General features: G+C 65.0%; 35 protein-coding genes and 1 riboswitch (1 of these 36 cut by a window edge). Of the genes, 20 read left to right on the top strand and 15 right to left on the bottom strand.

Annotated elements, in window-relative coordinates; all coding sequences use genetic code 11:
- Nucleotides 1-276: 276 nt before the first annotated feature.
- The 3 genes from JQ632_RS20375 to JQ632_RS20365 are packed head-to-tail and all read right to left on the bottom strand — an operon-like array spanning nucleotide 277 to nucleotide 2,935.
- Nucleotides 277-1,122 carry an ABC transporter substrate-binding protein gene (locus JQ632_RS20375; RefSeq protein WP_249152299.1) on the bottom strand — a complete coding sequence of 282 codons (846 nt, stop codon included), beginning with the start codon at nucleotides 1,120-1,122 and terminating at the stop codon, nucleotides 277-279.
- A complete protein-coding gene (locus JQ632_RS20370; protein WP_212404360.1) occupies nucleotides 1,107-1,886 on the bottom strand; it encodes an ABC transporter ATP-binding protein in 780 nt (259 codons plus the stop codon). The genes JQ632_RS20375 and JQ632_RS20370 overlap by 16 nt, the downstream gene beginning before the upstream one ends.
- A complete protein-coding gene (locus tag JQ632_RS20365; protein WP_249152298.1) occupies nucleotides 1,883-2,935 on the bottom strand; it encodes an iron ABC transporter permease in 1,053 nt (350 codons plus the stop codon). Before JQ632_RS20365 ends, JQ632_RS20370 begins: the two co-directional genes overlap by 4 nt.
- A gap of 104 nt (nucleotides 2,936-3,039) precedes the next feature.
- Nucleotides 3,040-3,238: riboswitch (cobalamin riboswitch) on the top strand.
- 111 nt (nucleotides 3,239-3,349) lie between these two features.
- Here JQ632_RS20365 and JQ632_RS20360 point away from each other — a divergent pair.
- The 4 genes from JQ632_RS20360 (at nucleotide 3,350) to JQ632_RS20345 (ending at nucleotide 9,057) form a co-directional block, all read left to right on the top strand.
- The gene (locus JQ632_RS20360) at nucleotides 3,350-5,620 is read left to right on the top strand and encodes a TonB-dependent receptor (protein ID WP_212404359.1); all 2,271 of its coding nucleotides are present in this window, start codon (nucleotides 3,350-3,352) and stop codon (nucleotides 5,618-5,620) included.
- Nucleotides 5,621-5,746: 126 nt separating this feature from the next.
- Complete coding sequence (locus JQ632_RS20355; protein ID WP_212404358.1) at nucleotides 5,747-5,905, top strand: hypothetical protein; 159 nt, start codon at nucleotides 5,747-5,749, stop codon at nucleotides 5,903-5,905.
- Between the two features lie 181 nt (nucleotides 5,906-6,086).
- A complete protein-coding gene (locus JQ632_RS20350) occupies nucleotides 6,087-7,292 on the top strand; it encodes an MFS transporter (protein WP_212404357.1) in 1,206 nt (401 codons plus the stop codon).
- A 49-nt stretch (nucleotides 7,293-7,341) separates the two neighbouring features.
- Nucleotides 7,342-9,057 carry an amidohydrolase family protein gene (locus JQ632_RS20345; RefSeq protein ID WP_212404356.1) on the top strand — a complete coding sequence of 572 codons (1,716 nt, stop codon included), beginning with the start codon at nucleotides 7,342-7,344 and terminating at the stop codon, nucleotides 9,055-9,057.
- A 103-nt stretch (nucleotides 9,058-9,160) separates the two neighbouring features.
- On the opposite strand, the gene JQ632_RS20340 is transcribed toward JQ632_RS20345, so the two are convergent.
- Nucleotides 9,161-10,480: an MFS transporter gene (locus tag JQ632_RS20340; protein WP_212404355.1), complete on the bottom strand. Its 1,320-nt coding sequence runs from the start codon at nucleotides 10,478-10,480 to the stop codon at nucleotides 9,161-9,163.
- Between the two features lie 262 nt (nucleotides 10,481-10,742).
- Here JQ632_RS20340 and JQ632_RS20335 point away from each other — a divergent pair, with 262 nt between their 5' ends.
- The 4 genes from JQ632_RS20335 to JQ632_RS20320 all read left to right on the top strand — a co-directional run bounded on the left by JQ632_RS20335 (nucleotide 10,743) and on the right by JQ632_RS20320 (nucleotide 15,406).
- A complete protein-coding gene (locus JQ632_RS20335) occupies nucleotides 10,743-11,396 on the top strand; it encodes an ABC transporter ATP-binding protein (protein WP_212404354.1) in 654 nt (217 codons plus the stop codon).
- On the top strand, nucleotides 11,393-13,855 hold the full coding sequence (locus tag JQ632_RS20330) for an ABC transporter permease (RefSeq protein WP_212404353.1): 2,463 nt from the start codon (nucleotides 11,393-11,395) through the stop codon (nucleotides 13,853-13,855). Before JQ632_RS20335 ends, JQ632_RS20330 begins: the two co-directional genes overlap by 4 nt.
- Nucleotides 13,845-14,927 carry a lipocalin-like domain-containing protein gene (locus JQ632_RS20325; protein ID WP_212404352.1) on the top strand — a complete coding sequence of 361 codons (1,083 nt, stop codon included), beginning with the start codon at nucleotides 13,845-13,847 and terminating at the stop codon, nucleotides 14,925-14,927. The genes JQ632_RS20330 and JQ632_RS20325 overlap by 11 nt, the downstream gene beginning before the upstream one ends.
- Before the next feature lie 89 nt (nucleotides 14,928-15,016).
- Entirely contained in the window at nucleotides 15,017-15,406 is a 390-nt protein-coding gene (locus JQ632_RS20320) for an MAPEG family protein (protein ID WP_212404351.1), read from the top strand.
- 9 nt (nucleotides 15,407-15,415) lie between these two features.
- Here JQ632_RS20320 and JQ632_RS20315 read toward each other — a convergent pair whose 3' ends face one another.
- From JQ632_RS20315 to JQ632_RS20295, 5 genes are all read right to left on the bottom strand, one after another.
- A complete protein-coding gene (locus JQ632_RS20315) occupies nucleotides 15,416-17,368 on the bottom strand; it encodes a DEAD/DEAH box helicase (protein WP_212404350.1) in 1,953 nt (650 codons plus the stop codon).
- 259 nt (nucleotides 17,369-17,627) lie between these two features.
- Nucleotides 17,628-18,323, bottom strand: coding sequence for a hypothetical protein (locus JQ632_RS20310; RefSeq protein WP_212404349.1), 696 nt, complete (start codon nucleotides 18,321-18,323; stop codon nucleotides 17,628-17,630).
- A 96-nt stretch (nucleotides 18,324-18,419) separates the two neighbouring features.
- A complete protein-coding gene (locus JQ632_RS20305) occupies nucleotides 18,420-19,622 on the bottom strand; it encodes an ABC transporter substrate-binding protein (protein ID WP_212404348.1) in 1,203 nt (400 codons plus the stop codon).
- Between the two features lie 278 nt (nucleotides 19,623-19,900).
- Nucleotides 19,901-23,056 (bottom strand): efflux RND transporter permease subunit, encoded by a 3,156-nt coding sequence (locus JQ632_RS20300; protein WP_212404347.1) that lies wholly within the window; start codon nucleotides 23,054-23,056, stop codon nucleotides 19,901-19,903.
- On the bottom strand, nucleotides 23,053-24,252 hold the full coding sequence (locus JQ632_RS20295) for an efflux RND transporter periplasmic adaptor subunit (RefSeq protein ID WP_212404346.1): 1,200 nt from the start codon (nucleotides 24,250-24,252) through the stop codon (nucleotides 23,053-23,055). The genes JQ632_RS20300 and JQ632_RS20295 overlap by 4 nt, the downstream gene beginning before the upstream one ends.
- Before the next feature lie 453 nt (nucleotides 24,253-24,705).
- Between JQ632_RS20295 and JQ632_RS20290 the strand changes: the two genes are divergently transcribed.
- The 9 genes from JQ632_RS20290 to JQ632_RS20250 all read left to right on the top strand — a co-directional run bounded on the left by JQ632_RS20290 (nucleotide 24,706) and on the right by JQ632_RS20250 (nucleotide 34,538).
- Complete coding sequence (locus JQ632_RS20290; RefSeq protein ID WP_212404345.1) at nucleotides 24,706-25,860, top strand: iron-containing alcohol dehydrogenase; 1,155 nt, start codon at nucleotides 24,706-24,708, stop codon at nucleotides 25,858-25,860.
- An 18-nt stretch (nucleotides 25,861-25,878) separates the two neighbouring features.
- Nucleotides 25,879-27,429 carry an AMP-binding protein gene (locus JQ632_RS20285; protein WP_212404344.1) on the top strand — a complete coding sequence of 517 codons (1,551 nt, stop codon included), beginning with the start codon at nucleotides 25,879-25,881 and terminating at the stop codon, nucleotides 27,427-27,429.
- Between the two features lie 239 nt (nucleotides 27,430-27,668).
- The gene (locus JQ632_RS20280) at nucleotides 27,669-29,267 is read left to right on the top strand and encodes an ABC transporter substrate-binding protein (RefSeq protein WP_212404343.1); all 1,599 of its coding nucleotides are present in this window, start codon (nucleotides 27,669-27,671) and stop codon (nucleotides 29,265-29,267) included.
- 41 nt (nucleotides 29,268-29,308) lie between these two features.
- Complete coding sequence (locus JQ632_RS20275) at nucleotides 29,309-30,256, top strand: ABC transporter permease (RefSeq protein ID WP_212404342.1); 948 nt, start codon at nucleotides 29,309-29,311, stop codon at nucleotides 30,254-30,256.
- A 203-nt stretch (nucleotides 30,257-30,459) separates the two neighbouring features.
- Nucleotides 30,460-31,353, top strand: a complete 894-nt coding sequence (locus JQ632_RS20270; RefSeq protein WP_212404341.1) for an ABC transporter permease — start codon at nucleotides 30,460-30,462, stop codon at nucleotides 31,351-31,353.
- Nucleotides 31,353-32,363, top strand: a complete 1,011-nt coding sequence (locus tag JQ632_RS20265) for an ABC transporter ATP-binding protein (protein ID WP_212404340.1) — start codon at nucleotides 31,353-31,355, stop codon at nucleotides 32,361-32,363. Before JQ632_RS20270 ends, JQ632_RS20265 begins: the two co-directional genes overlap by 1 nt.
- The gene (locus tag JQ632_RS20260) at nucleotides 32,360-33,346 is read left to right on the top strand and encodes an ABC transporter ATP-binding protein (RefSeq protein ID WP_212404339.1); all 987 of its coding nucleotides are present in this window, start codon (nucleotides 32,360-32,362) and stop codon (nucleotides 33,344-33,346) included. Before JQ632_RS20265 ends, JQ632_RS20260 begins: the two co-directional genes overlap by 4 nt.
- A 90-nt stretch (nucleotides 33,347-33,436) precedes the next feature.
- Nucleotides 33,437-33,880, top strand: coding sequence for a hypothetical protein (locus JQ632_RS20255; RefSeq protein WP_212404338.1), 444 nt, complete (start codon nucleotides 33,437-33,439; stop codon nucleotides 33,878-33,880).
- A 133-nt stretch (nucleotides 33,881-34,013) separates the two neighbouring features.
- Complete coding sequence (locus tag JQ632_RS20250; RefSeq protein ID WP_212404337.1) at nucleotides 34,014-34,538, top strand: DUF4253 domain-containing protein; 525 nt, start codon at nucleotides 34,014-34,016, stop codon at nucleotides 34,536-34,538.
- A gap of 98 nt (nucleotides 34,539-34,636) precedes the next feature.
- On the opposite strand, the gene JQ632_RS20245 is transcribed toward JQ632_RS20250, so the two are convergent.
- The 6 genes from JQ632_RS20245 to JQ632_RS20220 form a co-directional block, all read right to left on the bottom strand.
- Nucleotides 34,637-36,613, bottom strand: coding sequence for an acetyl-CoA carboxylase biotin carboxylase subunit (locus JQ632_RS20245; RefSeq protein ID WP_212404336.1), 1,977 nt, complete (start codon nucleotides 36,611-36,613; stop codon nucleotides 34,637-34,639).
- Nucleotides 36,610-38,226, bottom strand: a complete 1,617-nt coding sequence (locus JQ632_RS20240) for a carboxyl transferase domain-containing protein (protein ID WP_212404363.1) — start codon at nucleotides 38,224-38,226, stop codon at nucleotides 36,610-36,612. Before JQ632_RS20240 ends, JQ632_RS20245 begins: the two co-directional genes overlap by 4 nt.
- Before the next feature lie 93 nt (nucleotides 38,227-38,319).
- Nucleotides 38,320-39,186 carry a 3-keto-5-aminohexanoate cleavage protein gene (locus tag JQ632_RS20235; RefSeq protein ID WP_212404335.1) on the bottom strand — a complete coding sequence of 289 codons (867 nt, stop codon included), beginning with the start codon at nucleotides 39,184-39,186 and terminating at the stop codon, nucleotides 38,320-38,322.
- A gap of 202 nt (nucleotides 39,187-39,388) precedes the next feature.
- Nucleotides 39,389-40,195 (bottom strand): AraC family transcriptional regulator, encoded by an 807-nt coding sequence (locus tag JQ632_RS20230; protein ID WP_212404334.1) that lies wholly within the window; start codon nucleotides 40,193-40,195, stop codon nucleotides 39,389-39,391.
- Nucleotides 40,196-40,314: 119 nt separating this feature from the next.
- Complete coding sequence (locus JQ632_RS20225) at nucleotides 40,315-40,971, bottom strand: glutathione S-transferase family protein (protein WP_212404333.1); 657 nt, start codon at nucleotides 40,969-40,971, stop codon at nucleotides 40,315-40,317.
- 62 nt (nucleotides 40,972-41,033) lie between these two features.
- Nucleotides 41,034-42,194 carry an acyl-CoA dehydrogenase family protein gene (locus JQ632_RS20220; RefSeq protein WP_212404332.1) on the bottom strand — a complete coding sequence of 387 codons (1,161 nt, stop codon included), beginning with the start codon at nucleotides 42,192-42,194 and terminating at the stop codon, nucleotides 41,034-41,036.
- Nucleotides 42,195-42,357: 163 nt separating this feature from the next.
- On the opposite strand from JQ632_RS20220, the gene JQ632_RS39515 reads away from it, so the two are divergent.
- The 3 genes from JQ632_RS39515 to JQ632_RS20210 all read left to right on the top strand — a co-directional run.
- Nucleotides 42,358-42,798, top strand: coding sequence for a hypothetical protein (locus JQ632_RS39515; RefSeq protein WP_249152295.1), 441 nt, complete (start codon nucleotides 42,358-42,360; stop codon nucleotides 42,796-42,798).
- A 65-nt stretch (nucleotides 42,799-42,863) separates the two neighbouring features.
- Nucleotides 42,864-43,127, top strand: coding sequence for a helix-turn-helix transcriptional regulator (locus tag JQ632_RS40305; RefSeq protein WP_312015634.1), 264 nt, complete (start codon nucleotides 42,864-42,866; stop codon nucleotides 43,125-43,127).
- A gap of 123 nt (nucleotides 43,128-43,250) precedes the next feature.
- Nucleotides 43,251-43,839, top strand: the 5' portion of a protein-coding gene (locus JQ632_RS20210) for a sterol desaturase family protein (RefSeq protein WP_212404331.1). It continues 149 nt past the right edge of the window; 589 of the gene's 738 nt are visible here — the first part of the coding sequence; it begins with the start codon at nucleotides 43,251-43,253; its stop codon lies beyond the right edge, outside the window.

Genomic DNA, 43,839 nt, shown 5'->3' with positions numbered 1-43,839 from the left:
CAGATCGAGAGCAGTGTCGATCTTCCGCACTAGATGATCTTCGGGAACCGCGTCGCTGAGATGAAACTCGTAGAACAGTTGACCTTGGTCACTCTTCAGACGGCCCATCATGGATCGACCTCGTCGCGATTCGCGTCAACACAACGGAATCACGCTTGCCGGCTCGCCTCAACCGACTTTTGCAACAAAATCGGCCCATCGCTGACGTGCAGCCATGCCGGATGCGGGTCGCCTTCTGAGAGCAAAGCGGAGGCGACGGATTAATGAGTACACGCCTTAGCGTCCGATCCGCTTCATCTCGCTCACCAGCAGATCCAGCGCCTCCGCCAGCATCACGCCGCCGCACACGGTGAGGCGATCGGGGATCACGATGCGCTTGTCGAGCGGATAGAACCGCTCCAGCGCCGGATGCAGCAGGAAGGCGCGGCCTTCGTCCTCGGCGCGATTGCCCGCCTCCGACAACAGCAAGATGTCCGGCTTCAGCGCCAAGATTCCTTCCAGCGAGATGAAGGCGCCATCCTTGATGCCGAGTTCATCGGCGGCGCTACGCAATCCCGCCTCCCGCAGCAGCACGCCGAGCAGGCTGTCGCGGCCGGCGACCCAGCCGCGGCGCGACAGCGGCAGCACGCGATCGTTTCGCTGTCCGAGCGTCTCGCGCGCGTGTCGAACGGCCGCATCGATGCGTGCGATCTCGGCATTGGCGCGCTCGGGCTGGCTGGCGATCTCGCCCATCCGCAAGATCTGCGCCTTCACCTCATCCATGGTTCTCGGCACAGAGAACTCGGCGAGCTGCACGCCATTCGTCCGCAACAGGTCGCGCGTGGAGCGCTTGTCGAACAGGCTCGCGACCACGACATCGGGCTTGAGCACGAGAATGTCCTCGGCGCCGCCCGAGAGCACCGGGAATTTGCGCGCCTCGGTCGCGCGCCAGGATTGCCAGTCGTCGCGCGCGTAGCGGCTGAGGCCTGCGATCTGGCCGGGATCGGCGAGCGAGAGCAGGAGCTGGTCGGTGCAGACATTCATCGAAGCGATGCGGGGCTGGGCCGCAAGCGACTGCACCGGCATGATGAGGAGCGCGCCGATCACCAATGCCGCGCACCGCATCGTCAAACGTCCGCCCATGGCACGATCACGGCCTCGCGCTCGTGCTCGGCACGATAGGCCGTAACGCGGAACACGTCGGCCAGCACCTGCTCCGACAGCGCCTCCTCCGCCTTGCCTTGCGACACCAGCCGTCCGGCCGAGAGCACCAGCACGCGGTCGGCGAAGCGAGCCGCGAGACCGAGATCGTGCGTCACCACGATGACGAGCACGCCGGAATCGGCCGCCTTGCGCAAGGTCTGCATGACGTCGAGCTGGTGACGCGGATCGAGCGACGAGGTTGGCTCGTCCGCGAGGATGACAGGCGCCTCGGTCGCCAGCACCCGCGCCAGCGCGACGCGGCTGCGCTCGCCGCCGGAGAGCTCGGTGGCACGGCGGCCGGCAAACTGCACGACATCGGCAGCCTGCATCGCGCGCACCACCGCCTCGGCATCGCGAGGCGACAGCCGGGCCGGATCGGTCGCGCCATGCGGATAGCGGCCGAGCGCGACGATGTCGCGCGAGGCCAGCGGCCAGTGCACGATGTGGCCCTGCGGCAGATAGGCAAAACGTCTTGCCCGCTCGCGCAACGAAAGCGAGGCCAGCGTCCGGCCACCGACGTCGATGCTGCCGGTTGCCGGCACGAGCCCCGCGAGCGCGCGCAGCAGCGTGGTCTTGCCGGCGCCGTTGGGCCCGACCAGCGCCACGAGATGGCCTGGGGACAGCGACAGCGAAATATCCTGCAGGACGGCACGGCCGCCGAGGCTGACATTGACACCCTGCGCGGTGAGGAAGGCGTCGTTCATGCGACGCCTCCACTGAGCGCGCGACGCTCGCGCACGATGAGATAGAGGAAGAAGGGAACGCCGATGATCGAGGTCAGCACACCGACCTTGATGTCCGAGGTCGAGGGAATGATCCGTACCGCGATGTCTGAGGCCAGCAGCAGGCTACTCCCGGCAAGCGCGCTCGGCACCAGCAGCCGCGACGGATCATGCCCGATCAAGGGCCGCATCAGATGCGGCGCGACCAGGCCGATGAAGCCGATGGTGCCGGAGACCGCAACCGCGCCGCCGACGCCGAGCGCAACACCCGAGATGACCAGCAGCCGCAGGCGGTCGACATCGATGCCGAGGCTCTGCGCGGCCTCCTCGCCGAGGCTGAGCGCGCGAAAGGCGCTGCGCTGGCTGAGCAGGATCGCGCCGCCGACGAGGATGAATGGCAGCGCCAGCGCGACGTGGCGGAAGCTGCGGTCCTCCAGCGACCCGAGCAGCCAGAACGCGATCTCGAGCACGATGAAGGCATTTTTGGAGAGGTTCATCACCAGCGCGGTCGCGGCGCCCGCGAGCGCGGAGATCGCGAGCCCCGCGAGGATCAGGATCAACAGCCCGGCATTGCGGCCGGCGATCGCGAGCAGCGCGAACACCGAGACGAAGGCCGCAACGATCGCCGCCACCGGCAGCGCGTAGGAGCGCACATCGGCCAGTCCGAGCGCGATGACGAGGACTGCCCCGAAGGCCGCCGATTGCGGCGCGCCGAACAGCGACGGTGCAGCCAGCGGATTGCGCAAAAGGCCCTGCAACGCCGCGCCTGATAGCCCGAGGATACCGCCGATCGTGAGCGCCAGAATCGTGCGTGGCAGGCGGATCTCGCGCACGATCACCTGCGCGACATCACTACCGCCGCCGACCAGCGCCTCGACGACTGTCATCGGCGACAGCCTGACAGCGCCGATCCCGAGCGATACCAGCGCAAGCAGGACCACCAGCGCGACGAGCGCGCCGGTCACGCCCGCGCGCCGGCTGGCGGCCGCGTCAGCACCCTGCATCACAGTCTGAACGCTCTGATCATCCATCGACGATGTTCATACATGGACTGGAACCCGGTACAAGCGCGTGGCGAACAAACCACGTACCGACTCTATTGAAAGTAGGCGGGATTGACTCCTGTTTCGGCTGCCTCCTAGATGAACGGGACGGTTCCCTTCGGGGACGAAATGGGAATGCGGTGCGGGATTTTTTCCCAATGCCGCGGCTGCCCCCGCAACTGTAAGCGGCGAATTCTTCGTCAAAAAGCCACTGGGGTCCTCGGTCCTGGGAAGGCGACGAAGGGTAACGACCCGCGAGCCAGGAGACCTGCCGTCAGCCGTGGTCACACGCGAGGATGTCGGTCGGGGTGTACGGACATTGGCCTCATCGGGTCGCGAGACGCGCACCGGTGAGACTTCGTTCGCTGTGACGTGCCACTGACGTCATGCCGAGGTCTTGCCATGTCTTCCGTTTCCCAAGCTGCGAGGCGACACAGTTCGCTTCTGCTTGCTTCCAGTTTCCTCGTCCTCGCCGCGACCGCGGCCCGCGCCCAGGCCGTCGCGGAACAGCTCCCCGCGGTCGAGATCACCAAGCCCGGTGACCAGAACCAGACGCGGGCACGCGCGACCGGCGAGCAGGCTGCGCCTGCGCCACGCCGCGCGCCGTCCACCGCGCCGCAGGGCGGCGACACGGCCAGCGGCACATCGACCGGTGCCGGTAACACTGCGGCCGGCGCCGGCAGCGCCACGCAATCCGGCGGCATCGTCGGTGCCGCCACCACCGTGATCACGGCCGCCGACATCGCACATTCGCCGTCGCAATCGCTGGCCGAGATCATCGCGACGCAGACGCCGGGCGCCCAGCTCACCACGCTGTTTGGCGGCCCGGTTGCCGCCAAGACCACCGTCGATTTGCGCGGTTTCGGCGCATTCGCCAGCGCAAACACGCTGGTGCTCATCAACGGACGCCGGCTCAACGACATCGACATGGCGCAGGTGGATCTTTCCACCATTCCGCTCAACTCGATCGAGCGCATCGAGATCACCCGCGGCAATTCCGGCGCGGTGCTCTATGGCGACAACGCGGTCGGCGGCACCATCAACATCGTCACCAAGACCGGCGTCGGCGGTCCGCCAGTCAGCTTGCGCGTCGAGAGCGGCTTTGGCTCGTTCAATACGCGACAGGGCGCGGTCTCGACCGCGCTGAATTTCGGCAACTGGTCGACCTCGTTCTACGGCAACGCCGTGAAGACCGACGGCTATCGCGCCAACAACCAGTACGTTCAGGAGAACGGCGTCGGCAATCTCAACTACACGTCCCCCGGCTTCACTGCCTTCTTCAACGTCAGCGGCGACAATCAGGAGCTGCGGCTGCCCGGCGGACGCCTGGTCGACCCCTCCATCGGCGTCGATCTGGTCACGACCGACCGCCGCGGCGCCACCACCCCGTTCGACTACGCCAACCAGCAGGGCGCGAGCGCGACCGCCGGTTTTACCAAGACGCTGATCAACGGCGTCGATTTGATCGTCGACGGAGGCGTGCGCGACAAGAAGCAGCAAGGCGCGTTCTTCTCCAGCCCGACGCCAGTCCCGGCCTTGTTCACCTCAACCTATGTCGACGCGCATCTCCAGACCTGGTCGATTACGCCGCGACTGAGCGTCAAGAGCATGCTGTTCGGCATGCCGTCGACATTGCTCACCGGCATCGACTACTACGATGCGAGCTTTCAGCAGAACCGTGGTGCCGGCCAGGGCCTCGCGCCCTGGCACATGTATGATCTGCGGCAACAGACAGTCGCAGGCTACTTCCAGCACACGGTCGGGGTCGCTCCGACCACCGATATCTCCTATGGCGCGCGCGTGCAGAACATCAATCTGTCGGCGCGCGACCGGTTCGATGCGACAGCGCCCTTCAACACGGCGATCTTCGGCGCCGATATCGGCGCGCTGCCTCTCGACAGCAACGAGACGCAATACGCACTGCACCTCGGCGCCGAGCACCGGCTCAATGACGTGTTCACGATTTTCGGCCGCGCCGCGCGCGCGTTCCGCACGCCTGACGTGGACGAGCGCGTGTCGTCGGGACCGTCGTTCGATCCGTTCACCTTCGCCGCCATCCCGCAAACCTTCCAGTTGAAGACCCAGACGTCGCAGGACGTCGAGGGCGGGCTGCGCATCAAGGGCGGCGGGCTGCAGATGCAGACCAGCGTCTATCTGATGGACCTCAACAACGAGCTCCATTTCAGCCCGGTGCTGTTCTTCAACACCAATCTCGATCCGACCCGGCGCTACGGCTCGGAGACCAGTGTCTCCTACCGCGTCAATGATTCACTGCTGTTGCGGAACGGCATGGCCTACACACGCGCGATCTTTCGCGAGGGCATCTGGGCCGGCAACGACGTGCCGCTGGTGTCGCGCTACACCGCGAGTGCGGGCCTGACCTGGAACATCTGGCAGAATTTCGTGGTACTCGATGCCACCGCGCGCTTCTGGTCCGAGCGCCGCATGGACAACGACCAGGCCAATACGCAAATGATGATCCCGGCCGATGCCACGATCGACCTCAAGCTCTCCGGTCAGTATGAGCGGTTCTTCTGGTCCTTCAGCGTCAACAACGTGCTCAACGCGCTCTATTACGACTATGCGATCGCCAGCACGTTCACCAATGGCCGCTTCAGCGCCTATCCGCTGCCCGGCCGTACCTATCTGTTGAAGGCCGGCGCGACGTTCTGAGCGACGGATGCCAGGCCGGCGCGGATCCGGCCGGGATTTACCGGCGTTGCGGGGCTTGCGAAAGCGCAAGAGGATCACGAAATTTCCAGTTAGTATCGCGTGAGGCATCACCACCCGAGGACAGCCATGGGCAAGGCCGGCAACAAGACTCCGCCGCCGAAGACGACCGACGACAAGGCCAAGAAGCCGCCCCCTCCGCCGCGCGACGGCGACGACGACTACGAAGACGGCGACATCGCCACCCCCAAGCGCGACCGCTACGGCACGGACGACGAGCCGTTGTAGGGCTTGGTCGTTTTGCGGCGCGCACGCGCCACACCCTCCGCTGTCGTCCTGGCGAAAGCCAGGACGACGTTGAGGGGCCGTAAACACCCCTCGCGCACTACCTGCCATGCGCCCGCATTCATGGACAAATAACCGCTTCCCCCGATAGTTTGCCCGTCCATTCGGGAGTGAAACGGAACTGATGGTCGATGTTCTCGCCGCACCGCAGCAAGGCAAGGCGGACAGCGCGCTACGCACGCTGACCGGGATTTCGATCGCGCATTGGGTCAGCCATTTTCATCTGCTGGTCCTGCCGATGTTGTTCCCGTTCCTGAAAGCACAACTCGGCGTCGGCTATATCGAGCTTGGTTTTGCGCTCACCGTGTTTGCCGTGGTGTCGGGCCTGACGCAGGCGCCGACCGGCTATCTCGTCGACCATTTTGGCGCGCGAAGAATCTTGCTGGGCGGCCTCGTGATGGGCGGGCTGGCGCTCGTCCTGCTCGGCCTGCATCTGAGCTACACCTCGCTGATCGCCTGCGCCGTGCTGCTTGGCCTTGCCAACAGCGTCTATCACCCGGCCGACTACGCGATCCTGGCCGAGCATATGGACGAAGCGCGGATGGGCCGCGCGTTCTCGATCCACACCTTTGCCGGTTATCTCGGCGGCGCGGTGGCGCCTGCGATCGTTGCGGCCTTCGTTGCCATCGGCGGCGGTACGGGCGCGTTGATCGCATCGGGCGCGATCGGCGTGCTGGTGGCACTGCTGCTGATCGCGATGAACATTCCCGATGCCGGCGCGCACAAGGAGAAGCCCGGCGCTGAGGCCGCGCCAAAACAGGCCGTGATCACGCCCGCGCTGATGATGCTGACGGCGCTGTTCATGCTGCTGAGCCTGTCGGTCGCCGGCATCAGCAATTTTGGCGTGGTGGCACTGATGGGCGGCTATGGCGCCACCTACTCCGCGGCCAACATCGCGCTGACCGCGTTTTTGGCCGCAAGCGCTGCCGGTGTGCTCGCGGGCGGCTTTCTCGCCGATCGCACCGAGCGCCATGGCCAGCTTGCCGCCGCCTGCTTTGCCGCGAACGCGGCGATCGTGCTGCTGATCGCGATGGTCACGCTGCCAGGCTGGCTGCTCACCGCTGCGATGACGCTGGCGGGCTTCCTCTCCGGCGTGATCGCGCCTTCACGCGACATGCTGGTACGCAACGCTGCACCCGCGGGCGCTGCGGGGCGCGCCTTCGGCATCGTCTCCACCGGCTTCAACCTCGGCGGCATCGTCAGCCCGCTGCTGTTCGGCTGGATCATGGACCAGAACGCGCCGCACTGGGTGTTTGGGGCGTCGGTGGTGTTCATGGTCGCGACAGTGTTCCTGTCGCTGCTCACGGAGCGGCGGGAGCGGGCGGCGTAGCCACACACTCAACTGTCGTCCCGACGCAACAACAACGGGAAGAAGCGCCATGAATAGCCCTGATCTGGTGATCCGCGGCGGCACGGTTGCGGATGGAGGCGGCGGCGAGCTGTATGAGGCCGATGTCGCTGTCACCGGCGGCAGGATCAGCGAGGTCGGCAAGGTCGCCGCAAGGGGGCGCGAGGAGATCGACGCGCGCGGCAGGCTGGTGACGCCGGGCTTCGTCGACGTCCACACCCATTATGACGGCCAGGTCACCTGGAGCCAGGACATCACGCCGTCCTCGCAGAACGGCGTCACGACCGCGATCATGGGCAATTGCGGCGTCGGCTTTGCGCCCTGCAAGCCCAGCGACCACACCCGGCTGATCCAGCTCATGGAAGGCGTCGAGGACATTCCCGAGCCTGTGTTGAGCGCCGGCATTCCCTGGGCCTGGGAGAGTTTTCCGGACTACATGGATTGGCTGTCGAAACGCGACTTCGACATCGACGTCGGCGCGCAACTGCCGCATGCAGCACTGCGCGTCTATGTGATGGGCGAGCGCGGCGCGCGCCGCGATCCCTCTACCGCCGAGGACAATGCGGCGATGGCACGGCTCGCCGGGGAAGCGGTGCGCTCGGGCGCGCTCGGCTTCTCGACCTCGCGCACGCTCAACCACCGCACCTCGACCGGCGATTTCACGCCGACGCTGAAAGCGGGCGAGGACGAGCTGACCGCGATCGCCGGCGCGATGCACGGCCAGGGCCGCAGCGTGCTGCAATTCGTGCTCGACCTCTCGACCATTCACGAGGACCTGCCGATGATGCTGCGGGTCGCGGACACCACGAAATGCCCGATCTCGTTCTCGATCACGCAGAACGATCGCGCGCCACAGCGCTGGCGCCAGACGCTGGATGAGATCAACGCCGCCGCCAGGCGCGGCCTCTCCATCACAGCGCAGATCGCGGCACGCCCGGTGGGCCTCTTGCTCGGACTCGAGCTGTCGCGCAACCCGTTCCAGACGCATCCGAGCTACAAGGCGATCGCGCATTTGCCGCTGAAGGAGCGGCTTGCGCGCCTGCGCCGGCCGGAGGTGCGTGCGGCGATCATGAGGGAGATGGCCACCGCGACCGACGATCCGCTGTTCTTCAAGCCGAATTACGACAAGATGTTCTTGCTCGGCGATCCCCCCGATTACGAGCAGCCGCCGGAAAACGCGCTGGGCCCGCAAGCGCGCAAGCAGGGAAGGCAACCGGAAGAGCTTGCCTATGACGCGATGCTGTCAGACGAGGGCCGCGGCATGCTCTACGTGCCGTTCCTCAACTATGCCGACGGCAATCTCGATGCGACGCGCGAGATGCTCACCGATCCGCAATCCGTACCCGGCCTGTCCGACGGCGGCGCTCATTGCGGTATCATCTGCGATGCGAGTTTTCCGACCTATCTGCTCACGCACTGGACCCGCGACCGCACGCGCGGCGAGAAGCTGTCGATCCCGTTCGTGGTCGCCGCGCAATCGCGCAAGACCGCGCTGTCGGTCGGGCTCAGTGACCGCGGCCTGCTTGCGCCGGGCTACAAGGCCGACGTCAACGTGATCGACTATGACCGGCTGCATCTGCATCCGCCAAAGGTTCATTACGACCTGCCGGTCGGCGGACGGCGGCTGTTGCAGGACGTCGACGGCTATGATGCGACGATCGTGTCGGGCGTCGTGACGCGGCGGCATGGCGAAGCCACGGGACAGCGGCCGGGCCGGCTGATCCGTGGGGCGCAGGGGATGCAGTAGCGGCCGGTTGTTGGGCGCGAAGGCGTCTCAACAATCTCGCTGGCGTCCCGGCGAAGGCCGGAACGACAGTGGTCGTGCTGGCGCGTCTTACCTAACCAAACGACTACGTCGGCGACACTGCACTCTTCAGCGCATCTGCCTGCGCCGAAGCGCTGCGGGCGAGCCGGGCCTTTTCCGTGTTCGGCCACAGCAGCAGCAACCCGAGCAGGCCTGACGCCGCCATGACCGCGGCGTTGATGGTGAAGCCGGTCAGGTAGCCGTCGAGCGTGGAGCCGGCGCGCTGGATCACGCTGCCCATCACGGAAGGCGCGATCATGCCGGCGAGCGTGTAGATCGCGCCGTAGATCGCAATCACGGCGCCGCGCTGCGACACCGGCGTGAACTCACCGAGCATCGGCGGGCACACCACATAGATCGCGCCGCAGAGGCCGGAGCCGACGACGAGGAACGCGATCTGCAGGCCGGCGCTGTGGGCATAGGGCATCATGGCGAGGATGAGGCCGCCGATCACCAGCGGCACCGAGCCGAGCACGCCGCGGGCGACGCGTGTGGTGGAGCCGCGCGCCATCATCACCTGCGAGAACCACCCGGCGAGGATGACGATGGTGGCGCCGAACACCCAGGGCAGGACCGAGATCCAGCCGGCGTCCTTCTGCGAGAAACCGAGCCCCTTGATGATGAACGGCGTAAACCAGGTCAGTCCCAACGACAGCGCCCAATAGGCGCCAAACGTCGCTGCGCAGCAGCCGATGAAGGTGCGCGAGGTCAGGAGCTGGAGATAGGGAATTTTCACTTCAGCGGCGAGCGAAGCGTGCGTGCTCTCGAGCGGCCCTTCCTTGCCGAGCGCGAGCCAGGCCGCGACCCAGATCAGGCCGACGACGCCGAGCGCGCCGAAGGCGTAGTGCCAGGAATAGTTGACGATGATCCAGTTCAGCGCCGGCACGGCGATGATGACGCCGAAGGCCGAGCCTTGCGACAGGATCGCGGTCGGCAGCGTGCGCTTCTCGTCGGGGAACCATTTGTAGATGGCATGGGCCGCGACCGAGAACGCCGGCCCCTCGCCGGCGCCCAGGATGATGCGGCAGATCAGGAGCGTGGTGAAGCTGACGGTGCCGACCATCGGAAACTGCGCCAGCGCCCAGATCAGCGCCAGCACCAGGAGCACCCAACGCGTCGGCACCTTGTTGACGATGAAGCCGACCACGATGGCCGAGATGGAGAACAGGAAGAAAAAGGAGGAGCCGAGCAGGCCGAATTGCTCCGGCTCGAGCTTCATATCGGCCATGATCGACACGCCGGCCAACCCGACGATGACCTTGTCCGCAAAGTTCACCAACATGAACAGGAACAGGAGAAAGGTGATGGTCCAGGCGCCTTTCGGCGTCTCCTTGCCTGACGTCCCAGGCGTTGCTTGCGCGCTCATATCTCTCCCCCGTCTTGGCTTTTTTGGCACTTTTTGATTTGGCCGGGGCGGATGCTAGCAACGGGCTTGGCGGCAACGCAACCCCGGCATTTCCGCAGCAAGTGTGCTACGCAGCATCTTCACCTCACCCCGTCGGGGAGAGGTCGATTTGCGCAGCAAATCGGGTGAGGGGGTTAGGTCCCACGAGAGAGCGTAACCCCTCACCCGGCGCTTCGCGCCGACCTCACCCTATGGGAGGGGTGAAGAGATCAATGGACCGTCCGTGCTCGATATCAAGAACCTCTCAAAGACCTTCACCTCGGCTGGCGAGCCGGTCCATGTGCTGCGCGGCGTCGACCTCGACGTCAAGGCCGGCGAGCGCGTCGCGCTGACCGGCGAATCCGGCAGCGGCAAGAGTACGCTGCTGCACCTGATCGCGGGACTGGACGCCGCCGATGGCGGCACCATCGCGCTCGAAGGCACCGAGATCACCGGCTTGTCGGACGCGGGCCGCGCGGCGCTGCGGCGCGACCGGCTCGGGCTTGTCTTCCAGCAGTACAATCTGATTCCGAGCCTGTCGGTCGACGACAACCTCGCCTTCCAGGCGCGGATCGCCGGCCGGCATGATGCGGCATGGCATGGAGAGCTGGTCGAGCGGCTTGGACTTGGAAAACTGCTGAAGCGCTATCCCGAGCAGCTGTCCGGCGGCCAGCAGCAGCGCGTCGCGATCGGGCGCGCGCTGGCGATCAAGCCGACATTGCTGCTCGCGGACGAGCCGACCGGTAATCTCGACGAGGAAACCGCCGACAACGTGCTCGCGCTGGCGCGCGACCTCGTGGCGCGCACCGGCTGTGGTTTCCTGATGGTGACGCACAGCCTGCATCTCGCCGCCACGCTCGACCGCCACGTCACCCTGCATGCGGGACGCGTGTCGTGAGGCGCGCGCTGTGGATTTTGGCCGTGCTGCTCAGCCATTGGCGTCGACATCCGATGCAGCTCGCGACGCTGCTGATCGGCCTGATCTCGGCGACCGCGCTGTGGAGCGGCGTGCAGGCGATCAACCAGCAGGCGCGCAACGCCTATGACCGCGCCGCGGCAACCTTCGGTGGCACGCGCACCGCGATGCTGGTCGCGCAGGACAGCGCGACGTTTCCGCAGGAGCTGTTCGTCAAGCTGCGGCGCGCCGGCTGGCCGGTCTCGCCGATGCTGGAGGGACGCGTCCAGATCAACGGGCGCTCGATCCGGCTGCTCGGCATCGAACCGGTGACGCTGCCGGCCGATGTCGGCAATGCGCCGAGCCTCGGGAGCGCCGATCTTGCCGCCTTCGTTGGTTCGCCCGGCCAGACGCTGGTCGCGCGCGAGACGCTCGGCGATCTGCAGGCGATCGAGGGCGCCGCGCTCGAGATCAGCAATGGCGCAAGACTGCCGCCGCTACGCGTGCAGCCGCAGCTCGTGCCCGACGTGCTGGTGGTGGATATCGGCATCGCGCAAAGCCTGCTGGGCAAGCCGGACCAGGTCTCGCGGCTCCTGATCGGTAAAGCCAAGGGCAAGCCGGCGCCGCTCGCCAACGTTGTCGGCGATCGCCTGCAGCTGGTCGAGCCGGACGCGGAGACCGAGCTCGAGCGACTCACCGACAGCTTTCACCTCAACCTCACCGCCTTTGGCCTGCTGTCGTTCTTCGTCGGCCTCTTCATCGTCAACTCGGCTGTTGGGCTTGCCTTCGAGCAGCGGCTGCCAATGCTGCGCACGTTACGTGCCTGCGGCGCTTCGGCGCGCCTGTTGAACACCGTGCTGGTGTTCGAGCTGGTGGCACTGGCGCTCGTCGCAGGCCTCGTCGGGCTCATCTGCGGCTATGTCATCGCAGCCGCACTGCTGCCCGATGTCGCCGCGTCGTTGCGCGGGCTCTATGGCGCGCAGATTCCCGGACAACTGGTGCTGCAACGAGAATGGTGGCTCGCCGGCATCGGCATCAGCATCCTTGGCGCGCTGATCGCCGCCGCGACGAGCCTCGCCAAGGCGATCCGGCTGCCGTTGCTTGCGACCGCGCAGCCGCAGGCGTGGCAACAGGCGCAGTACCGCTGGCTGATCCTGCAGGGGTCGGCGGCGCTTGCCGTGTTCGTCGTGGCGGCGCTGCTGCTGCGCTATGGCGATTCGCTGATCGCGGGTTTTGGCGTGCTGGCCGCGCTGATGCTGGGCGCGGCGCTGATCCTGCCGGCGTTCCTCGAGATCATCCTGCGCACCGGCCAACGCGGCGCGCGCTCTCCGCTCGCGCTGTGGTTCTGGGCCGACAGCCGGCAGCAGCTCTCCGGCCTGTCGCTGGCGCTGATGGCGCTGCTGCTCGCGCTCGCGGTCAATGTCGGCGTCTCCACCATGGTCGAAAGCTTTAGCCGCACCTTCCTCGGCTGGCTGAACGGGCGGCTCGCCGCCGATGTCTATGTCAGCGCATCCGACAACGCGAAGGCGGTGGCGATCCGGAACTGGCTGCGCGAACGGAGCGAAGTCGAGGCGATCCTGTCCGGCGGGCGCGCCGAGACGCAAGTCGCAGGACAGCCGGTGGAGCTGCTCGGCCTGCCCGACCACGCGCTCTATCGCGAGCGCTGGCCGCTGCTGGAAACGGCGCCGCAGGCCTGGAGACGGCTCGTGCCGGGCAACGCCGCCTTCATCAGCGAGCAGCTGAGCCGGCGGCTGAACGTGCGCGTCGGCGACGTCATCACGATTCCGGCGCCGGGCGGCACCTGGGAGGTCGATATCGCCGGCATCTATGCCGATTACGGCAACCCCAAGGGGCAGCTCACCGTCAACGTCGCGGCGCTGGTGCGGCACTTTCCGCAAGTACCGCAGACGCGGATGGGGCTCATCGTCCCGCGCGACAAAATTCCGGGACTGATCTCAGCGCTGCAGAAGCAGTTTGTGCTGGACGACCGCAGCGTCGCCGACCAGGCGACGGTGAAGGCGGAATCGATCCGCATCTTCAACCGCACCTTTGCGGTGACCTCGGCGCTCAACGCCTTCACGCTCGGCGTTGCCGGCATTGCACTCCTGACCAGCCTGCTGACGCTCGCCAATTCGCGCCTGCCGCAGCTTGCCCCGCTCTGGGCGATCGGCATCACGCGGCCGAGGCTCGCCGCAATCGAGCTGACCAAGACGCTGTCGGTCGCGCTGTTCACCGCGCTGCTGGCGCTGCCGCTCGGCCTGCTGGTGGCGTGGTGCCTGATCGCGATCGTGAATGTGAAGGCCTTTGGCTGGCGGTTGCCGTTCCACGTGTTTCCGCTGCAACTGGTGGAGCTTGTGGCTGTCGCGCTTCTTGCATCGCTGCTCGCAGCACTGCTGCCTGTGCTGCGGCTGGCGCGGATGCAGCCAGCCAATCTCGTGAAGGTGTTTGCCAATGAGCGGTGACCGGATATCGCGTCGCGCCTTTACGGGCGGCATCGCCGCCCTCACCTTGCCGCGCCAGGCATTCGCGCAGGGATATGCGGGGCTTGGCGAGACCGCTGACGGCTTTGCGCCGGTCGTGCCGGAAAAGACCTTCGCCTTCCCCGCCGATCACGGCCCGCACCCGGATTTTCGCATCGAATGGTGGTACCTGACGGCGAACCTCGTCGATGCCAAGGGCGCACCGTGCGGTCTGCAATGGACGTTGTTTCGTCAGGCGGCAGCGGGCGGCCCGCAACGCGAGGGCTGGGCCAATCAGCAGATCTGGATGGCGCACGCGGCAGTGACCCGCACCGATACCCATCGCTTCAGCGAGCTGTTTGCGCGCGGCGGCGTCGGACAGGCCGGTGTCACGGCAAAGCCGTTTGCGGCCTGGATCGATGCCTGGGAGATGAAGGGAACGGACGCGACCTCCGATCGCACACTGGCGCCGCTGGAGCTGAAGGCCTCCGGCGCCGATTTCAGCTACGCGCTGACGCTTCAAGCCGATCGCGCGGTGGTGCTGCAAGGCGATGCCGGCTACAGCCGCAAATCCGAGCGCGGCCAGGCCTCGTATTACTACAGCCAGCCGTTCTTCCGCGCCCAGGGAGCGCTCACCATCGACGACAAGACGATCGACGTGTCAGGACAAGCCTGGATGGACCGCGAATGGAGCAGCCAGCCGCTCGCATCGGATCAGACTGGCTGGGACTGGCTGTCGCTGCATCTTTCCTCCGGCGACAAGCTGATGCTGTACCGGCTGCGGCAGAAGGATGGCAAGGATTATCCCTTCGGCAACTGGATCGCGGCCGACGGCAGCACAAAGCAGATCACAGGCAGCGACATCCAGATGACACCGAAGACGACGGCGGACGTCGCCGGGCGCAAGCTGCCGGTCGAATGGCAGATCGCGATTCCCTCGCAGTCTTTCTCAATTGCCTGCAAGCCGCTCAATCCAAAGGCCTGGATGGGGACCGGATTCTCCTACTGGGAAGGGCCGATCAGCTTTGCCGGCACGCATAATGGCGTTGGCTATCTCGAGCTGACCGGCTATTGAACGGCCACCTGGATTCTTGTTTTGACGCGTTTTCTTGACGCGAACCGGTATCCACTTCGCTCGAAAACGCTAATCCAAGGGACTTTGCAATGTATCACCTCACCGCCCTCGTCACGCTGCTGGCCATTGCGTTCTACTTCTTCACCAGCATCAATGTCGCGCGGGTGCGGGACAAGACCGGCGTCAAGGCGCCGGCGATGGCGGGGGATCCGGATTTTGACCGCGCCTTCCGCATCCAGATGAACACGCTGGAATGGATGCCGATCTTTTTGCCGGCGCTGTGGCTGTTCGCAATCTACATCAGCGACGCGATCGCGGCAGCGATCGGCGCAGTCTGGATCGTCGGCCGCATCGTCTACTTCACCGGCTATTCCAAGGAGGCCGCCAAGCGCAGCCTTGGCTTTGGCATTCAAGGTATCGCCAGCCTGGCACTGTGGGCCGGCGCGTTGGGTGCGGTCGCGTGGCGACTAATGCACTGAGGCAGCGGATCAGCCGCGGCGCTTCTTCTTCGACTTCTTCCCGGGCCCGCCCTTCGCGGGCCACTCGCTTACCCCACGCGGTTGCTCGGCGTGGCCGAACTTTTTCTTGTGTTTCTTCTTCGTGAAGTTCGGCTCGCCACCAACTTTCTGTCCGTCGTCGCCATGAGGCTTGCCCCGATGCTTGGGTCCGGCTGCGCCGCGGAAATCGTCATCCCGACGCGCACCGGTATCGTTGTCGGCGGCCTCGCGCCGGGGCGCATGCGACCGCCTCTCTGAAGGCGCCGGCGCTTGCGGTGTATTCGCCAGCGGCTCGATGCGGATGCTGTCTTCCTTGTCGGGACGCCGGACCTTGACGGCGAAAGACTCTGCCACCCGCTCGGCAATCTCGAACTCGGTGGTGGTGTCCATGATCCTGATGGCGCCGATGTCGCGCTTGTCGATGCCGCCACGACGGCAGATCATCGGTAACAGCCAGCGCGCTTCCGCATTCTTCCGTTTACCGATCGCGGCGCGGAACCATACGCTGGGCTCCGCCATGCCGTGACGCGGCGATGACTTTCCTGTCTTCGATCGCGGCGCCGGACGATCATCGCCACGCGACGATCGAGCGTCGTCCCGGCCGCGACCGTCACGCGGCCGGCCACGATCCTCGCCGGGATCGAGGATGTCTTCGGGCGACGGCAGTCTCGCGCGATAGAGCCGCGCGAGCGCTGCGGCGATTTCCTCAGGCGACCGCTCTGCGAGCAAAGCCTGCGCCAGAACCAGATCGTCGGAGGTCGTCTCCTCCGAGAATAGCGCATCCTTCAACATGCGCTCATGGTCGAGCTTGCGGATGTCATCCGCCTGGGGCGCCGTGCCCCAGATGGCATCGGTGCCGGACAGGTTCAGCAGCAACTCCGCGCGCCGTCGTCGCGCTGATGGCACCAGCAGGACGCTGACACCCTTGCGGCCCGCACGGCCGGTGCGGCCCGAACGATGCTGCAAGACCTCTGGATCATTTGGCAGATCCGCATGAATGACGAGGTCGAGGCTCGGCAGGTCGATGCCGCGCGCAGCCACATCGGTTGCCACGCAGACGCGGGAGCGTCCGTCCCGCAAGGACTGCAGCGCCAGGGTGCGCTCGTTCTGGGTCAATTCGCCTGACAGCGCGACGACGGAAAATCCGCGCTCCAGGAGCGCGGACTGGAAATGCCTGACGGCATCCCGCGTGTTGCAGAACACCAGTGCGCTCGGCGACTCGAAAAAGCGCAACACGTTGACGACGGCGTGCTCGACATCGCCAGGGGCGACCCTGATAGCGCGGTACTCGATATCGGCGTGACCGCCTTCGTCGCCCGCAACCTCGATGCGAAACGCGTCGCGCTGATATTGTTTTGCCAGCGCAACGATGCCGCGCGGAAACGTTGCCGAGAACAGCAGGGTGCGGCGCGTCTCCGGCGTGGTCTCGAGGATGAACTCCATGTCCTCGCGAAAACCGAGATTGAGCATCTCGTCGGCTTCGTCGAGGACGACCGCCTTCAATTCCGAGATGTCGAGACGACCGCGCCGCAGATGATCGCATAACCGGCCCGGCGTGCCGACCACGATGTGCGCGCCCGCCGCCAGCTCGCGCTGCTCGCGGCGCGGATCCATGCCGCCGACACAAGAGACAACGCGACCACCGGCATGTCCATAGAGCCATGCAAGTTCACGTTGGACTTGCAGCGCGAGTTCGCGGGTCGGCGCGACGATCAGGGCCAGCGGTGCGGCCGCCTGTTCGAACCGCTCGGCGTCGCCGAGGAGATCTTTTGCGATAGCCAGGCCGTAAGCGACGGTCTTGCCCGAGCCGGTTTGAGCCGAGACCAGAAGGTCGCGACCTGCGGCTTCGTCAGTGAGCACAGCAAGCTGAACAGGGGTCGGACGATCATAGTTGCGCTCGGCCAAGGCTCGGGCGAGCGGCGGACTTGTGGTCGGAAATGACACGAGGTGGGAAACCTTGGTTGGTTCAGGCGCAGAACATCGGGCCAAATGGCCTGAAGCTGCCTGCCCGGCAGGCGGCACAGCCGTACGCGTGGCGATTTGGTGCACGCTTTACGCCAAGAGAGGCCAAAGCACCATGCCCCGCCAGGCGGCGCGGCCCCAAAATTCAGCATTTTGGTGCCATTTTCGCTTCAAATTGGGCCATGGCCGGTCAAAACAGCAGGCCTGCTCCAGACCTGACGGCCGGGGCACACACCACGCGTCATTGCCGGTGTGCAACGAGGGTCCAGACCACCTCATCCTTGTCTCGGCTGTCGCAACGATAACTGCCTGACGCGATGGATGCCACCTCGAAGCCGAGCCTGGGCAGGAACTGGCGATAGAGCGTGGTGGAGAAGTGCAGCCAGGAGTTCGGGGTGGAGCCGCCAAGAAAGACGGCAATCGGATCGGGATGCTCGAACATGCCCTCCACGATCACAAGCGTATGCGTGCAGCGTTCGGCAATCGACTGGAGCGCGCCGAAGGGATCGCGCACATGCACGAGGATCTGCCCGGCCAGAACGACCTCACTTGCGGGCGCGCAATCGGAGAGCCGGTAGACGTCGCCATAGACCGGAACGGCCCGCGACTTCAGCAGATGATGCGCGAGGCGGTAGCTGTTGATCTGTCGCTGAAGCCGCCCCTCGGGCTCGACGAAGCCGGGCGTGCGTTGAAGCAGGTTCATCCCGCCGGCTTCAAAACTCGTGACTGAACGCGCACCGCAGCGCTCGGCTTCAAAACTCAGAAAACCGCTGGCCGTGCCGACGTCGAGCACGCTGCGGCCCTTCAAGTTGACGCCGCCGATATATTCCTCGAAGCGCCCGCGCAGATCCCACTCACCCCGCACGAGGCCGACGCCGGGAAGCCCCATGGTGTGATAGAACCTGCAATCATCGAGCGCTGGTATCGGTGCGGACATGGCCTTCAACGGAATCAGGGCTCAAAGAGAATCGTCCCGGCGAGGCGCCGGGACGATCACGAAATCATCTCCTCCCACCGATGGAAAGAGGCAGGCCTACTTCGTCGCGGGGCAGCCGCTGTCCTTGGCGGAGAAGAACGCCTGGTCGCCGGGCACGGTCGCGAGCAGCTTGTAATAGTCCCAGGGCTTCTTCGACTCCGAGGGCTTCTTGACCTCGAACAGATACATGTCGTGAACCATGCGGCCGTTCTCGAGCACCTTGCCCTTCGCGAAATCGTCGTCGACCGGCAGCTCCTTCAGCTTCTTGGCGACGGCGTCCGGATCCTTGGTGCCGGCGGCCTTCACCGCCTTCAGATAGCTCAGCGTCGACGAATAGGTGCCGGCGTGGATCATGCTCGGCATTCTGCCGGTGCGCTTGAGGAAGCGTTCGCCGAGGTTGCGCGTCTTGTCGTTGAGGTCCCAGTAATAGCCTTCGGTGAGCACGAGGCCCTGCGCGGCCTGGAGGCCGAGGCCGTTGACTTCAGCGAGCGTCATCAGGAGGCCGGCGAGCTTCTGGCCGCCGGACACGATGCCGAACTCGGCCGCCTGCTTGATCGAATTGGTGGTGTCGAGGCCGGCATTGGCAAGGCCGACGATCTTCGCCTTCGAGCTCTGCGCCTGGAGCAGGAAGGAGGAGAAGTCGGACGAGTTGAGTGGGACGCGCACCGAGCCGACCACCTTGCCGCCATTGGCGGTGACGATGTCGCTGGTGTCCTTTTCCAGCGCGTAGCCGAAGGCGTAGTCCGCGGTGAGGAAGAACCAGGTATTGCCGCCGGCCTTGGTCAGCGCGCCGCCGGTGCCGACGCCGAGCGCATGGGTGTCATAGGCCCAGTGGAAACCGTAAGGCTGGCAGGCGTCCCCCGTGAGGCGCGAGGTCGCCGCACCCACGACGATGTCGATCTTCTTCTTTTCCTTGGAGAGCTCATGGATCGCGAGCGCCACGGAGGACGTCGTCAGCTCCGTGATCATGTCGACGTTCTCGACGTCATACCAGCGCCGCGCGATCGAGACCGCGAGATCCGGCTTGTTCTGGTGGTCTGCGGTGACGAGCTCGATCTTCTGGCCCAGCACCTCGCCGCCAAAATCCTCGATGGCCATCCTGGCGGCCTCGACCGACCATTTGCCGCCGTAATCGGCATAGACGCCCGACTGGTCGTTGAGGATGCCGATCTTGACGCCTTGATTGGTACCTTGCGCGTATGCGGGCGCCGCCAACAGCAGCGCGCTCACGCCAACGGCCGCCAGTAGTGCTGATTTCATATTTTATCTCCCAGCAGTGTTCTGTTTTGAAATCGCGCGGATACTAGTGAAGAACCCCAGCCATGCCCATCCATTTCGCGTAGGCCAAAAGTATGGAGGGTGGCCAAGAACGCCGCTGTCGTCCCGGCGCAGGCCGGGACCCATAGCCACAGGATCCTCTTGTGGCACGCTGGTGGCTCCAGCTTGCTTCAACAATAACCGGTCGGGTTTTTCGGTCCCGGCCTTCGCCGGGACGACAGCGTGATTGTGGATGCGCTGATGGCACCAACTGCCACCTATCAAGCCGCAGCTTCTGACTTGTCCCGCCGTCCCTCCGCGAGGTTGCGGACGACGACGTAGAAGATCGGGGTGAAGACCAATCCGAACAGCGTGACGCCGATCATGCCGAAGAACACGGCTACTCCAACGGCCTGCCGCATCTCCGATCCTGAGCCGGTCGAGATCACCAGCGGCAGCACGCCGAGGATGAAGGCGAAGGATGTCATCAGGATTGGCCGCAGCCGCAACCGGCAGGCCTCGATCACGGCCTCCAGCCGCGGCCTGCCTTCGAGCTCGATGCCGCGGGCGAACTCGACGATCAGGATCGCGTTCTTTGCCGCAAGGCCCACCAGCACGACGAAGCCGATCTGGGTCAGGATGTTGACGTCCTGGCCCATCAGCCGCACGCCGATGGTGGCGGCGAGCAGGCACATCGGCACGATCAGGATCACCGCGAAGGGCAAGGTCCAGCTGCCGTATTGCGCGGCGAGCACGAGATAGACGAAGAGCACGCAGATGGGAAATACGAACAGGCCGGCATTGCCGCCGGTGACCTGCTGATAGGACAGGTCGGTCCATTCGAAGGTGAAGCCGCTCGGCAACGTATCGTCGGCAAGCTTCTTGATGGCGTTGAGCGCGGTGGTCGAGCTCGTGCCCGGCGTCGGCTCGCCCTGCAGCTCGGACGCTGGATAGAGGTTGTAGCGCGCAACGCGGTCGGGGCCGGAGACGTCGCGGAAATCGACCACGCTGCCGAGCATTACCATGTCGCCCGCGGCATTGCGCGTGCGCAGCCGCGACAGATCGCTGGTTTCTTTTCGGAACGGCTGATCGGCCTGTGCGGTGACGTGATAGGTGCGGCCGAACAGGTTGAAGTCGTTGACGTAGGTCGAGCCGAAATAGGTCTGGATGGTCTCGTTGATGTTGGCGATGGGCACGCCGAGCTTTTGCGCCTTGGTGCGGTCGATGTCGACGAACACTTGCGGCGTATTGGCCGTGAAGGGCGAGAACACCGAGGTGAGGCTCGGCGATTTTCGCGCTGCGCCGACGAGCTCGTCCGTCGCCGCCGCCAGCATTTGCGCGCCGCGGCCCTGCCGGTCCTGCACGCGAATGGTGAAGCCGCCGCCGGTACCGATGCCGGGCACGGCCGGTGGCGGGATGACGATGATAAAGGCGCCCTGGATCGCGGACAGGCGTTTGCGCAGCTCGCCGGTGATGGCCGTTGCCGAGAGGCCCTTCTTCAGGCGCACTTCCGGCTCGTCGAACACTGGAAACAGTGCCGCAGCATTGCCCGCCTGCGTGCGCGTTGCGCCGGAGAAACCCGCGAAGGCGGCGACGCGGACGATGCCGGGCGTATCCAGCGCGATCCGCTCGATCTCGCGAACGACCTCGGTGGTGCGCGCCAGCGACGCCGCGCCGGGCAATTGCACGGAGACGATGACGTAGCCGCGATCCTGCGCCGGGATGAAGCCCTGTGGCGTGGTCACGATCAGCCAGCCGGCGCTGCCGATCAGCACGACGTAAAACAAGAGCATCACCACGGAATGCCGGATCACGAAATTGGCGACGCCGGCATAGCCATGCGCCAGGCGGTCGAAGATGCGGTTGAAGACGCCGGTGAAAGCGTCCCAGCCACGCGCGACGATGTTCCAGCGCGCCGGCGGCCGCTTCTCCTCGTGCGGCACCAGAATCTGCGAGGCCAGCGCGGGCGACAGCGTCAGCGAGCAGAAGCAGGAGATCGCGGTCGCGACCGCGATGGTGACCGCGAATTGCTGGAAAAACTGGCCGGAAATGCCGCCGAGGAACGCGGTCGGCACGAACACCGCGCATAGCACCAGCGCGATCGAGACCAGCGCGCCGCCGACCTCCTCCATGGTCTTCAGCGCCGCGTCGCGCCGGCTCATGCCGTGCTCGAGATGCCGCTCGACATTCTCGACCACCACGATGGCGTCGTCGACCACGATGCCGACGGCCAGCACGAGGCCGAACAGCGTGAGATTGTTGATGGAGAAGCCGAGCGCCGCCATCACCGCAAAGGTGCCGACCAGCGACACCGGGATCGCGATGATCGGGATGATCGCGGGACGCCAGCCTTGCAGGAACACCAGCACCACGATGACCACGAGAACCATGGCCTCATAGATGGTCTTGATCAGCTCGTGGACGGATTGCGCGATGAACTCGGTCGGGTTGTAGCCGATGTTGTAGTCGAGGCCTTTCGGAAAGCTCGCCTTCAGCCGCGTCATCGTATCCGAGATGTTCTTGGCGGTCGCGAGCGCGTTCGAGCCCGGCCGCTGGGTGATCAGCATGGCGACGGCCGACTTCCGCAGCAGGAAGCTGTTGGTGCTGTAGGCCAGCGCGCCGAGTTCGATGCGGGCGACGTCGCGCAGGCGCACCGTGCGGCCGTCGGCGCCCGCCTTGATCAAAATCTCCTCGAACTGCTTCTGGTCCTTGAGCCGGCCGGTGAAGGTGAGGTTGGGCTGAAAGGCGCGGTCCGCGATCGGCGGCTCAGCGATCTGACCGCCCGCGATCTGCACATTCTGCGACCGGATCGCCGCCAGCACCTCAGCCGAGGTCAGGCCAAGATTGGCGATGCGGTCGGGGTCGAGCCACAGCCGCATCGAATAGTCGCGGGCACCAAAAATCTGGATGTCGCCGACGCCGTCGAGGCGCAAGAGCTGGTCGCGGACCTGGAGCAGCGCATAGTTGGAGATGTAGAGCTGGTCGAAGGTGTCGTCGGGCGACAGCATGAACACGACCATCAAAATGTCGGGCGAGTTCTTGCGCGTGGTGACGCCGTTGCGCTGGACTTCCTCGGGCAAACGCGGCTGCGCGATCGCGACGCGGTTCTGCACCAGCACCTGGGCCTTGTCGAGATCGGTGCCGAGCTTGAAAGTGACCGTAATCGTCAACTGTCCGTTCGAGGTGGCCTGGCTGTAGAGATACAGCATGTCCTCGACGCCGTTGATCTCCTGCTCGATGGGAGCTGCGACCGTATCAGACACGGTCTGCGCGGAGGCGCCGGGATATTGCGTGGTGACGACCACGGTCGGCGGCACCACCTGCGGATATTCGGAAACCGGCAGCGTGGTGTAGGCGATCGCGCCCACGATCAGGAGCACGATCGACAGCACCATCGCCAGGATGGGCTGGTTGATGGAAAGGCGGCCCAGATTCATGACTTGCCACCCGCCGGCGCCGCGGCCGTATGCGGGGTGACCTTGGCGCCAACGCGGGCGCGCTGGATGCCGTCGACGATGACGCGATCGTCGGCCTTCAATCCTTCGCGGATCACGCGCAGGCCCTCGTCGAGCGGCCCGAGCATCACGGGTTTCGCCTCGACAGTGTCGTCAGGCTTGACCACGAAGACGATCTTGCGGGACTGGTCGGTCGCAACCGCGGTGTCCGGAATCAGCAGCGCCTCATAGGGCGAGCTGCCGATCAGCCGCACGCGGCCGAACTGTCCGGGCAGGATCGAGAGATCCTTGTTCGGGATCACCGCGCGGCTGCGCAGCGTGCCGGTCGAGACGTCGAGGCGGTTGTCGAGGAAGTTGATGTGGCCGTCATGCGACGGCTTGGTCTCGCCGGTCAGCGTCACCTGCACCGGGTTCGGCGTGTCGCGCGAGCTCGGCCGCCGGCCCTCGAACCAGAGCCGCGAATTCCTCTGATAGGTCGCCTCGTCCATGTCGAAATAAATGTAGATCGGGTCGAGCGAGACGATCGAGGTCAGGAGCGTCGAGGCGCCGCTGTCGCTGCCCTGCACGAGATTGCCTGCCGTGACGAGGTGACGGCTGACGCGCCCGGTGATCGGCGCCTGGACATGGGTGAACTCGATGTTCAGCTTGGCCGCCTTCAGCGCGCCCTCGGCCTGCATCTCTGCGGCGTGCGCCGCCTGCAAGGCCTGGCGGCGCTGGTCGACGACCTGCTCGGAAACGGCGTTGGTCTGGACCAGGTTCAGACCGCGATCGAGCTCGCGCTTGGCAAGCTCGACCTTGGCGCGCGCATCGGAGAGCTGGCCATCGGCCTGCAAGGCCGCGGCCTCGAACGGGCGCGGATCGATGACATAGAGCAGGTCACCGGCGCGGACGATGGTCCCGTCCTGGAATTCGACCGAGTTGACATAGCCGCCAACCCGGGGACGCACCTGCACCTCCTCGACCGCCTCGAAGCGGCCGGTGAACTCGTCCCAATCAGTCACGGTGCGCTTGGTCGGCTGGGCGACGGTCACCGCTGGCGGGGGCGGGCTTGCGGCCTGCTGGGCCGGCCGGTCGCAGCCGGCGAGGAGGACGGCGATGGTCAGAGCCAGAACGCTCGGGAAGGGAGGCGATGCGGATCGCGGTCGCGCTGGATGCTGCCCCTGGGTCGGCTCGCTCATCTCTTGCCCCCTTCCTTGGTGGCTGCGGCAGCAGACAGGGTAGCTGCTTACCCGCAGGCGGCACAAGATGGGTTTCAAAAATGAACTCTTCAAGACGGCGACCCGCGCAATCCCCGCCGGGATGCCTAGCCGCGTGGATGGGTTGACAGGGAGATAGCCGGCCGCGCGCACGGCGATCACGCAACCGTCCTTCCCCTCTCCCCGCCTGCGGGGAGAGGCCGGAATGCAAGAGCAGCTTGAATTCCGGGTGAGGGGGAGCTTCAGCAAGGGCAACTCCCACCATCTCCATGGCGAAAGCCCCTCACCCTACCCTCTCCCCGCGAAGAGCGGGGAGAGGGAAAGAAGGCAAGAGCGAGAGGGAGAGAAGGAAGTAGCGTGTTCGCGCATGACTGATGGGGTGGGCTCGGCTAGATTATCCCAAGAAAAACAAGACGGATGTCCCGGGAGGACAGCGTGTACCAAGGACGTGTCGTTTACGGCGCGATCGACGAGGTCGTGTTCGGCTTTCCTGCCGCAAGCGCCATCGTCGAGCAGATGGACCGGCTGAGGGCGAGCCGCGCCTTCCTGATCGTCTCCGGCACGCTGAACCGCGAGACCGATGAAATCCAGAAGATCAAGCAAGCGCTGGGCTCCCGTTGCGTGGGACTGTTCGACGCCATGCCGGCGCATACGCCGCGCGAAGCCGTGATCGCGGCGGCCAATGCGGCGCGCCATGCGCGCGCCGACCTGATCGTCACCGTCGGCGGCGGCTCGATCACCGACGGCGCCAAGGCGGTACAGCTTTGTCTCGCCAACGGCATCGACACGATCGAGGGCATCGAGAAAATCCGTGTCCGCAAGGGCGTCGCGCCCGAGATGGCCGCGCCCATCGTGCGGCAGATCAGCGTGCCCACGACGATTGCCGGCGGCGAGTTCAGCTCCATCGCCGGCGTCACCAACCGCAAGACCAACGTCAAGGAGATGCTGCGGCATCCACTGGTGGTGCCGCGCGTGACGATCCTCGATCCCGCCATCACCGTGCATACGCCGGAGTGGCTGTTCCTCTCGACCGGCATCCGCGCGGTGGATCATTGCGTGGAGGCGATCTGCTCGCGCGAGACGCATCCCTTTGCCGATGCGCAATCGGTCAAGGGCCTTGCCATGCTCGCCGACGCACTGCCGCGGGTGAAGGCGAACCCTGCCGATCTCGACGCGCGGATGGACGCGCAGATCGGCACATGGCTGTCGATGGGCGCACTTTCGGCCGGTGTGCCGATGGGCGCAAGCCACGGCATCGGCTACGTGCTGGGATCCGCCTTCGACGTGCCGCACGGCTACACCTCCTGCGTGATGCTGCCGGCAGTGATGCGCTGGAACGCGCGCGACAATGCCGACCGCCAGGCGATCGTCGCGGCCGCGATGGGCTATCCAAGCATGGACGCCGCCGACGTGCTCGACGCCTTCATCCGCGGGCTCGGCATGCCGCGCAGCCTCGCCGACGTCCGCGTTGCACCGGAGCATTTCGACGCCATCGCCGTACAGGCGATGCGCACGCCCTGGGTGCCGCGCAACCCGCGCAAGATCGACGGTCCGGCCCAGGTGCGCGAAATCCTGCTTCTCGCCGCCTGATCCCGATCTGGAGGACTGATGTACACCGGAACGCACGCCCGTCTACGCCCGCTGCAACCCGCCTTCATCATGGCCGGCACGGGCGAGGCCGTGACCTATCGCGAGTTGGAGGCGCGCAGCAACCGGCTCGCGCATCTGTTCCGCAAGCACGGCTTGAAGCGGCTCGATCATTTCTCGATCTTCATGGAGAACAATTCGCGCTATCTCGAAGCCTGCGACGCGGGCGAGCGCAGCGGGCTCTACTATACCTGCATCAACTCCTTCCTCACGGCGGGCGAGCTCGCCTATCTCCTGGTCAACAGCCAGTCAAAAATCCTGATCACGTCGGTCGCCAAACTCGATATCGCGCGCGAGGCGATCCAGGCCTGCCCCGACGTCAGGCTCTGCATCGTTGCCGATGGCCCCGGCGAAAGCGACCGCATCGTCGGCCTGGCCGAGGTTGCCGCCGACATGCCGAAGACGCCGATCGCGGATGAATGGCTCGGCACCGCGATGCTCTATTCATCGGGCACGACCGGCCGGCCCAAGGGCATCTTGCGCCCGCTGCCGGAGGAGCCGCCAAAACACAATCTGCCGGTGTTCGATTTCCTGAGCAAGCTTTGGCAGTATCGCGAGGGCATGATCTATCTGTCGCCGGCGCCGCTCTATCACGCGGCACCCCAGGCCGCGGTCAATCTCACGATCCGCGCGGGCGGCACCGCGATCATCATGGAGAGCTTCGACCCCGAGCGTTATCTCCAGCTCGTCGAGACATGGGGCATCACCCACACCCAGCTCGTGCCGACGATGTTCTCGCGAATGCTGAAGCTGCCGGAGGAGGTGCGCAAACGTTACGACCTCTCGTCGCTGGAGATCGCGATCCACGCCGCAGCGCCCTGCCCGGCCCTGGTGAAGGAGGACATGATCAAATGGTGGGGCCCGATCATCCATGAATATTACGGCGCGACCGAAGCGCTCGGCTTCACCGCCTGCAACAGCGAGGAGTGGCTCGCCCATCGCGGTACCGTCGGCAAGGTGCTGCTCGGCGACCTGCACATCCTCGACGAGAACATGAAGACTTGCCCTGTCGGCACGCCTGGCACCGTTTGGTTCAAGACGGCATCGCCGTTCGAATATTTCAACGACCCCGAAAAGACCAAGGAGGTGCGCTCGGCCGACGGCAGCATGAGCACGGTCGGCGACGTCGGCTATGTCGACGAGGATCGCTTCCTCTACCTCACCGACCGCGCCACCTTCATGATCATTTCGGGCGGCGTGAACATCTATCCGCAGGAATGCGAAAACCTCTTGATCACGCATCCCAAGGTCGCCGACGCGGCCGTGTTCGGCGTGCCCAATGCCGATCTGGGTGAAGAGGTGAAGGCGGTGGTGCAGCCGATGCCGGGCGTGGTGCCGGGCGAGGCGCTCGCCGAAGAGCTGATCGCGTTCTGCGGCCAGTCGCTGTCGCGCCAGAAGGTGCCGCGCTCGGTCGATTTCGAGAAGGAATTGCCGCGGCTGCCGACCGGCAAACTGTACAAGCGGCTGCTACGCGATCGCTATTGGGGGAACAAGACGTCGCGGATCGTGTGAGGGCTTCGCCACACACTCGGTGTCGTCCCCGGCGACGGCCGGGACGACGAGCCGAGCGTTTGGCGTACAGCCGCGGCAAGCAAAACCGCCCCTCTCACATTATGAGAGAACCACACCTGCGGCCTTCCGTCATCCGAATTGCCGAGGCGGCAACTGGCCTTGGCCGTTGCCTGCCCCCGCGCCCGTCGCTATCGTCCATCCAAACAGGCCGCAAAGGCCGATGTCGAGGGAGGATGAGCATGCGGAGCGTGCGGGCGCTCGCCGCAGTGGCGGCGCTATCTTTGCTGGCGGTTCCCACCACCACGTTCGCGGGCGAGGGCAAACAGGGCGGTGTCCTGCGGATGTATCACCGCGACAGCCCCGCCAACGCCTCGATCCATGAAGGCGCGACCTATTCGATCAACGTGCCGTTCATGGGGGTGTTCAACAATCTCGTCATCTACGACCAGCACATCGCGCAGAACAGCCCCGATACGCTGAGGCCCGAGCTGGCGGAGAGCTGGGCCTGGGTCAATGACAACAAGACGCTGACCTTCAAGCTGCGCCAGGGCGTCAAATGGCACGACGGCAAGCCGTTCACCTCGGCGGACGTCAAATGCACCTTCGACATGCTGATGGGAAAGTCGCAGCAGAAGTTCCGGCAGAACCCGCGAAAAGCCTGGTACAGCGAGGTCAACGACATCTCGACCAACGGCGATTTCGAGGTCTCCTTCAACCTGAAACGGCCGCAGCCGTCGCTGCTGGCGCTGCTCGCCTCCGGCTATACGCCGGTCTATCCCTGCCACGTCTCGCCCGGCGACATGCGCACCAACCCGATCGGCACCGGCCCGTTCAAATTCGTCGAGTTCAAGGCCAATGAATCGATCAAGCTCGTCCGCAACCCGGACTATTGGAAGAAGGGCCGGCCCTATCTCGACGGCATCGAGTACACCATCATTCCGAACCGCTCGACCGCGATCCTGGCCTTCGTCGCCGGCAAGTTCGACATGACCTTCCCGACGCACATCACGATCCCGCTGCTGAAGGACCTGAAGTCCCAGGCGCCGAACGCTGTTTGCGCGGTCGAGCCCACCAACGTCTCGACCAACATCATCGTCAATTCGACGGCCGCGCCGTTCGACAACATCGACATCCGCCGGGCCATGGCGATGGCGCTCGACCGCAAGTCGTTCATCTCGATCATGTTCGAGGGCCAGGGCGATGCCGGCGGCACGATGCTGCCGGCACCGGCCGGTCTCTGGGCGATGCCGAAGGAGATGCTGGAGAGCATTCCCGGCTACGGCCCCGACGTGAACAAGAACCGTGAGGAAGCCAAGAAGCTGATGCAGAAGGCGGGCTACGGCCCGGACAAGCATCTTGCGGTAAAGGTCTCCACCCGCAACCTCGCGGAATATCGCGATCCGGCGGTGATCCTGATCGACCAGCTCAAGAGCATCTATATCGACGGCGAGCTCGACGTGGTGGAGACCGCGAACTGGTTCCCGAAGGTGGCGCGCAAGGATTACATGCTCGGCCTCAATTTGACCGGCAACGCCGTCGACGATCCCGACCAGTCCTTCTACGAGAACTATTCCTGCGGCTCGGAGCGCAACTACACCAACTACTGCAACAAGGAGATCGAGAAGCTGTTCGACGTGCAGTCCCAGGAGACCGATGTCAAGAAGCGCAAGCAGCTGGTCTGGGACATCGACAAGAAGCTGCAGGAGGACGTGGCTCGCCCGATCATCTTCCATGCGCGCGCCGGCACCTGCTGGCAGCCCTATGTCAAGGGGATCACGATCATGTCCAACAGCTCCTATAATGGCTTCCGCTACGAGGACGTCTGGCTGGACAAGTAGCGCGATAGGCTGAAGACTAGCGGCTCGCGGGAGGGCGAAGGATGTTTGCCTATCTGGTGCGGCGCCTGTTCCTGATGCTGGTGACCCTGTTCGGGATCTCGGTCGTCATCTTCTTCCTGTTGCGAATCGTGCCCGGCAACATCGTCGACATTCTGTTCGCCGCCGCCGGCTATGTCGATCCCGCCGACAAGGCCAATCTGGAGAAGGAGCTTGGCATCGACCAGCCGCTGGTGGTGCAGTACTGGCACTGGATCAGCGGCTTCCTGCGCGGCGATTTCGGCTACTCCTACGTCTCGGAGAAGCCCGCGCTGCAGGAGATCCTGCCGCGGATTCCGATCACGGCGCGGCTGGCCGGGCTGGCGCTGTTGTTCTCCGCGTCCATCGGCATTCCGCTCGGCGTCATCAGCGCGGTGAAGCAGGGAACAAAGCTGGACTATACGCTGCGCGTGATCAGCCTCAGCGGCCTGTCGCTGCCCTCGTTCTGGCTCGGCCTCTTGATCCTCACCGCCTCGGTGTCGATGTTCGGCCAGATGCCGATCTTCAATCCCAATCCGAAGACATTCCTCGAGGCGTTCGCGACCTATGCCGTGCCGGCCGCCGCCGTCGGCTTCCGCAGCGCCGCGCTGACCATGCGCATCACGCGCTCCTCGATGCTGGAGGTTCTGCGGCAAGACTACATCCGCACCGCGCGCGCCAAGGGCGCCTCGGATGCCTCGGTGAACTATCACCACGCGCTGAAGAACGCGATCCTGCCCGTCATTACCGTGATCGGCATCGAAGCCGCCTTCCTGATCGGCGGCCTGATCGTGACCGAGACCGTGTTCAACATTCCCGGCGTCGCCCGCTTCCTGGTCGAGGCGATCCGCTGGCGCGACTACCCGATCGTGCAGAACCTCGTGATGTTCATCGCCGTCGTCGTGGTGTTCGCGAATTTTACCGTCGACATGCTCTACGCGGTGTTCGACCCGCGCATCCGCTTTACGGATTGATTGGATGATCCTGCTCTGGACCAGCGCGCTACCCTTCACCTCGCCCCGCTTGCGGGGAGAGGTCGAATTTGCGCAACGCGCAAATTCGGGTGAGGGGGACTATCCACGAGTTCAATTCTCACCGTCTTCGCTGAGACAGCCCCTCACCCCAACCCTCTCCCCGCGAAGAGCGGGGAGAGGGAGAAGAAGATAGGAGGGGACGCATGGCTGCGATCGACTTTGATGTCGAACTGAAGCGCGCTGGCGCCAATGCGACCGGGGGCTGGCGGCGGGTGCTGTTTCTGGCGCAGCGCCACGTGCTGGGCGCAGCGGGCCTCGTCATCATGATTCTGTTCGTATTCACGGCGATCTTCGCCGATTTCATCGCCCGCTTCGATCCTCTCACCGTCGATGCCGCGCACGCCCTGGCCCGTCCCAGCGCGGCGCACTGGATGGGCACCGATTCCTTTGGCCGCGACGTGTTCAGCCGCATCATCCACGGCGCGCGGATCTCGCTCGCGGTCGGCATCGGCTCGACCGCGCTCGGTGCCTCGATCGGTGTCATCGTCGGGCTGACGTCGGGCTATCTCTCCGGCTGGGTCGACCTCGTGTTCCAGCGCGTCTCCGACGTTCTGCAGGCGCTGCCGCTGCTGGTACTCGCGCTGGTGATGACGGCGGCACTCGGGCCGTCGCTGCCGAACGTGATCATCGCGATCGCGATTCCTCTGATCCCGACGGTGGCCCGCGTCATCCGCGCCAACACGCTGGCGCTGCGCGAGCAGCCTTTCGTGGAGGCGGCGAAATCGATCGGGATGAGCGAGGTGCGGATTGCGCTGCGCCACGTGCTGCCGAACACGCTGGCGCCGCTGATCGTACTCGCCACCGCCCAGCTCGGCTCGACGATCCTCACCGAAGCCTCGCTGTCGTTCCTCGGCCTCGGCATTCCCGAGCCCTATCCCTCCTGGGGCCGCATGCTGTCGGAATCGGCCGCCGAATATGTCCGCACCGCACCGTGGCTGGTGATCTTTCCGGGGATTGCGATCAGCCTTGCTGTGTTCGGCACCAACCTGTTCGGCGACGCGCTGCGCGACATCCTCGATCCGAGGCAGCGCGGCTGATGGCGGATAAACCCGATATCGTGCTCGAGGTGAAGAACCTGAAAACGGTGTTCTTCACCAATTCCGGGCTGTTCAAGGCGGTGGATGACGTCTCGTTCGGCGTGAAGCGCGGCGAGACGCTGGCGATCGTCGGCGAATCCGGCTGCGGCAAGAGCGTGACCGCGCTCTCTCTCATGCGGCTGGTGCCCGATCCGCCCGGCCGGATCGTCGGCGGCTCCGTGACGCTGGAAGGCACCGATTTGCTCGCGCTGGACGAGGTGCAGATGCGCGCGATCCGGGGCAACCGCATCTCCATGATCTTTCAGGAGCCGATGACCTCGCTCAATCCGGTGATGCGGATCGGCGACCAGATCACGGAGGCCGTACGGCTGCACCGGAAGCTCTCGACCAAGGAGGCCCAGGCCATCGCGGTCGAAATGCTCCGCCTGGTCCGCATTCCCGAGCCGGCGCGCCGCGCCAGGGAATATCCGCATCAGCTCTCCGGCGGCATGCGCCAGCGCGCGATGATCGCGATGGCGCTGGCCTGCCGGCCGGTGCTGCTGATCGCCGACGAGCCGACCACGGCGCTCGACGTCACCATCCAGGCGCAGATCCTGGCGCTGATCCTCGATCTTCAGAAGGAGCTCGGCACCGGCCTCGTGCTGATCACGCACGATCTCGGCGTGGTCGCGCAAACGGCGCAGCGCGTGATCGTGATGTATGCCGGAAAAAAGGTCGAGGAAGCGACGGTGGAGCAGCTGTTCGCCAATCCCAAACACCCTTATACGCGCGGCCTGATGGCTTCGATCCCGGCTGTGCCGGCGTCCGGCGTCGCGGCACAGGCGCGGCTCAATGAAATCCCCGGCACGGTGCCGTCGCTGGTGCGATTGCCTAAGGGCTGCGCCTTCGCGCCGCGCTGCAAGCTCGCGGTCAAGCGCTGCCAGGAGGAGTATCCGGCGCTTGAGGATTTTGGCGGCGGCCATCTCGCCGCCTGCTGGCGCGCGGCTGACATCGCGGAGGCGGTGGCATGACCGAGGCGCTGTTAGAGGTCACCGACCTCATCAAGCATTATCCGGTGCGCGCCGGCGTGCTGCGGCGGCAAGTCGGCACGGTGCATGCGGTCGACGGCGTCAGTTTTGCGCTTGCACCGGGCGAGACGCTTGGCCTGGTCGGCGAATCCGGCTGCGGCAAGTCGACGGTGGCGCGCAGCGTGCTGCGGCTGGTCGAGCCGACCTCGGGCCAGATCCGGCTGCGCGGCGAGGACATCACCCGCCTCTCCAAGACCGAGCTGCGTCCGCATCGCCGCTCGATGCAGATCGTGTTCCAGGACCCGTTCGCCTCACTGAACCCGCGCATGACCGCGGGCGACATCGTCGGCGAGCCGATCGCAGTGCATGGGCTCGCGAGCGGCAAGGAACTGGAGACGCGGGTTGCACAACTGTTCGAGCAGGTGGGCTTGCGGCCCGACCAGATGCGCAACTTTCCGCATCAATTCTCCGGCGGCCAGCGCCAGCGCATCTGCATCGCCCGCGCACTCGCGCTGGAGCCGGACCTGATCGTCTGCGACGAACCGGTCTCCGCGCTCGACGTCTCGATCCAGGCGCAGGTGATCAACCTGTTGATCGACCTGCAACGCCAGCACGGCTTCTCGTACCTTTTCATCGCGCATGACCTTGCGGTGGTCGCCCATATCAGCCACCGCGTCGCGGTGATGTATCTCGGCCGCATCGTCGAGATATCAGACAAGGACGAGCTGTTCAGGAATCCACGCCATCCCTACACGCAGGCCCTGCTCGCCTCCGTGCCGATCGCCAATCCCCACGCCAAGCGGCTCGCGCCGCTGGTCGACGGCGACGTGCCGAGCCCTGTCAATCCGCCATCCGGCTGCGCCTTTCACACCCGCTGCCGCTTTGCGATGGACCGGTGCAAGGCGGAGCGGCCGGCGCTGGTCGACGCGGGCGGCGGACATCAGGTGGCGTGTCTGCTGAATGATGGGACGGGGCGGGGACTGTAGATCCTTACAGAGCCACAAACAATCCGAGCGAGGGTCGACAAATAGACGCGATCTGAGATATCTGTCCCATCTCTCGTCGGTATTCCGTTCATGACCCGCTTCATTTCAGCCGCGATGATTCTTCTTGTCGGAGGCGCGTTGGCCTCCGCCATCTGGCTGGCGCCACGATACGCGGCATCCCGGTTCTCGTCCTTCCCTGGCGGCATCGAGCGCGCGAGGCTGCGCTATTCGGCCATAGCGGTCGTTCTAATGAGCCTTTTTGCCCTCTCTGGAGGTTTGGCCATGGTCGGCGTTCCGCCGTGGCTTGCCGTGCTCATCCCCTTTTTTTCGCCCATCGGTTTTGTCGCCGTGATGGCTGGAGCGTTCATCGCGTCGAACATGCAAGCGCGTCAGCTTCAACCTGCCGGCGCGGGATCGCCGGATGTCTTGGCCAGCCTCGCGGTCGAACGGGAGGCCAGGCAGGCGAGGCAATGGACAAACGCAGATCGAGCGGCTCAAGCTGGAGTTCACAACTCTCCCAGGCGAGGGAATTGAAGAGAGCTTCGGGGCTCTCCAGCGCGAAGGCCGGATCGCAGGATTTTCCCCGCTGATTCTTTCGCCAAACGCCTGGTTGCTTCCCCAGGTGACACATCGGCAGTGGATCGGAGCCGCTCGCCAGACATTGAAGATGCGCCGTCCGGCCGAGGATTTCTTTGAGGAAGCATATCGCAATCTGGACGACGAACTGAGGATGGCCTTGGACGAGCTATCGTCCCTGACTCCCGATCCCGATCTTGAATTGCCGCAACCAGTCGAGGGGCCGATGTGGACGGTCTTCGACCACTCAAAGCGACCGATCGAGCCGTTCAGGGAGGTGGCAGCCTTGCGCATTCCAACCGCCAAGAGCTGGAGAATTCCAGCGTTCCTGCTTTACGGCGGCTGGAATGATGCACCCTCTCCCGAAGACATGATGGCCGTCGCAGAGCATTGGCACACGCGGTTTGGTGCCGACATCTGCGCGATTGGCAGCGGAACGCTTGAATTCAGGGTTAGCCGTCCGCCTGCCAGCTTCCAGGATGCGTTGTGTCTTCTGCGCGAACAGCTGCTGTTTTGCCAGGAGACGCTTGAGGACTATCAGTTTTCACGCGAGGCGATCCAGTCCCACGCGGCTTCGCTGACAACGAGCAGGTACTGGGTCTTCTGGTGGGATTGATGGACGCCAGCGAAGCGTCTCCGGTTCGATGGAGCAGTTGTCCACAAGGCCGGGGATTGCTTCTTCGCTTCGCTCCTCGCAATGACGAGTTTGCGGTCCTAGCCCGCCCCGATCTCCACCACGATCTTGCCCGTCGTCACCTGCTCGCCTTCGGCGACGTCGATCGCCGCCACCACGCCGTCGACGCCGGCCTTGTGGACGTGCTCCATCTTCATCGCTTCCAATGTCATCACCGGCTGCCCCGCGGTGACGCGATCACCCGGCTTGACGAGGACGGCGACGACGCGGCCGTTCATGGCGGCGCGCACCTTGCCGTCGCCGCCATTGGCGGCCGCGGCCTTCGGTGCGGCGAGCGTGAGGTCGGTTGCCGCCAGTGGCTGGCCGCGATGCTGGACATAAAGGCGGTCGCCGTCGCGATGGAATTTTGCGGTGTCCATCACGCCGTCATGACGGAAGCGGATCGCGTCCGGATCGAGCTGATCGATCTCGAACTTGTTCGTCTTGCCATCGGCGGCGACGCTGTAGCCGCCGTCGCGCTCGCGCATGACGTCGAGCTCGTGCGCCTTGCCGTCGATCTCTATCTGCACGGGCAGCGGGAAGGTTGCAGCCAGGCTCCGCCCGCTGCGCCACGACGGAGCATTGGGATTGGTGACATAGAGCAAAAGGCCCGCAAGCGCGACATCGGACGCGCCATCCTTGCGTGGCGCCATCAGTTCATCGCGATGCGCACCGATAAAGGCCGTGGTCGCCTCGCCCCTGGCAAAACCGGGATGACGCAGGCACGACATCAAAAACGCCTGGTTGGTGGTGACGCCGAAGGCCACGAGCTGCTCCAGGCCGACGATGAGCCGCCCCCGCGCTTCCTCGCGCGTGGCGCCGTGGCTGATGACTTTTGCGATCATGGAATCGTAGAACGGCGGGATTTCCGATCCCGACTGCAAAGCGTGCTCGACGCGGATATCTCCCGGCACCCGCCAGCGCGCCATGCGGCCGGACTGCGGCATGAAATCATGCGTAGCGTCTTCCGAGCAGAGCCGCACCTCGATGGCGTGGCCCGAGAGGCGGATGTCCTGCTGCTTGACGGGCAACGGTTCGCCGCGCGCGACGCGCAACTGGAGCTCGACGAGGTCGAGCCCAGTAATGGCTTCCGTCACGGGGTGCTCGACCTGGAGGCGGGTGTTCATCTCCATGAAGTAGAACTCGCCGCGGTCGTCGAGCAGGAACTCGAGCGTGCCGGTGCCCTCGTAGCGCAACGCCCTCACAGCGGCGACTGCGACTTCGCCCATCTTCGCACGCAGCTCAGGCGTTACTGCCGGTGACGGCGCCTCCTCGATCAGTTTCTGGTGCCGGCGCTGCACCGAGCAATCGCGCTCGCCGAGATGGATGGCGTTGCCGTGGGCATCGCCGAACACCTGGATCTCGATGTGACGAGGATTCTGGATGGCGCGTTCGAGGATGACGCTGCCATCGCCGAACGCGGCCTTGGCCTCGGAGCGCGCGCTGCGCAGCGCATCCGGGAACGACGCCGCGTCGGTCACGAGCCGCATGCCACGGCCACCGCCGCCGGCAACCGCCTTGATCATCACGGGGAAGCCGATCTTTCTGGCTTCCGCGAGCATCACCTCGTCGCCCTGCTCGGTGCCCTGATAGCCGGGCACGATGGGCACGCCGGCCTTCTGCATGATCTCCTTGGCGCCGGCCTTGTTGCCCATCGCCAAAATCGCCTGCGGTGACGGGCCGATGAAGACCAGGCTGGCATCCTTGCAGGCCTGCGCAAAGTCTTCGTTTTCGGCAAGGAAGCCGTAACCGGGATGCACGGCATCAGCGCCGCTCGCCTTCGCGGCGGCGATGATGGCGGGAATATTGAGATAGGACTGCGCCGGCAGCGCCTCGCCGATGCGCACGGCCTGATCGGCCTGCAGCACATGGAGCGCGTCGCGATCCGCGTCCGAATAGACCGCGACGACGCCAAGCCCGAGCCGGCGCGCACCGCGCATGACGCGCAGCGCGATCTCGCCGCGATTGGCGATCAAAACCTTGAAGAACGGCCGATGCTGCACTGATCCGTTCCTCATGGGCGCGCCACCGAGAATTGCATGCGCTGCGGCGTCCGCACGTCGCCCTCGCGGCAGATCGCGAGCACCTCAGCGAGGGTCGCGCGGGTGTCGCGCGGATCGATCACGCCGTCGTCGAGCACGCGCGCGCTGGTCGAGAATACGTCCATCTGGCCGTCGAACACGCCGACGATTTGCGCCTTCATGGCCTCCAGCTTCTCCTTTTCAATCGGCTTGCCACGCCGTGCGGCGGCAGCTTCGGTCACGATCGCCATGGTTTCGGCGGCCTGCTCGCCGCCCATCACGGCGGTTTTCGCGTTAGGCCAGGAGAAGCAGAAGCGCGGATGGAAGCCACGGCCGCACATGCCGTAGTTGCCGGCGCCGAAGGAGGCGCCGCAATAGATCGTGATCTGCGGCACCGTCGCCGAGGTCACCGCCTGGATCATCTTTGAGCCGTGCTTGATCATGCCGGCTTCTTCGTAGGCTTTGCCGACCATGTAGCCGGTGGTGTTGTTCAGATAGAGGATCGGCGTGCGGGTCTGGCAACAGGCCTGGATGAAATGCGTCGCCTTGTTGGCGCCGGCGGGATCGAGCGGGCCGTTATTGGTGATGATGCCGATCGCCTGGCCCTCGATGCGGGCATGGCCGCAGACGGTGGCGGGGCCGTAATTCAGCGCCATCTCGGTGAAGTCGGAATCGTCGATGATGCGGGCGATGACCTGCTTCATGTCGACGGGACGCTTGTGGTCCATCGGCATGATGCCGAGCAGCTCGTCCTGATCGTAACGCGGCGGCTTGTATTGCGCGCCCGCCCTGCCCGGCCGGTCCCACTCCAGCGCGGCCATGATCTCGCGCGCGATACGCAAGGCATCGCGGTCGTCCTCGGCGAGATAATCGCCGAGGCCGGAGATCGAGGTATGCATCTCGGCGCCGCCGAGCTCTTCCTCGGTCGCGACCTCGCCGGTGGCGGCCTTGAGCAGCGGCGGCCCGGCGAGGAAGGCGCGGGTGCGGCCGCGCACCATCACGATGTAGTCGGACAGCCCCGTCTGATAGGCGCCGCCCGCAGTGGAGGAGCCGTGCGTCACCGTGACGACGGGCAGGCCCGCCGCCGACAGCCGCGCGAGGTTGCGGAAGATGTTGCCGCCGCGAACGAAATCTTCGACGCGGTAGCGCAAGAGATTGGCGCCGGCGCTTTCGACGAGCTGCACATAAGGCAGCTTGTTCTCCAGCGCGAGCTCTTGCACCCGCAGCGTCTTGTCGAGGCCGTAAGGCTGCAGCGCGCCGGCATCGATACCGGCATCGCTGGCGCTGACCATGCAACGGACACCGGAGACGAAGCCGATACCGGAGACGACGCCACCGCCGGGCACGCTCTTGTTCGCATCCGGCACGTCGAACATGTAGCCGGCGAGCGTGGACAGCTCGATGAAGGGAGCGCCGGGATCGAGCACGAGCGCGACGCGCTCGCGCGGCAAAAGCTGCCCGCGCTTGTGGAAGCGATCCTTTGCGGCGGCTGACGCCGCACGCGTGCGCGATTCCAGCGTTCGCATCCGGTCGATGAGGCCGAGCATGCCGTCGCGATTGGCGTGGTAGGCGGCACTGCCGGGGGAGATGGTGTTTTCGATGATTGCCACAATCTTCTCCGTCATTCCGGGATGGTCCGAAGGACCAGACCCGGAATCTCGAGATTCCGGGTTCGATGCTGCGCATCGCCCCGGAATGACGAACTATCTGTTGGTCCCAAAGATCTTCCGCGCCTCCGCCGGGCTCGCGATCTCGCGACCCGCGCGCCGGGCACAGGCCGCGACGGCTTCGATGAGCTGGCCGTTCGACGTCACCTTCTTGCCGTCGGCAAGATAGAACGTGTCCTCGAGGCCGGTGCGCAGATGGCCGCCGAGATCGGCGCAGCGCTGGTGCAGCGGCCAGATCTCTTCGCGGCCGATCGCGGTGACCTGGAAGTGCGCCTCGGGCCGCTTCAGCTTGATCAGGATCGGCAGCAGCTCGGGATCGGCCGGCATGCCGGAGGCGACGCCCATGACGAAGTTGTACTCCAGCGGCCCCCTGTACATGCCGATCTGGGTGTACATGCCGACGCAGCGGACGATGCCGACGTCAAAACATTCGAACTCGGGGATGGTGCCGACCGCGTTCATGACGTCGAGATAGTCCTTCACCTTCTCGACCGCGTTGTCGAACATCATCGGCGGCCAGGCCCAGGTGTTGTCGGCCTTGACCTTGAGATAGTTGAGCGAGCCGGCGTTGCAGGCGGCGATCTCCGGCCTGGTCTCGCGGATGCAATCCAGCGCGCCGGAGTAGTTCGGCCCAGAGACACCCGAGGTGTGGTTGATGATCACGCCGGGGCAGGCTTCGCGGATCGCCTGCTGGATCTCCTTGCTGACGGCTACCTCCCAGGACGGCAGGTGCCCCTTGTTCGGCGCTTGCTGGCGCAGATGGATGTGCATGATGCTGGCGCCGGCATCGAACGCAGCCTTGGCCTCGCGCGCCATCTGTTCGGGCGTGACGGGCACGTTGTGCTGCTTCGGATCGGTGAGCACGCCGTTCAGCGCGCAGGTGATGACGGCCTTGTCGCTCATGCCTTGGATGTCTCGCAGGTTGAGAATTCAACGCTGCGATCATGTGACGCGCGGCATGCGGCTTCTTGCGCGGAGAAGCTAGAGGTTTGCGGCAATGCCGTAGGGTGGGCAAAGGCGCGCTTGCGCCGTGCCCGCCATCTCGCCGCGATTGCTGGAGAAGAGGTGGGCACGCTTCGCTTTGCCCACCCGACGAAGATCGTCGCTAGCTTGCTTCCGCAAGCTCCTGCACCGTCGTTTCGCCACTGCGATAGATCGCAAGGTCCCGCGAGCCGACGAAGATCGCGCGCGGCTTCAGACCGTAGAAGCGGCGGATCGAGTGGCTGAAATGGGTGGAATCGGGATAGCCGATGTCCTGCGCGAGATGGGCGAGGTTGAGATCCTGGTTGGCGAAATGCAGCAGATGGCGCGCACGCTTCCAGGCGCGGAAGGAGCGGAAGGAGATGCCGGTCTCTTCCTTGAACAAATGCAGGAAGCGCGAGGCCGAGAGGCCGGCTTCCGCAGCGCAGCTATCCGCCGTCACCGGCTCGCCGGAGAAGCGGCCGATGCGCGCCACTGCGCGCGTCACGCGCGGATCGAGTGTGCGGCGCGGCAGAGCTTCGCCAAAGCACATCTCATCGAATTCGGCATTGCTGATGTTGCCATAGCGACGCTGGCGCAGCATCGCATAGGCCGCGAGGAGCTTGCGCACGTAGACCATCTTGTCCGGGCCCGTGAGCCGTGCGGCCAAGGCTTCCAGCGCGCCGTCCGGCATGCTTTCCGGCTCCAGTGTCACGCTGACGACGGTTCGGTAATCGCTGGTGATGGTGTGCCGCTGGTTCGGCAGGGTGACGAGCAGGTCGCCGTGGCTCTCGCCGTCGTCGGTGGTCAGATGCAGGTCGCCCTTCAGCGCCACATAGATGTGGCACGAGCCGGGGCACCGCGCACGGGGCCGGCCGAGCAAGCCGGCGTAGAACACACGCTCGGGCGTGATCAGCATCAGATGGTCGGATTCGCGACCCTTGTCTTCCATGGCGGTCCTCCTCGCGCGGCTCTTTGGGCCGCTGCGGACGGAGGCCACCTTAGCGGAAATTCGGGCGCTGTCACGAAGGGATAGCGCTGTCATTCCGATGCGCGAAACGACGCGGGAACCTATGCGCGCACCCTCGGCGCCACGTTTTGCTCGGTTCCAGCCCTACGTTCTGCGGCGACCGCACGCTTAAAGCCGTCGCGCTGTTGCAGACGCGCCCAATAGGCTGCGACATTTGGCCCAAAGTCCTTGGCGAGACCGATATTTTCCGCGAGGCGGAGTGCGTAGCCGATCACGATGTCGGCGGCGGTGAAGCGGCCGGCGCACAACGTTTCGGCATTCGCGGTCGCTGCCTCAACCGCGCGCAGCCTCCCTAAGAACCATTTTGCATAGTCGCCGGCGACCTGCGGATTGCGCCGCTCCTCAGGCTCGAGCTGGGTGTAGCGGAGCACCAGCGTCTGCGGGAAGGTCAGCGTGGCATCGCTGAAGTACATCCAGTTCAGGAACGTGCCATAGGCGGGATCCTCGACGTCGACCATCAGCGGCGTCGGCGCGTATCTGGTGCCGAGATAGTGGCAGATGCCTGACGACTCCGTCATCCTGGTCTCGCCGTCGATCAGATAAGGGATGGTACCGAGCGGATTGATCGCGAGGTACTCCTTGGCGAACACCCGCGGCGGGAACGGCAGCATCTTCAACTCGTACGGCAGTCCCATCTCCTCCAGCATCCAGAGCGGGCGGAAGGAGCGCGCACCGTCGCAATGATAAAGCGTGATCATCAGGAATTTCCCCTAGATCATGATCCGGAAAAGTGTGCAGCGGTTTCCCGAAAAGATCATGCTCAAACTTTCTTGCTGCCGGGCAGCGTCCCCATCATCTTGCACAGGACCATCAGCATGACCTCGTCGGCACCGCCCCCGATCGAGGTCAGCCGGCTGTCGCGATAGGCGCGGCTAACCGGCGTCTCGTTGGTAAAGCCCATGCCGCCCCAATATTGCAGGCAGGCATCGGTGAGCTCGCGGCCGAGACGGCCGGCCTTGAGCTTGGCCATGGTCGCGAGCCTGGTCACGTCCTCTCCCGCGACCAGCGCCTCACCGGCGCGATAGACCAGCGCGCGCAACAGCTCAACCTCAGTCTGCATCTCCGCAAGCTTGAAGTGCACGACCTGGTTGTCAAGGATGCTCTGGCCAAAAGCCCTGCGGTTGCGGGTGTATTCGATGGTCTCGTTGATGATGTATTCGTGCGCCTTCAGACAAGCGGCCGCGCCCCACAGCCGCTCCTCCTGGAACTGGATCATCTGGTAGGTAAAGCCGTTGCCCTCCTCGCCGATCCGGTTGCGCTTGGGCACGCGGACATTGTCGAAGAAGATCTGGGCGGTGTCGGAGGAGCGCATGCCCATCTTGTCGAGTTTTCGTGCGATAGTCACGCCCTTGCTCTTCATGGGCACGCAGATCAGCGACTTGTTGCGGTGAACGGGCCCCTCGGCAGTGTTTGCGAGCAGGCAGATCCAGTCGGCTTGCGTACCATTGGTGATCCACATCTTGCCGCCATTGATGACGTAGTCGTCGCCGTCGGAGCGCGCGTTGGTCTTGATCGAGGCCACGTCCGAGCCCGCGCCAGGCTCGGAGACGCCGATGCAGGCGACGAAATCGCCGGCGATGGAGGGGCTAAGAAATTCGCGCCGCACCTCGTCCGAGCCGAACCGCGCCAGCGCCGGCGTCGCCATGTCGGTCTGCACGCCGATCGCCATCGGCACGCCGCCGCAGGTGATGGCGCCCAACTCCTCAGCCATCATCAGCGCGTAGGAATAATCGAGGCCGGAGCCGCCGAACTCGATCGGCTTGTTCAGGCCGAGGAAGCCGAGGCTGCCCATCTTCTTGAACAGCTCATGCGCCGGGAAGATGTCGGCCTTCTCCCATTCATCGACGTGAGGGTTGATCTCGCCCGCGATGAATTTTTGCAAGGAGCGGCGGATGTCGTCGTGGTCGGCGGTAAAGAGCATGAATCGCAATTCTCCTCGTGGGAATGACCATGCCTAAAACGGACGCAACCCACTTGCGCGGAGTGGCTGTCCCATCTCGCCTCAAGCTAGTCGCGAGGCAGGTTTCATCCTAGAATAGAGCAAAGCCGTCCAACTCGGGATTGGCATCATACGAGAGCGGCGAGTGCGAGGCACCAAGACGGCCAATCCCAAGCAACGCAAGACTAACGTCTCGCCAGATGAGCCCGGCCTGAATTTGCAAGCCTGGATCGAAGCGCTGAACGCGGCCCCCACGGGATCGATGACCGACGATCGCATCCTGGGTTGGGTGGAGGGACCGCTGCGCCGCTTTTTCCCGTTCCAGCGCTTCCTCGGAAGCTATGGCCGCTTGTCCGGTGGCCGCATCCGGATGCGCGGCCCCGTCACGTCAGGCCATGCGCCTGAGTTCATCGCAAGCCTTGATGGCGCGTTCGATCTCGCCTCGCGCGGCTGCTTTGCCTGGTGGGTGCAGAACCGCGCGGCCTTCATCCTCGATCCGGCCGACCCGCCACCCTTTGCGTCCAGGCGGGAGCTGGATGAGATCAAGCAGTTCTCGCTCGGCGCGATCGCCGCCATGGCGTCATAGATCCCTTCGCCAATACCGGGACCTATGTCAGCTTCTCCGGCATTGCCGCCGACCATCCCGTCCAGGTGCGGGCCTCGCTCAACCTCATCGCCCCCGTGCTTCACGCGCTGTTCCTCCAGACTGAAGCGGTGGCGAACTCACCGATCGACCTGTCAAAACTCACGGAGCGGCAGCGGCAATTGGTCGATCTGGCGCTGATGGGGCTGCCGGACAAGACGATCGCGACGCGGCTCGGCATCTCCGAGAATACCGTGGGCAATCACTTCCGCGGCATCTACGAACGTTTGGGCATTACCAAGCGCAGTCCGCTCATTGCGGCCCTGAAATAGGTTCAACGTCACCCTCTAGCACGTACGTGTCATCGACCGGCCGCCGTGCCGGTGATGTTGTTGCGGCAGAACCTCACGATCCGGCGTCTCCGGCACCCGGATCAACACCCAGGGTGATCCGCCATGACATCACTTGTTTTGACAGCGCTGCTGATCATATTGGCAGCCATCGCCTTCATGATCCTGGAGCGGGTCGCACCGGGGCGGGAATTGCCCAACGCGCCCGGCTGGTATGGCCGCGCCCTGATCGTCCTGCTCTGCCAGATCGGCATCACGCTGACGACGAGCAAGATGTGGATTCACCTGTTCGACGGCGCGTCGCTGTTCGATCTGGATGCGCTGAGGCGACCGGCGCTCGAAGGCTTTGTGGCCTGGTTCGTCGGCACGTTCTTCTTCTACTGGTGGCATCGTATCCGCCACATGAACGGATGGTGGGTGCTGTTTCACCAGGTGCACCATTCGCCGGTCAGAATCGAGACGCTTACTTCGTTCTACAAGCATCCGGTCGAGATTCTCGCCGACAGTGCCTTGGCCGCCGCCATCCTCTTCCCGCTGCTGGGTTGCTCGGTGGAAGGTGCGATGTGGTTCAACGTCTTCGCTGCGATCGGCGAGTTCTTGTACCATTCCAATTTCAAGTCTCCGTCCTGGCTGAAATATTTCATCCAGACTCCGGAGTTGCACTCGTTGCATCACGAGTTGAACGTCCATGCGG

This window comes from Bradyrhizobium liaoningense (assembly GCF_018130955.1).
In the GTDB taxonomy this organism is placed as follows: Bacteria; Pseudomonadota; Alphaproteobacteria; order Rhizobiales; family Xanthobacteraceae; genus Bradyrhizobium; species Bradyrhizobium liaoningense_C.
The sequence above is the reverse complement of the archived record's forward strand: the minus strand, read 5'-3'. Positions and strand labels throughout refer to the sequence as shown.

Excerpts from the sequence above, each read along its gene's own strand:
- JQ632_RS20270 (WP_212404341.1), top strand. The coding sequence starts at position 30,460 with ATGGCTGCGATCGACTTTGATGTCGAACTGAAGCGCGCTGGCGCCAAT.
- JQ632_RS20235 (WP_212404335.1), bottom strand. The coding sequence starts at position 39,186 with ATGAGCGACAAGGCCGTCATCACCTGCGCGCTGAACGGCGTGCTCACC.
- JQ632_RS20230 (WP_212404334.1), bottom strand. The coding sequence starts at position 40,195 with ATGGAAGACAAGGGTCGCGAATCCGACCATCTGATGCTGATCACGCCC.
- JQ632_RS20365 (WP_249152298.1), bottom strand. The coding sequence starts at position 2,935 with ATGGATGATCAGAGCGTTCAGACTGTGATGCAGGGTGCTGACGCGGCC.
- JQ632_RS20220 (WP_212404332.1), bottom strand. The coding sequence starts at position 42,194 with ATGCTCTTTACCGCCGACCACGACGACATCCGCCGCTCCTTGCAAAAA.
- JQ632_RS20255 (WP_212404338.1), top strand. The coding sequence starts at position 33,437 with ATGACCCGCTTCATTTCAGCCGCGATGATTCTTCTTGTCGGAGGCGCG.
- JQ632_RS20340 (WP_212404355.1), bottom strand. The coding sequence starts at position 10,480 with ATGAGCGCGCAAGCAACGCCTGGGACGTCAGGCAAGGAGACGCCGAAA.
- JQ632_RS20305 (WP_212404348.1), bottom strand. The coding sequence starts at position 19,622 with ATGAAATCAGCACTACTGGCGGCCGTTGGCGTGAGCGCGCTGCTGTTG.
- JQ632_RS20300 (WP_212404347.1), bottom strand. The coding sequence starts at position 23,056 with ATGAATCTGGGCCGCCTTTCCATCAACCAGCCCATCCTGGCGATGGTG.
- JQ632_RS20360 (WP_212404359.1), top strand. The coding sequence starts at position 3,350 with ATGTCTTCCGTTTCCCAAGCTGCGAGGCGACACAGTTCGCTTCTGCTT.
- JQ632_RS20250 (WP_212404337.1), top strand. The coding sequence starts at position 34,014 with ATGCGCCGTCCGGCCGAGGATTTCTTTGAGGAAGCATATCGCAATCTG.
- JQ632_RS20260 (WP_212404339.1), top strand. The coding sequence starts at position 32,360 with ATGACCGAGGCGCTGTTAGAGGTCACCGACCTCATCAAGCATTATCCG.
- JQ632_RS20345 (WP_212404356.1), top strand. The coding sequence starts at position 7,342 with ATGAATAGCCCTGATCTGGTGATCCGCGGCGGCACGGTTGCGGATGGA.
- JQ632_RS20375 (WP_249152299.1), bottom strand. The coding sequence starts at position 1,122 with ATGGGCGGACGTTTGACGATGCGGTGCGCGGCATTGGTGATCGGCGCG.
- JQ632_RS20280 (WP_212404343.1), top strand. The coding sequence starts at position 27,669 with ATGCGGAGCGTGCGGGCGCTCGCCGCAGTGGCGGCGCTATCTTTGCTG.
- JQ632_RS20370 (WP_212404360.1), bottom strand. The coding sequence starts at position 1,886 with ATGAACGACGCCTTCCTCACCGCGCAGGGTGTCAATGTCAGCCTCGGC.
- JQ632_RS20285 (WP_212404344.1), top strand. The coding sequence starts at position 25,879 with ATGTACACCGGAACGCACGCCCGTCTACGCCCGCTGCAACCCGCCTTC.
- JQ632_RS20355 (WP_212404358.1), top strand. The coding sequence starts at position 5,747 with ATGGGCAAGGCCGGCAACAAGACTCCGCCGCCGAAGACGACCGACGAC.
- JQ632_RS20245 (WP_212404336.1), bottom strand. The coding sequence starts at position 36,613 with ATGAGGAACGGATCAGTGCAGCATCGGCCGTTCTTCAAGGTTTTGATC.
- JQ632_RS20350 (WP_212404357.1), top strand. The coding sequence starts at position 6,087 with ATGGTCGATGTTCTCGCCGCACCGCAGCAAGGCAAGGCGGACAGCGCG.
- JQ632_RS20275 (WP_212404342.1), top strand. The coding sequence starts at position 29,309 with ATGTTTGCCTATCTGGTGCGGCGCCTGTTCCTGATGCTGGTGACCCTG.
- JQ632_RS20225 (WP_212404333.1), bottom strand. The coding sequence starts at position 40,971 with ATGATCACGCTTTATCATTGCGACGGTGCGCGCTCCTTCCGCCCGCTC.
- JQ632_RS20325 (WP_212404352.1), top strand. The coding sequence starts at position 13,845 with ATGAGCGGTGACCGGATATCGCGTCGCGCCTTTACGGGCGGCATCGCC.
- JQ632_RS20310 (WP_212404349.1), bottom strand. The coding sequence starts at position 18,323 with ATGTCCGCACCGATACCAGCGCTCGATGATTGCAGGTTCTATCACACC.
- JQ632_RS20265 (WP_212404340.1), top strand. The coding sequence starts at position 31,353 with ATGGCGGATAAACCCGATATCGTGCTCGAGGTGAAGAACCTGAAAACG.
- JQ632_RS20295 (WP_212404346.1), bottom strand. The coding sequence starts at position 24,252 with ATGAGCGAGCCGACCCAGGGGCAGCATCCAGCGCGACCGCGATCCGCA.
- JQ632_RS20320 (WP_212404351.1), top strand. The coding sequence starts at position 15,017 with ATGTATCACCTCACCGCCCTCGTCACGCTGCTGGCCATTGCGTTCTAC.